Origin of the sequence: Thermophagus xiamenensis, assembly GCF_900112795.1 — a bacterium.
In the GTDB taxonomy this organism is placed as follows: domain Bacteria; phylum Bacteroidota; class Bacteroidia; order Bacteroidales; family Marinilabiliaceae; genus Thermophagus; species Thermophagus xiamenensis.
This window is the reverse complement of the sequence record NZ_FONA01000003.1, coordinates 173,015-226,381: the sequence shown is the minus strand read 5'-3', so window position 1 is coordinate 226,381 and position 53,367 is coordinate 173,015. Positions and strand designations below refer to the sequence as shown.

Genomic DNA, 53,367 nt, shown 5'->3' with positions numbered 1-53,367 from the left:
CTCTTTTTAGTTATACTTTTTATTTTTTCGTTTGTAAAACTAAGCTGAGAAGACCTTTTTTATTCTATTACAGACACACTTTTTTAAACAGTATCGCTCGTTTCATCTAAAATCAATATCTTTAACCTGCATTATGTGTTTATTATAATTTGAGTTGATATGGACGATCAAAATAGCAACAAAAGAAATCAAATGAAAATTGAATTAAATCCCGAAGTTGCTCAAGGGATTTATTCCAATCTGGCAATTATCAGTCATTCTCCTTCAGAATTTGTCATCGATTTTGCCCGTATTATGCCAGGTATCCCTAAGGCTTCCGTAAAATCGCGTATTGTACTGACACCCGAACATGCCAAACGTTTGTTACAGGCATTAAGTGATAATGTGGCGCGTTTCGAAGAAATGTACGGTAAAATTAAAAATATTGGACCCCATGGCAACGACCAGGGTGGATTCCCGCCTATTAACTTTGGCCCTGCAGGACAAGCTTGATGCCTGAGTTGTTTAACTTTTTTGTAAATAATTTTAATTTCCGGGTTAAATGAGTGCGTTTTTTAAAACTAAACTCCTGACCATCATTTTCGTTGCTATTGTTGGTCAGGAGGCTTTATGGGCTCAAAACAACAATCCGTCATACATCATACAATATGGCCGGACATGGGCCGATTCTGTTTATCTGACCCTGTCGCCCGAAGAGCGTATTGCTCAATTGTTTTGGGTTACGGTTGATGCCTCGGGCAATACTTCCCGAGAATATGCCAACATTCAATTGGTTAAAAAATGGCAACCGGGAGGAATAATTTTTTTTCGAAGCGATTTGAACCGAATGGTTGATGTCGCCAATAGCCTGCAAAGGCTTTCCAAAATACCATTGTTTGTAGTGGCCGATGGTGAATGGGGCCTCGGAATGCGTTTTAACCAAACCATTTCATACCCTTATGCCATGACGATTGGTGCCATTCAGGACAACCATTTAATTTATCGGCTTGGGGTTGAAATGGCCCGCCAATTTAAAGAGGCCGGTGTTCACGTCAATTTGGCCCCGGTGGTGGATGTTAATATCAATCCAGATAATCCAGTTATTGGACATAGATCTTTCGGAGAAGATCCCACCAATGTTTCGGCCAAAGCCTCTGCCTTTATAAAAGGATTGCAGGAAAATGGTATCATGGCCGTTGCCAAACATTTTCCCGGACATGGGGATACCGGTGAAGACTCACACAAAACACTTCCGGTTATTGCTCATTCGCGTGAAAGACTAAACAAAATAGAACTACTACCTTTTTCGAATGCCATACGCAGCGGAATTTGGGGGGTGATGACTGCACATCTGTATGTTCCGGCTTTAGAACCTAAAGAAGGAATTCCTGCAAGCTTTTCTGATAATGTCATTCAAGATGTTCTGAAGGATTCCTTAACCTTCAGAGGTTTAGTGATTACTGATGCCATAAAGATGAAAGGTGCTAAAACAATGGGGCGTCCCGGGCTGGTGGATGCTCTGGCACTGGCTGCCGGAAATGATATTGTAGAATTTACAGAAGATTTGCCCGGGGCCATTGAGTATGTGAAAAAATTTATTGCCGAAGGTAAGTTAAGTTGGTCCGATATTGAAGAAAAATGTAAAAAAGCATTGGCTTTTAAATACTTTATGGGGCTGGACAATTTTCCCAAGGTCAATCCTGAAGGACTTTACAATAGGGTTAATACCCCTTTGGCTAAGTTGCTGCAAAGGCAACTCTATGAAGCGGCTATGACCGTCGTGGTTAACCGAAACCAAGCTATTCCCGTGCAAAATCTGGATAAGGGTAGTTGGGCTTGTGTTACCTTGGGGCAACTGCCCCATTTTTGCGAAAGGGTTCTGGACTACAAAGAGATGCCTTGCTTTAGTCTTGACCCTTCTGAGCCATCAGTGTTTAATAGTACTTTAGATAACCTAAAATATTATGACCGATTGATTTTTGCCATAGGAGATGCTTTGAATAACTTATCGTCTGAACGGAAACGCCGGCTGGTTCAACTTTTAATACAAAAAGAGAGTCTGGTGGCTTTCCTTGATAATCCCTATCATTTGAGCGAATGGAAAGATATCGAAAAGGTTAACGGATTGCTTATAGGTTATCAAAACAATGAAATTACTCAGGACATTGCTGCTCAGGTTTTATTTGGTGGTGTAGGAGCTTCAGGAAGGCTTCCCGTTTCGGTTGATAGTAGGTTTGAATGTGGATATGGAATTGACACCCGAGGAGGGTTTCGACTGAAATATACTTTGCCTGAGGAGGTGCATATGGATAGCCGCTTTATCCGGCAAAAAATAGACTCTATTATTTATCGGGGAATAGATGAGGGTGCTTTCCCGGGATGTCAGATTTTAGTGGCTTGCAAAGGAAAAGTTGTTTTCAGTAAAGCATATGGCTACCACACTTACCAAAAGCGACAAAAAGTTACCACCGATGACCTTTATGACCTGGCCTCAGTGACCAAAGTGACAGGTCCTTTGCCTGCATTGATGAAACTTTATGGGGATGGGATTATTGATATTGATGAGCCTCTCAGCAATTACTTCCCTGATTGGAAAAGAGGCTTTTTGCATCCTTCAAATAAAGAAGATTTAATTTTTCGTGACGTACTGGCTCACCAGGCCGGGTTATTACCCTACATCGCCTATTGGAAGATGGCGGTAAAAAACGGACAATATCGCCGACGGTGGTTTGACCTGAATAACGGACTTAAAGTGGATGAGCATCTTTACCTAAAACCCAAATTTAAGCGACAAATATTTCGTGCAGTACGAAAGAGCGAGCTGCTTGAAAGTAAAGAATATAAATATTCCGGGCTTTCGTTTGTGATATATCCCGAAATGATTAGTCGTTTAACCGGTGTCGATTATGCCTGGTATATCGATTCACTTTTTTTTAGGCCGTTGGGTGCTTCGTCGCTTACATATAATCCGCTTGAACGCTTTTCACAAAGGCGAATTGTTCCTACCGAATATGACAGTTATTTTCGAAAAACACAGGTTCACGGTTATGTGCATGATGAAGCGGCGGCAGTACTTGGCGGCGTTAGTGGCAATGCCGGCTTGTTTTCCAATGCCAATGATTTGGCAAAGCTATTGCAGATGTACCTTAATAAGGGTCAATATGGTGGTAAACGTTTTATTAAAGGCCATGTTATACAGGAGTTTACTAAAGTGCAGTTCCCGGAAAATCACAATCGACGAGGATTAGGCTTTGATAAGCCTTTGCTGAATAACGCCGATTTGTCTTTGGACGATGCTTATCCGGTACCGGCTGTCAGCCCTGAAAGTTATGGCCATTCGGGTTTTACCGGTACTTTTTTCTGGGTAGACCCCAGATTTGAATTGGTCTATGTGTTTTTGTCGAACAGAGTGTTCCCAACACGAAATAATACTAAAATATATGAGCTGAATATCAGGACTTCGGTTCAACAAGTTTTTTATGATGCCTTACAAGCTCGTCAATATTAAGAATATCACCCAAAATTTATACGGATGAAACGAGCATGGCCACTTCTGCCACAAAATGACATGTATAAAAGACAAGCGCAAAAGTGCTCAGACTGAAGGCAAGAGTGGAATTTTAACTAATCACTAAAAACTTCTTCTACCTTTGTCTTTTATACATATGTCTTGTGTGGCATGCCTGTTTCTACCATCCGTTTTAAAAATACTTTTACCCTTCCGGGTTTTATTTATAATTTTGTTTTTTCAGTCACGTTTCCAAAAACAATTGATATATGAATGGATATCCCCCTTTGGCAGAACGTATGCGGCCACGCACACTCGACCAATATATCGGTCAGAAACATCTGGTTGGACAGGGGGCTGTTCTGTATCAAATGGTTGCGTCAGGGCGACTCTCATCTATCATTTTGTGGGGTCCCCCAGGCGTTGGGAAAACTACTTTGGCACGAATCATTGCCAATCAACTAAAAAGACCGTTTTTCGTTCTTTCTGCTGTGAGCTCGGGCGTGAAAGATGTCCGCGAAGCCATTGAAAAAGCTAAAAATGCTCGGTTTTTCAATGCCGATTCACCCATACTGTTTATTGATGAGATTCATCGTTTCAGTAAGTCGCAGCAAGATAGTTTGCTTGGAGCTGTAGAAGAGGGAACCGTCACATTGATTGGGGCTACTACTGAAAATCCTTCGTTTGAGGTGATTTCCCCTTTGCTTTCGCGCTGTCAGGTTTATGTGTTGGAACCTTTAAAAAATGAGGAACTGATGGTGTTGTTTGAGCGGATTTGCAAAGAGGACCCTGTTCTTAAAAAAAGAAAAATTGAACTGAAAGAAGATGAGGCACTCTTTCGTTTTGCCGGAGGTGATGCCAGAAAATTTCTCAATATTATTGAATTGATTAGTAACTCGTTCAATGATGACGATGTTATTGAAATAACCAATGAAAATGTAACGCGCCATCTTCAGCAAAATCCTGCTCAGTATGATAAAAACGGTGAAATACATTACGATATTATTTCAGCCTTTATAAAATCTATTCGTGGTAGTGACCCTGATGCTGCAGTGTATTGGCTTGCCAGAATGGTTGAGGGTGGGGAAGACCCCAAATTTATTGCCCGTAGGTTAATTATTTCCGCTGCTGAAGATATAGGGCTGGCTAATCCCAACGCTTTGCTTTTGGCAACCAATGCTTTTGAAGCCATTCAAATGGTGGGGTGGCCCGAGGCCAGAATCATTCTTAGCGAAGTAACCATTTATCTCGCTACAAGTCCTAAAAGCAATTCAGCCTATATGGCTATTAATAAGGCACAGGAAACGGTCAAAAAAACAGGAAACTTGCCTGTGCCGCTACACCTCAGGAATGCACCTACAAAACTGATGAAAGAACTCAATTACGGTAAGGAATATAAATATGCACATGATTATACTGATAATTTTGTAATTCAAGATTATCTGCCTGAAAAAATTAAAGATACCAGATTGTTTTTTCCTCAAAATAATCCGCAGGAATTAAAAATTGCCGAGCGTATGAAAAAGTTATGGAAAGGGCGAAAATAGTCCTATGCCCCTTATTAATGGTTTTATTCTTATTTTTGAAACGAAACCGGGTTTGACGCATTGCAATGATATTGTAAAATGAGCTTATTATCAGGTGAGTTTGAGTGAGAGGAAGATGATTTTTCCCTTTAATGTGGTAGAGGATATATGCCGGTTAACAAAGCTAAAACTAAAAACTATAATAAATTAATATTGGACTAAAAAGACCGTTTATGAACATTAATTCCATACCCAAAATCAAATATGGTGACAGCAACCAATTTTTTTTATTGGCCGGACCTTGTGCCATTGAAGGAGAAGAAATGGCTATGAGAATAGCCGAAAAAGCTGTCAGCGCCACTGATAAACTGAAAATTCCGTACGTTTTTAAAGGGTCTTATCGTAAGGCCAATCGTTCGCGTATCGATTCCTTCACGGGTATCGGCGATAAAAAAGCTCTTCAAATTCTCAGGAAAGTTTCTGAAACTTTTGATATCCCTACCATCACTGATATTCATTCGGCCGAAGAAGCCAATATGGCTGCCGAATATGTTGATATTTTACAAATACCGGCCTTCCTGTGCCGACAAACCGACATCCTGGTAGCTGCAGCTAAAACCGGAAAGGTAGTAAATATTAAAAAGGGGCAGTTTTTGGCACCCGAATCTATGATTTTTGCCATTAATAAAGTCAGAGATAGTGGGAACGATGCTGTTATGGTTACCGACAGAGGTACTATGTTCGGCTATCAGGATTTGATTGTCGATTACAGAGGCATCCCAGTTATGCAAAAAATGGGCGTACCGGTAGTTCTTGATATTACACATTCACTGCAGCAACCCAACCAGTCGAGTGGCGTAACCGGTGGTAAGCCCGAACTTATCGAAACTATTGCCAGGGCAGGTATTGCTGCAGGATGTGATGGTATTTTCCTTGAAACTCACTTCGACCCCTCTAATGCAAAAAGCGATGGGGCTAATATGCTTCATTTAAATTATCTGGAAACACTATTGAAAAAGTTGACAATACTGAGAGATGCTGTTTTGAACCTTAATTCTGAGACGGGTTATAAAATTTAAGTGCTTCAGGCATAAATTCTTCTAAATTTTTTGCGCGGGTTTCGTCTGCCGGGTGGGTGCTCAAAAATTCCGGAGGTTTTTGACCGCCCTGTTGAGACATCCGTTCCCAGAAGTTTACAGCTTCTCGTGGGTTGTAGCCCGCCATGGCCATAAATATCAAGCCCAATTTGTCGGCCTCGGTTTCGTGGGTGCGGGAGTATGGAAGCATGATACCTAACTGTGTACTAATGCCATAGGCTGATAAAAATATGTTTTGGGTTTGTTCAGGTTTTTCATCTAATGCTACCGACAGAACGGTTCCGAACCCCTGAACTGTCAACTGTTGGCTCATACGCTCGTTCCCGTGGCGCGCTACTGCATGTGCAATCTCATGTCCCATTACTACTGCCAGCCCCGTCTCATCCTGTGTGATGGGTAAAATACCCGTATACACAACTACTTTCCCGCCTGGCATACACCAGGCATTGGGCGTGTCATCTTCAACCAAATTAAATTCCCATTCAAAATCCTTTATCCGGTCACTCATCCCATGTTCTTCAAAATACCTTTCTACGGCATTGGCTATGCGTTTCCCCACTCTTTTTACCATTTCGGTCTGTTCCTTGTCTTCCGACAGTTTGTTTTGTTTTAAAAACTCTTCGTACTGGGTTAAACTCATGGCCATAATTTCTGATTCCGGAAGTAAGTTTAGCTGTTTACGCCCGGTTATGGGAACTGTTGAGCAGGATATCAATATGCTCTCGAGAATTATAATAAAAAGGAATAATAAATAATTAACTTTTTTCATAACAATGCTTTATATGAGTTGGTTTAATGTTTTATCCGTATAAAATTTATCTAAGTTATTGGCCAGGTGGAACCTAAAGTTAGTAATTAGTCGATAGTCAGTTAGTTAATCAACACTAATCACTAATGACTGTTGACTAATGACTATAAATTTCTTCTGCCTTCTGCCTGTGTACTTCTGCCTTGGTTTTTTTAAACATGTCCTTTTGTGGTAAAAGTCGCCATGCTCGTTTCATTTGTGTTGCCAATATAGAAATTTATAGGGATATATTCCATTTTTACAAGCCTCAAAAGATTTTACCTGATAATTGCCATTTTTAGCTTGTTTAGTGTTGACAAATATACAATAGACATGCCAATTTTATAACTGAGTCGCCATTATGCAGGCGATTGAATCACCATTATGCAGGCGATTGAGTCGCCATTATGCAGGCAATTGAATCACCATTATGCAGGCGATTGAGTCGCCATTACGCAGGCGATTGAATCACCATTACGCAAGCGATTGAGTCGCCATTATGCAGGCGATTGAATCACCATTATGCAGGCGATTGAGTCGCCATTATGCAGACGACTCAGATTTTAATAAAAATAAGATTTTTAAAAAACTACCATATGCCGAGGTTTTATTTGGGAGAAGAATTTATATTGAGTGGTTAAAAAATAGTTTTATTTTCTGTAGCTTTGGGTTTTGATAAAATATCCTTTTCGGGTATACTTGTCGTTGTTGTTTTCCGGGTCTTCTTGAGATATTTCTTTTAACATGTAGAAGAAACCGTTTTCCGTTATCTTCATATCTATTATTCCAAGAACAATAAGGTTGACGAGTATCTGTTCAGCCTTTTTTCTGGAAATATGTGCTATTTTAGAAAACTTAGTGTGAGTAATATATTTGTTCTCTTCATTAAACCAATTAAGGAGAATTTGTTCCGGTTCTTGCAGTTGAAAAAAGGTGCCGTGTTTCCTTTTTTCTCTTCGCCATACCTTAAGCAATATGTTGTTAGCTAATAGATTCTGGTCTTTTACTCTCACATACACCTTGTATCTGCCATCTTTATTGGGCGCTTTATGAGGCCTTTTTTTACTTTTGGGGATGATGATTTCTACCACTGTTTTACCCTCTACCTGCCATTCTTTGACCCGGAAAGGAACAGGAGGTTTGCAATAACGCTTTGCCGCCGATTCTACCATATAATATTCTTCGTCGGAAGATACACCCGCTATTCGACCATTATCTTTAACACCTATCAACAATCGTCCGCCATCCGTATTGGCAAAAGCTGCCAGCGAACGTGCTATCTTTTTACTGTCGTTGATAGCATACTTGAAATCCTGATGCTGGTGTTCTCCTTCAGCAATTCTTTTTTTCAAATAGCGATTCACCTGTTTCTTTCTCTTTTGTTGGCAAATTTCGGGAAAATATTAAGAAAATAAAATGAACAGGATTGGGTTGGTACTTTTTTACCCTCGGTGTTGGTGTTTTAATCAGAATGGTACCGCTAACCCGAATTTTATAGTGCTGATGAGGTTTGATATTAAAAGCCATTTATCGGGATGATGCCGAAAAGAAAATCCGTAAATCTCACGAAAATCCTGAAATTATTCAATAATACCGGGAATTTTTGTTTGAGCCTCTCGGACATATTTCACATAAACTAATACATACCCATTACGTTCCTCGCCAAGGCTATTAATCGCCGACATCATTGGTACGATAGAACATTTAGTTACAAGGCAAATAGAGGTCATGACGCGGATTGACTAGTAGAATAGGGCGACTTGTTATTTTTTTTAGCAGTTTTAGTTCCGGAGGGCCGGTAAATATATACTCGGGTGAATTTAAGCGGGTGGCAGGTATGATGAGTAAACTGTCGGACACCTTGTTAAGACTGTTAATGGCGTATTGAATAGTAGCTCTCTTTGACCCTTCGGTTTTTATTATTTTATGCGGACAGTTTGAATGTTTAAACAATCGGGTAATAAAGGCAAGTAATTGGTTCAGTTTTTTTTGATTAGCTGTGTTTCTGAAGTGGGGATGTAATAAGGTTATATTTCCGTTTGTTGCGTTGGCCCAGGTCATACACCATGCCGATGCTTCTTTTTCACCATCCCGGTTGCAAACAGGAAAGAAAATATGGTTGGGTTTCCAGGTCAAATCCTGCTGTTCCGGGAGAATCAGATAAGGTATTTTTAAGCTCCTGCATTGTATGAAAAAGCGGGTAGCTTGTTGTTTTCGGGAGATAACAATTTCTGACCGGCAAAAAACGACAAGCGATAGATCAATGGCCGGGTCGCTGGTATGTTTTAGTATTGTAGGAAATAAATCTTCTTCTGAGCCTTTTATTTCAATATCTTCGTAACTAGGTTGTTTCGTTTGGGTTAACCCCTTATCTCTTATGGTGGTTATGATTAGACGATAGTTTAATAATTGGGAGAGGTGAATGCTGAATTGGATAATTGGCCGGGGGTTAACCTCTTCCGGACCTATCAGAACAAGCATTGAGTTCATTTTGTCGAACGTTTGAATGTAAATATTTACAGATTAATAAATATGAATGGTGTAATTGCTTCGCCAAAAATACGTAAATTTATAGAAGCTAATTCAATGATATAGCCGGCGTGGCTTTGTTGGCCGTAACAAAAATAGCAATGTCTGGCAATACAGGCAGCTAGGAAAAGAAAGAAAGCATGGGCGCCGACAGGAGTTTAGTTATCAGCAGTTTGTTGCATCCGCAAAATGAAATGCTGAGGTCAGAAGTTGGAATTCCATTACCGGATTTCGGAAACAGGAAACAACCACTGGTTAAAGTAAATCATTGGGGATTAATTGCACAATAGCCGGACTAATCTTTATCTTATTCTGATAGTATGGATATTAACATTTGTCTGGAAAGTTCATGTTTTGCCAGAGGCAATAAAGAAACACTGATGATGATAAAAGAATATTTGGAAGACCACGGCTTGAGTTCGCGGGTTTTTTTAGTGGTCAGTTGTGCGAAGGATTGTGTGATGAAGGCCCAATTTTGAAGATTAATGATATGATATTTAAGTAGGTGAGTTCCGACAATATTTATGAAATTTTACACGAGGTTTTTGACCAGTAGGATAATGAAAAGATAACACCATAGATTATGGCCGGTTTATTAAATGTAAATTCTGAGAAATGCAATTTAAGCTTTACCTGCATTCGGACTTGTCCGGCAAAAGCCATCCGGATAAAGGATAAACATGCCGAAATACTTCCTTCCAGATGTATCGAATGTGGTCATTGTTTTACCATGTGTTCTCAGGAGGCCATAGAAGTTAGGGATGAAGCAGAAAGAGTAATGCAGCTTTTGAAAAGAGAAGAACCTGTAGCAGCCATATGTGACCCTGCCATTTCTGCCGAGTTTGTGGATATTACAGATTACCGAAAATTTGTTGGTATGATTCGGGCCCTGGGATTCCGGTATGTATTGGAAGCTGCCTTTGGCGTAGACCTGGTCGCCATAAAATATAAAGAGTTGTGGGACCATTTTCACGGGAAATACTATATCAGTACCAATTGTCCGCCGGTGGTATCACAGGTGGAGAAGTATCATCCCGAACTGGTGGATAATTTAGCCCCTATCGTTCCCCCTTACGTGGCTATGGCCAAAGTAATCCATCGTTTGTACGGGGCCAATACCAAAGTGATTTACTTTACTGCCTGTGTGGCTGCTAAAAATGATGTGCGATTGTATAAAGGGGATGGTACAATTAACGGGGTACTCTCATTTTTGGAGTTGAGAAAATTGTTCAACCAAAACAGAATTTCAGAAAACTCGGTAGAATTTAGCGACTTTGATCCCCCTATTGGCAGAAAGGGAGGACTCTTCCCCATTAGCAGGGGAATGATTCAGTCGGTTGATATTAATCCCGACCTGTTAAATGCCAGCATTATTACAACTGAAGGAAGAAACAACTTTCTTCAGTCGCTTAGGGAGTTTAAAACGGAAATAGGTCTCAAGCAACACCTAGACCTTTTTTATTGCGAAGGGTGTATTATGGGGCCGGGTACCTCGTTGGGTGGAAAGAAATTTTACCGCAGGTCCCAGGTTATTAAATATGTAAACAAAAGGTTGATAAATTTTGATTATAAAACCTGGCAGCAGGATATAGATAGGTTTCGTGACCTCGATTTGAGCCGCACTTTTAAAATTCGGGACCAGCGATTACCATATCCTTCCGAAAATGAAATTCAACGGGTATTGCATGAAATGGGAAAAGAAAAGGTGGAGGACCAATTGGGATGCGGTGCTTGCGGATATCCATCTTGCAGGGAATTTGCCATTGCTTATTGCCAGGGACTCACCAATTATGAAATGTGTTATACCTACACCATTCATAAAATGCATACCTACATCAATAAACTTAATGCGGCCAATGAAAAATTAAAAAGAACCAAGGAGGCACTGAAACAGAGCGAAGAAAAAGCACGTGAGGAAGAAAAGGCAGCTCGCCTGGCGGCCGAGACTACTACTGCCATGCTTAATAAAATCAGGGCCGGAGTGGTTATTGTGGATGAAAATCTGAAAATTATTGAATCCAATGACAGCTTTGTGAATATGGTAGGCGAAGATGCAAAATCTATTAACGAGTTAGTGCCCGGTTTGAAGGGGGCTGAACTTAAGGCTTTAATTCCTTTTTATAAACTATTTGCCACAGTGCTGCAATCCGGACAGGACCAGCTCAACCGTGATACTTCTTTGGATGATTCCATACTGAATGTTTCGGTATTTACTATTGAAAAAAATAAAATAGTGGGTGGTATCATTCGCGATCTGACTGCACCTGAAGTGCAAAGAGAAGAAGTTATTAACAGGGCCAGGGAGGTGATACGGGATAATTTGGAAACCGTGCAGCAGATTGCTTTTTTACTGGGTGAAAGTGCTTCAAAAACTGAAAAAATTCTATCTTCAATTATTGAAACTCAAAAAGGGCGGGCTAACGAGGGACCTTGACTTGATAAGCAATAAATCTTTTTATGCATTTGCCGGAGCAAAATATTTTTCTTGATGTTTTTTGTGAGCAAAGCCATCGTGCCGGTGAGGTTATTTGTGGTGATGTTTTTCTTTCGCGCCGTATAAGTGGTGAGGGCCGTACCATCGTGGTACTGTCGGATGGAATGGGTTCCGGGGTTAAAGCAAATGTGTTGGCTTCTCTCACGGCTTCCATGGCCATCAATTTTACTCTGGAGCATCGTGAAGTTCAGAAAACGGCCGAAATTATCATGGACACTTTACCGGTTTGTTCGGTCCGGAAAATTAGTTACTCTACTTTTACCATTATTGATGTGGAAGATGATGGTCGTACAACTATTGTGGAATATGATAATCCGTCATGTCTTTTAATTCGCCATTATCGGGAGTTTGATCCCGGTTGGGAAATTCTGGAGCTGGAAGCGGAACAGCACAAAGGGAAAGTGATTCGTACTTGTTCGTTTGCGGCACAGAAGGAAGACCGTATAGTTTTCTGGACCGATGGCATTATTCAGGCGGGCATGGGAAGCCGTTCTTTCCCTTTTGGATGGAGCAGGGAAGGTGCTGTTGAGCACGCGTTGAAGATTCTCAGTAATGAACCTTTTATTTCGGCTTCCAAGATGGCCAAAAAAATGGTTAATCTGGCAACTCTTCATGACGGCGGCCATCCAAAAGATGATACTTCATGTGGTGTTATCTATTTTAGAGAACCCAGAAAATTATTGTTGGTCTCGGGGCCGCCTTACATTGAAAAACATGACCTCGATTTTGCCTTGAAGGTAAAACGCTTTAAAGGGAAAAAGATAATTGCCGGAGGTACTACTGCCGAGATTGTGGCCCGGGAACTGGCACTGAAATTTGATGTGGGTATGATGGCCTCTGATCCTGAACTGCCCCCGGTCTCTTTTGTAGAAGGTATTGACCTTGTTACCGAAGGGATTCTTACCCTCGGAAAGGTTGCTAGAATTCTGGAAGGTTTTAAAAGCGATACAAGATTGGGCAACGGTCCTGCCGATCTTATCATTCGCATGCTTATGGAAAGTGATAAAATTCACGTTATTATAGGAACCCGGATTAATGTGGCACATCAGGATCCCACGCTGCCCGTTGAACTGGAAATTCGGAGGACCGTCTTAAAACGGATTGTCAATCTTCTGGAAGAAAAGTTTCTGAAAGAAGTTTCCGTGGAATATATATAAATTGCTCTAAAGTTAAATTCGCCCGTGTTTATTGGAGCATGGCCTCTTTTTCTTCATTATTCCTTTATGTTTAGTTGTGGGTTTTTTTATTTAAGGGTTAATGTGAGTAAAAATACGTTTAAAAAATATAATAAAATTTTAGGCTGACTCTTTGTTGTAAGGTTTCTGTTTTTTCGTTTAGTTGTCACTTTCATAATTATTTAGATTAAATATTAATTGCCGGAAATGTCATTTTCCATTTTTTTAATTCGTTAAAAATTGTAGCTTCGTATATTGATTGTAGAAAAAATTCTTTAATGATATTTTTGAATACGAGCATGGCCCAAAGAGAAATATGTATAAAAATGGACAGGCAGAAGACAGAAGAAATTTTTTGTGATTAGTGAACAGTCATTTGCGGTGGTCACACATGGAACTATTAACCAACTACTAACCACTAAAAACTAATGACTGAACATTAATATTAATATTCATTAAGTCAATGAGTTAAATAAATTTTGTATTGATGAAGATTAATGAGTTGGTAAATATATTGGAAGGAAGAGTGGTATGTGGAGAACAGTTTCTCGATCGGGAAATTGAGTATGGTTTTGCCAGCGATTTGATGAGCGATGTTTTGACGCTTGATATTGATAAACTTGTCTTGATAACCGGCCTTAATAACCTGCAAACCATTCGAACAGCAGAAATGGCAGATATTGAATGTATTGTTTTTGCCAGGAATAAGCGTATCCATCCATCGATGGTTGAACTGGCGGCTGAGCATCAAATGGTATTGGTGGAGTGCCGCTTTTCGATGTTCAAAGCAGTGGCCAGATTAAGTGCCGCCGGGTTGAAACCTGTTTATTAATGATTTTTGGGTATGACATTTAAGTTTGAGATTGAGGGTGGGAATTTTTCAAAAGCAGGGAATGCCAGTAGTGCCGTGAAAAAAATTTTAAAACAAATCAATGTACCGCCGGCCATCATCAAGCGGTTGGTCGTAGCTCTTTACGAAGGGGAAGTAAATGTGGTAGCACATGCTCGAAAGGGATGGATTAAAGTAGTGATAGAACCTGAAGAGATTTTTGTGAATATAGAAGATGAAGGACCCGGTATCCCCAATATTGAGCTGGCCATGCAAGAGGGATATTCCACCGCTTCTCAAAAAGTCAGAGAAATGGGATTCGGTGCAGGGATGGGGCTCCCAAATATGAAAAAGAATGCTGATTTATTGAATATTACAAGTCAGGTGGGGAAAGGTACCAATGTTGAAATAATTATTTTCTTAAATCAAAGCCATAAATGACCGAGGACAGATTTTATCATGCTCTAAAGGTCAGTGAAGACCTCTGTTTCGGATGCACTCATTGTATGAATGTGTGTCCCGTGGAGGCTATACGCATAGAAAATGGCAAAGCTACTATTCGGGATAACTGGTGTGTCGACTGTGGAGAGTGTATGCGGGTATGTCCGGTGAATGCCATCTATGTGGAGCAAGATGATTTTAATCAGATTTTTCGGTTCAAATGTCGGGTGGCTTTGGTACCGTCGGTATTGATAGGACAATTTCCTGCGGAGGTGACTGAAGCTGCTATTTTTTCGGTAATGCGGGAGATGGGATTCACCCATGTCTTTCAAACCGAACATACCGCCGGCTACATCATTCGGTCGATGATTGAAGCTTCGCGAGACGCTGAGGATAAGCCGGTTATTTCTTCTTTTTGTCCGGCTGTGGTACGGTTGATCCAGATAAAATTTCCGGCGCTACTTCCCCAGGTAATTAGAATAAAACCCCCCATCGATACTTCGGCAATCTATTTTAGAAAACGGTTGGAAAATGAAGGGTATCATCCCGGGGAAATAGGGATTTTTTATGTCACCCCATGTGCCGCCAAAATCGCTGCTGTGAAAAGTCCGGTGGGAGAGGATAGCTCACCTCTCAATGGTGTCATAAATATGGATCTCATATATAATAAAATATTCCGATTGATTAAAAACCGAACAAACAGAAACAGTATCTCGCCCGGTGAAATGCTTCCCTTACTTAGTCCCCGTTCCATAAAATATTGTTTGACCGGTGGTGAGGCTAATGCGATGGAAGGACGATGCCTTGCTATTGATGGTATTCATAATGTTATTGAGTTTCTGGAAAAGTTGGAAAATGATGAATTCACTGACCTGGATTTTCTTGAGCTCAGAGCTTGCGACCAGAGTTGTGCCGGAGGTGTTTTGGTAGGTGGTAACCGCTTTTTGACCACAGAGCGCCTCAATAAAAGGGCACAACGATTTCATGGTGTAGCAGACATTCCAGGTGATGTTAAAGCCTATTCAGGATTTTTATCGGAACGAATTTCTTTGGGGGATATTAAACCTCGTTCCATGCTGATACTGGACGAGGATATGGGAGAAGCATTGCGAAAAATTCAGCAAGTGCGTCATCTGATGTGCTATCTGCCGGGGATTGACTGTGGCGCCTGCGGTGCTCCCCGATGTCAGAGTCTGGCCGAAGATATTGTTAGAGAGGAGGCGCGCCTTACGGCTTGTGTGTTTATTCAGCGAATGATGGAGAAACATCAGAAATTAAGTGGTGAACATGCAATAAAGATTATTGAAAAAATTTGGGGTAGGAAACGATTGGAAAAAAACTGTAATAAGAAAGGAGCCGAAAATGACAGTGAGTGAAATTGTTGATAAACTGAATCTTGCCGTTTGGGGTGGTGAAGATGGTCTTCATCGACCCGTTACCGGTGGGTATGTATCCGACTTACTTAGTGATGTGATGGGGAATGCTTCTGACGGTGATGTGTGGATTACCCTTCAAACCCATAAAAATGTGATGGCCGTAGCTTCTTTGAAGGAAGTGGCGGCAGTGATCCTCGTGAAAGGGCTTGCACCTGATGATGATACTCTTGAGCAAAGCAATAAAGAGAATATTCCCTTGCTGGGAACCAAAATGGAAACGTTTGAAGTGGCCGGAAAATTATATGAATTACTCAAAAAATAAAGAGGATGGCCTAACCATTTTCCGGGCTGATTTGCATGTCCATACCTGTTTGTCACCCTGTGGAAGTCTGGATATGAGTCCGGTTCGAATTATCGAGGAAGCCCGGCAAAAGCACATTGACATTTTGGGGATAACCGACCACAATTCTACCCGCCAGTGTAAAGAAATAATGGACCTGGGGCATAAGGCCGGCATAGCGGTTTGGGGTGGTGCAGAAATCAATACCCGTGAAGAGGTTCACTGTCTGGCTCTGTTCGATGATTTGAAAGCCCTGGATGCGTTTCAGCAATGGTTGGACCGCTGGTTGCCGGTTGTCAAAAACAAGCCTGACTATTTCGGACATCAGGTATGGGTCGACGAAAAGGAGAATATTTTGGGCGTTGAAGACCGCCTGCTCATTGTGGCTTTAGACAGAAGTATGGAACAAACTTATGAGGAGGTGCATCGCTTGGGCGGCGTGTTCATACCGGCCCACATCAACCGAAAAAGCAATAGCCTTATCAGTCAACTGGGATTTGTGGCCACTGATATTAAAGCCGATGCTTTAGAGATTAGCCCAGAAACAAAAAAAGAGGTAATTAAACAAATGAGGTGGGCCGAAATCAAACCCGTTATTGCAGGGTCGGACGCCCACTATCCCGAACAACTGGGAACTGGTATCACTCTTTTGAAAATGAATAATAGTTCTTTGAATGAATTTAAAAAAGCACTGAATGGTGTTAGAGGACGGACAGTTCTTGCAATCATCGATATATAAAATAGTTTTATGAAAGACCTGTCATTGCATATTCTTGATGTTGTTGATAACTCCGTCAATGCCGGAGCTACAAAGGTAGAAGTGCGACTGATTTATCGCGGTGACATTTTGGAGATTACCATTCGTGACAATGGATATGGAATAGCCCGTTCCTTGATTGAACGTGTGACCGATCCTTTCACCACTACCAGAACTTCCCGAAAGGTAGGAATGGGACTTTCTCTTCTGAAAATGAATGCCGAGCGGACAGGCGGACGCGTTTCCATCGAATCGGAACCACAAAAAGGAACCACCGTTAATGCCTCTTTTGTAACCAGCCATATCGATTGCCTTCCGGAAGGTGATATGGCAAAAACACTGGCAATGATTATCTCAGGTAATCCGCAGGTTAATTTCAAAATAAAGATTGTTAAAAATGACCGGCTTTTTGAGATATCGTCTGAGGAAATAAAAGAAAGCCTTAATGGCATTCCCCTTTCTCATCCTAAAGTAAATCTGTTGATCCGAGATATTTTAAAAGAAAATGTTTAAGTAAAAGAAGTTAAATATGAGTGATAAAGTTAGAAATCTGCAGGAGCTCAGAAATTTGAGGGATGAACTCAAAGGAAGGCTTCTGTTACGTGAAAAAAGTAAAGCTCCTGAAAAACTGGTGCAGATAAAGGTATCAATGGCTACTTGTGGTATCGCCTCAGGTGCCCGTGAAACTATGAGCTACCTGATTGAGGAGTTGGACCAACAGGGCGTGGATGCAATAGTGACTCAAACAGGCTGTATGGGGTATTGTTATGCCGAGCCAACCATCGAAGTGACCTTGCCCGGCGAAAAACCCGTGGTCTTTGGTCATGTGGATACCGTTAAAGCCGCAGAAATCATAGAGAAATATATTAAGAAAGGAGAATTGGTGGACGGTATCATTCCTGATACTTATAATACAATCGACAATAAATAAATGCATATTGCGCTATGGCCAAATTCAAGTATCATGTTTTGGTTTGCGGAGGGACCGGTTGCCGGGCTTCCCAAAGCGAAACCATTGCCGCCAATATCAAACGGGCGGTGGCGGAAAATAATCTTGCCAATGAAGTTCAGGTGATCAAAACCGGATGTTTCGGATTTTGCGAAAAAGGGCCGGTAGTAAAAATGGTGCCTGATAATACGTTCTACGTTCAGGTGACTCCCGGGGATGCTGATGAGTTGGTGCTCGAGCATTTGGTGAAAGGGCGGAAAGTGAAACGTTTGCTTTACGTCGATCCGGAAACCCATACTGCTGTGAGCGATTCCAAGCATATGGATTTCTATAAAAAACAGTTGAGAATTGCTCTGAGAAATTGCGGGTTTATTGACCCAGAAAATATAGAAGAGTATATTGCCCGTGACGGTTACTCGGCTCTCGGAACTGTTTTGGAACAATATTCACCCGAAAAAGCTATCGAAGTGGTTAAAGCATCGGGATTAAGAGGAAGGGGTGGAGGTGGCTTCCCTACCGGACTGAAGTGGGAGTTGACACGAAAATCGAAAGCTGAACAGAAGTTTGTTGTCTGTAATGCCGATGAAGGGGACCCGGGTGCCTTTATGGATCGTTCCATTCTGGAAGGTGACCCCCATTCTGTTTTGGAAGCTATGGCCATTTGCGGCTATTGTATTGGTGCTGATAAAGGATTGATATACATTCGCGCAGAATATCCATTAGCCATTAAACGCCTAAAAATTGCTATTGAGCAGGCCCGAAAGTATGGATTTCTTGGCAACGACATCTTTGGTTCCGGTTTTAATTTCGATGTAACCATTCGTTATGGTGCCGGTGCTTTTGTATGCGGTGAAGAAACGGCTCTCATCCATTCCATGGAAGGAAAACGAGGCGAACCTACCGTTAAACCACCATTCCCAGCTCAATGTGGTTATCAGGGGAAGCCTACCAATGTTAACAATGTTGAAACCTTTGCCAATATACCTGTAATTTTTCTGAAAGGGGCCGACTGGTTCAGTAATATAGGTACCCCCAAGAGTCCGGGAACCAAAGTGTTTGCTCTGGCCGGAAAAGTAAACAATGTGGGACTTATCGAAGTTCCAATGGGAACCACTTTAAGAGAAGTTATCTTTGATATCGGCGGTGGTATTAAGAGTGGTAAGAAGTTTAAAGCGGTACAGACCGGAGGCCCTTCCGGCGGATGCCTAACCGAAAAACATCTGGATTTGCCCATCGATTATGAGACTTTGGTTGCCAATGGTTCTATGATGGGCTCAGGAGGAATGATTGTTATGGATGAGGATGACTGTATGGTATCGGTGGCAAAATTTTATCTCGACTTCACTGTTGAGGAAAGTTGCGGCAAATGTTCTCCATGCCGTATAGGAAATAAAAGGCTTCATGAGTTACTCGACAAAATAACGCTTGGACAAGGAGAGGAGGCTGACTTGTCCCGACTCAGAAATCTGGCAACCGTGATTAAAGATACTGCTCTGTGCGGACTTGGACAAACCTCACCAAATCCTGTTTTGTCTACTTTGGACAATTTCCCCGAAGAGTATGAGGCGCATGTCAAAGAAGGCAAATGTCCGGCAGGTCAGTGCCGCGCCCTTATGCAATATGTGATCGATCCCAATCTTTGTGTTGGATGTACTTTGTGCTCGCGCGTTTGTCCTGTCGATGCTATTTCCGGCAGTAAAAAAACGCCCCATTTTATTAATAGTATGGTTTGTATCAAATGCGGAGCTTGCATGGAAAAATGCAAGTTCGGAGCCATCAGTGTGCAGTAGCCTGAGTGTTAATTATTGGAAAATTTCATTAATATGAATATCATAAAATTAATCATAGATGATAAGCCCGTAGTGGTAGAACAGGGGACTACCATATTGGAGGCAGCTAAATCCATCGGCATAAAAATTCCCTCTTTATGTTACATGAAGATGGATGATTTGAATTTTGAAAACAAACCGGGCGGTTGTAGAGTATGTGTTATCGAGGTTGAAGGTCGTCGCAATCTTGCCCCGGCATGTAAAACTGAGTGTACTGAGGGTATGGTGGTTAAAACCCATACTGTCAGGGTAATCAATGCCCGTCGTACGGTCGTGGAACTCATCCTCTCCGACCATCCGGCGGAGTGTTTAACCTGTGCCAAATCAGGTGAATGTGAGCTGCAGGAATTGGCTCAAAATCTGGGTATACGGGAAATACATTATACCGGTGAGCAATCCCATTATAAAGGTGATCAGTCACCGGCCATTATCCGGGAAATGGACAAATGTATTATGTGCCGTCGTTGCGAAACCATTTGCAACGAGGTGCAAACCGTAGGTGTGTTATCAGCTGTCAATCGCGGCTTCGAGTCGGTAGTGGCACCGGCTTTCGAAATGGATCTGGACCATTCGGTTTGTACCTATTGCGGACAATGCGTGGCCGTTTGTCCTACAGGGGCTTTGACAGAACGGGATTATACATGGAAAGTTATTGAAGCTCTGGTTGACCCACAAAAAACAGTAGTGGTACAAACCGCACCGGCAGTCAGAGCGGCCTTAGGTGAAGCCTTCGGAATGGAACCGGGAACGTTAGTCACCGGTAAAATGGTGTCGGCACTCAAAAAGTTGGGATTCGATTATGTGTTTGATACCGACTTTGCAGCCGACCTTACCATTATGGAAGAGGGTACTGAGTTTCTCGATAGGCTTACACGTTATCTGGATGGTGATAAGAGTGTTAAATTGCCTATTCTCACCAGCTGTTGTCCCGCATGGGTAAAGTTTTTCGAACATCAGTTTCCCGAGATGATAGATATTCCTTCCACGGCCAAATCACCGCAACAAATGTTTGGCGCCATTGCCAAATCTTATTTTGCCAAGAAACTCAATAAAAAGCGGGAAGATTTGGTGGTGGTATCAGTGATGCCCTGCCTGGCAAAAAAATATGAATGTACGCGCGAAGAGTTTGCCATCAACGGCGATGCCGATGTTAATGTGTCTATAACGACCCGCGAACTGGCCCGCCTCATTCGAAATGCCAATATCGACTTTGCTTCTCTCGACGATGAAGATTTTGACCAACCCTTGGGAGAATCAACAGGTGCTGGTGTTATTTTCGGAACTACCGGTGGCGTTATTGAAGCGGCTGTTCGTACTGCCTATGAATTGCACACCGGTAAACACCTTGAGAAAGTAGAGTTTGAGGAACTTAGAGGTATGGAGGGATTGCGGAAAGCGACGGTCGATTTTGACGGTATGAAACTTAATATTGGTATAGCTCACGGGTTGGGTAATGCCCGCAAACTGTTGGAAGATGTAAGAGCTGGTAAATCAGAGTTTCATGCCATTGAGATTATGGCTTGTCCCGGGGGATGCATCGGTGGTGGCGGTCAACCTTATCATCACGGCAATGTCGACATCCTGAAAAAACGACAAAAAGCTATATATCGTGAAGATGCCGGTAAAGCCATTCGTAAATCTCATGAAAATCCTTTCATCCAGGAATTGTATAGTGAGTTTTTGGGGAGACCTCTCAGCGACCTGTCACATGAATTATTACATACCCATTATTTCAACAGGAAGAAACTGTCTGAAATTGAATAGTGTTTACCAATATCTGGCTTTGGCTACTATGACCGAATTGATTATTGACAATTGATAATTGAAAATTTTAATGGATAATCATGGCAAAAGTTAAAATACCTGTTAATAAAGTTCAGGAGCTTAGGGTAATATGTAAAAAGTTTAATAATGACCCCGGTGAATTGATAAATGTGCTTCACGAGGCGCAAAACCTTTTGGGATATCTTCCGGCCGAAGTTCAGGAAATTGTGGCTGAAGAACTGAATGTTTCGGTGGCTCATGTTTATGGCGTGGTGACCTTTTATTCATTTTTTTCCATGTTACCCAAAGGGAAACATCCTATTTCAATCTGCATGGGTACCGCCTGTTATGTGCGTGGTGCCGAAAAAGTGTTGGAAGAATTTAAACGAAGGCTGGATATTAAAGTGGGCGAAACCACCCCCGACGGAAAATTTTCACTCAGTTGCCTGCGCTGCGTTGGTGCCTGCGGACTGGCACCCGTTATTACCATTGGTGAACGGGTATATGGACGTGTATCCCCAGAAGATGTTAAGAAAATTTTGGATGAGTATTAACCGTTGAAACAAGCAGGTTATTGGGTCGGATTTTCTGATTGCTTAGAGGTCTCATTATTTTTATTCGCTTTTGTTTCCATTACGCGGCAATCATCGTACCTTTATACCCATAAAGTTTGAATTATGCCCAATATTTATGACCCTCAGAAATATACGATTGAAGACCGTCCAATGGAAAACTTCTTGGATGCAGATGAGATTTGGGATATCTTGCAACGAAATGAAAATCCGGATCCTGGAAGAGTGCGCGAAGTTATTGCCCGTTCGCTGGATAAGAACAGGTTGACACTGGAGGAGACAGCTGTTTTGATAAATGCCAATACCCCCGAGCTTATTGATGAAATAAAAAACGGTGCCCGTGAGCTGAAAGAAAAAGTCTACGGTAAGCGGATTGTATTGTTTGCACCTTTATACATCGGCAATCTTTGCATTAATAATTGTGCTTATTGCGGGTTCAGAGCCGATAATAAGAAGCAGAAGCGACTAACTCTCTCTACGGATGATATACGTAATGAGGTGATGGCGTTGGAAGATGCCGGTCATAAGCGCCTGATTCTGGTTTTTGGCGAACACCCCAAATACGATGCCCAATTTATTGCCGATACGGTTCGTCAGGTTTACAGGATAAAACATCTGAATGGTGAGATCAGAAGAGTTAACATCAATGCAGCACCGTTTGATATTGAGGGATTTAAAACCGTTAAAGACGCCGGGATCGGAACCTATCAGATTTTTCAGGAGACCTATCACAAGGAAACTTATCTGAAGGTACATCTGGGAGGTAAGAAGCGTGATTTCGACTGGAGAATAACGTCGCTCGACAGGGCTCAGGAAGCCGGCATCGATGATGTCGGTATTGGTGCTTTGTTGGGATTATACGACTGGCGATTTGAAATTATGGGATTGCTTCGGCATGTGAATCATTTTGAAGCGGTTTATAATGTTGGACCACATACTATTTCATTCCCGCGCATTAAAACCGCCTCGGGTTTTAAGGTTAGGGATGATTATAACGTGTCAGATGAAGACTTTACACGATTAGTGGCTATACTAAGGTTGGCCGTTCCTTATACAGGATTAATCCTTACAGCCCGTGAGCCGGCACATATCCGCGATGAGGTGCTCCAATTTGGTGTTTCACAAATCGATGGCGGTACTAATATTGAAATGAAAGGCTATTCCAAACAAAAAGAGCAGCAGGACCTCGATCAGGAACAGTTTTCTATTGGTGACAACCGTTCTCTGAATGAAGTAATGGATGAATTGATTGGACACGGTTATTTGCCTTCTTTTTGTACAGCCTGTTATCGACTAAAAAGAACAGGGGAGCATTTTATGGAATTCTCGGTTCCCGGTTTTATAAAAAGATTTTGTCAGCCCAATGCGATACTTACTATGGCCGAATATCTGGAAGACTATGCCCCCCCGGAAACCAGGGAAAAAGGTTATCGGCTCATTCAGGATAACTTAAAAGAGTACTCCGATGACCAATTCCGCGGGAAATTAATACAGCGATTGGAACGCATTAAAAGAGGTGAGAGGGACCTCTATTTTTAACCTCTCACTTTTTGTCGTGCCCTTTTTTCCATCAATAACAATGAATAATAAACAAAGCGGTTGACAGGGACGTCGATGCCAACTTTCTCAGCCAGCCTTACAACAGTTCCGTTCTGATATTCCAGTTCCGATGGTTTCCCTTCCCATACATCTCTGGTAAGAGATGAGGTGGATTCATAAGGAAATGTGTCAATAAAGGCCATGGTTTTATCCACAAGATCTGGTTCCAGATTTATTTTAAGGGCATTGGCTAGCTGGGCAATCTCTTCAAACAGGTTGCGCATCATCTGACGGGTTTCGGGCTGTTCTCTAACTTCCCCGTACGTAGATCGTGTAACCGCAAGGAGTCCGCTAACGCAAATGGCCAGAAATTTACGCCATAAGTCGGCCTGGATGTCTTTGGATACAACCGATTTAATTCCTGCTTTTTCAAAAACTTTTTGAAGGTTTATTACTCGTTGTGATTCAGAACTGTCACATTCACCAAAAACTATGGTAGGTTCTACAGCAAAGTGGTTGATTTCTCCTGGGGCTTCAATTTTACTGATGATGCGGCAAAGTCCGGAAAGAACATTTTGGGAGGGCAAAAAAGTTTTTAATTCGTTACTGGCTAAGACTCCGTTCTGAAGTGGTAATACCATTGTGTTTTCATGAATTACCAATGCCAGTTGTTGAGCTATTTCTTTAACCTGCCATGCTTTGACGGCAACTATGACCAAATCAGGTGACTGGATTTCACCAATTTTGTCGGTAACATTTACCGGATGGATGATAAAATCTTCTTTTATACTTTTTACTTTAAGCCCATTCTTTTCCATGGCTTCTTTGTGAGCTCCCCGGGCAATAAAGGTTACATCATTGCCGGAGGCGGCCAGACGGCCACCAAAATAGCCGCCTACCCCTCCGGTACCAACAACTAATATTTGCATTTTTATCTTTTCTTTTTTGATTTTGAACTCCGAAACTACAAAATGTGCATCAATATCTCAATTTAATACCATTTGTTTTATTGGGGATATAAATTATAAGTCAGGTCTTCAATGTTATTGATTAAACATTTTATATTTAATATCTAGCATCTAATAATCTAATACCTTAGGTGATGTAAATTCTTCATGCATTAATTCACCGTTATTCCAGAATCAGATTTTGGTCTTTAGGATATCTTACAGAATAGATTAGCCTGAGCTCTTTTATTTCACCCGGGTCTAAACTCAAATTCCACTCAAGCTTTCCTGTTATAGGATTGACTTTTGCGCCGCTACTCTCTTCCAGTTCAACTTTAATTTCATTGTTTGAAGATATGGGATATTGATCTTCAACCACTAAGTTAATACTATTCCTTTTTGTGTTTTTAACCGTTATTTTCCAGGCTTTGGTCTCTTTTCGGTTGTTCCCCAGCAATGATTTGGAAGAATAATCTTTTAACAATTCACGTTTTACCACAATAGCAGGGTCTCTGCCTACAGAGACTTTAAGAGTATCTTCTGATGTATAAGGATCAAGATATGTTTTGCCCTGATAAGTTTGGTTAAAATAGATATTAGCTTCTCCCGGCAACAGGTTAAGATTATTCCACTGAGAAATATGGGCTAACAAATAAACGTGTGGCGACAATTTGGGAACAGTGGCATATTGATAATCAGCTTCAATATTGTGCTCGCTTACTGCAACATCATAACCCTGATTGTTTGACGGAATGGTGTAGGGAATATTTATTTCAAAGGCTGTGGTGGTTTGTTGTTGTGAGATGGTCACGTTTGTCCTTTTTAAAGGTGTAGTGCCACGAATAAGGAGTGGCTTTTCTTTTTTAGTATCGGCGGTAATTTCCATATTATTTACTTCTATTTCGTCATCCATTGTCCGGAAAGATTTCAAAGGTTCGGGCCTTATAAAATCCAGAAACCACGGTTGCAATTGCGGTTTATAGTTGCTGATGGATGGATTGCCTGTGGAAAGGGTTAACTTAACATTTTGCCACGTCTCGCCGGTGTTTTGATAAACTTTGGCTTTGTAGATTAAAACAGCAGGTTGATTTGTATCATCAACACGAATGTCATAGAACGGTTGCCAGTGAGCCTCTCTAACGATATAGGTAAGTGCCAAAGAGGTGGTTAAGGCGTGTGGTGTCGAAACGGCAACTTTTACCGTACTGGTAGGACGGTCTTTTTCTGCATTAAGTTCATTGAGTTGGCGGTTTAACTTTTCCAACCTTTCTTTCATTTTCTTTATGGACTGATTTTTGGTAAAGATGGATTCTTCAATTTGGGTAAGTCGGTGCTTAAAGAAATCGGCAGCTTTGATAAGTTGGTCAACATCCACCCCTGTTTCGGCCCCTCCTATTTTTTGGTTGCTGAGCAGCATCTCTCGTTCCTTGACAAAAACGTCTCTGGCATTGGTCGTAAGGTCTATGCTGTCTTTAAGCAAATCCCGTTGTTTGGTAAGTCGCTCAATATTGGCATCGGTAGATGCTCCTGACATGAAATCGAGGCTGTGATTTACCGATAAGATGGTGACCTTATTGCTGACAGCTACCTGTAAACTATTGGAATTAAGACGAGAGGTGAGACCTCTGAAAAATATTTCACTTTTCCCTGCCGGAAGGTCAATTTCTGCCATCCGGGTTATCTGGGAACCGTTCAGGTAAACTACAACCTCTTTTATTTCAGATTTTACTTCTTTAACATTCTGGGCATGAAGGGTGGTAAACCCTAAAAAGATAATAATTAGGATTATTGTTCTCATAATAAATATGTATTGATGGTTTTTCAAAATATTAAGTAATGAATATTGTCAAATATACATTTATCGTGCCTGAAATTCCATTTTAGAATAAAATTTGATATAGAACCATAAGACCTTTCGGGGGGGGTATTAGCCAAATTTTTTCGATTTTACGGTGCCATATTAAAGATTATAATTTGGCATAAAACAAGTATTTTCATGAAGGTTAGTGTCACAAGAGAATGTATATAAATATTGATTCGGGGATTCTTTATGGTGATTTAAAAAATTAGCTTTCGTTTTTTCTGTAGTTTGTAGATAATTTCGACAATTTTATGGCTAAATTTAATATTGTGAATTTACCGGATTATGCCGTTTTTTATGCTGAATAGTAAAATTGAAGGGACACAAAAACTGTGAAGAAAATATTTATCATGCATTTAGCAGTTCATGAGTACATATATTTCATTTTTCAGTGTTCCCAAAAATCATTAATTTGGCCAGCGAAACAATTTGTGTCGAACCATCAACTAGAAGTATTAATATGAATCTGTTTTTGATGATACAAGCTGCCGGTGAGGCTGCTGCCCAAGGGGCGGAAATGACCGATGCTGAAGAAAAAGTAACAATTAATCTTTTCGAGTTATTACTTCAGGGCGGATGGATCATGATTCCGCTTTTTCTTTTATCGTTTATTGCTGTTTACATCTTTATTGAGCGTTATTTGGCCATTAAGCGTGCTTCCAAAGAAGATAAAAGCTTCATGAACCGAATAAAAGATTATATTCATGAAGGAAAAATTGATTCGGCATTAGCCCTTTGCCAATCGCATGACAATCCCATCTCGCGGATGATAGAAAAAGGTATTACACGTATTGGCCGACCGTTAAATGATATTAATACTGCCATAGAGAATGTCGGTAATTTAGAGGTTAGTCGCTTGGAAAAAGGACTGCCCGTGCTGGCTACCGTTGCCGGAGGGGCGCCCATGATTGGTTTTACTGGTACGGTTATTGGTATGATTAAATCGTTTTGGGAGATGGCCAATGCCGGTAGCAACATTGAAGTGGATATGCTGGCGGGAGGTATCTATACTGCTTTGGTTACTACCGTTACCGGTCTGATTGTTGGTATTATTGCCTATTTTGCTTATAACTGGCTGGTGGCAAGAATCGAAAATGTGGTTTTTAAAATGGAGGCTCGTACCATGGAATTCATGGACCTGCTTAATGAACCGGCTAATTAATGGAAACAAATTTGGATCATGGCAATTAAGTCAAGAAGTAAAATAGACCCATCTTTTAGTATGTCATCGATGACCGATGTGGTATTCCTTTTGTTAATCTTTTTTATGATTACTTCCACGTTGGTGCATCCTACGGCACTAAAATTGTTATTGCCCCAAAGTGCCAATCAGACTGCGGCAAAACCTTTGACTACCGTATCCATTACTCGGGACCTCAAATATTATGTGGAAGACCGACGAGTAAGTTTTAGTCAGATAGAACCCCTTTTGAAAGAAAAAGTGGGACAAAATCCCGATATTTATATCTCTCTTCATGTGGATGAAAATGTACCTATGAGAGAGGTGGTTAAAGTGATGAATATTGCCAAACGGAACAAGTACAAGCTGATTTTGGCTACCAGGGCAAAATAAGAATCAATTGGGGGGAGTTGTAATGAAGGCCATAGAAATTCAATCAAATACTGACAGCCGAGGAAATCTTAAATTAGATTATCCTATTCCGATGCCAAATAAGAATGTTAGGTTACTTATATTGTTGGAAGAAGATGAGGAATTGGCTAAACAAGAAAAAATATGGATAGATTCAATTGCTAAAAACCCTGCATTTGATTTTTTAAAAGATAAATCGGAGGATATTTATTCTTGTAATGATGGTGAACCATTAAAAGATGATTAGGAATTACATTGTCCTTGTCTCGTTTCCTTTTGATGATTTTTCATCTTCCAAAGTGAGACCGGCTCTTTGTCTTACTTCGGAAATTGGAAAATTCAATCATGTTATTATTGCCTTTATTTCAAGCAAGATACCTGATGATATAGAGGACAGTGATGTCGTTATAAAAAAGGACTCATTACAATGGCAGGGGACAGGTTTAGTTTTAGATTCAGTATAAGATTACACAAGCTGGTGACCGTCCCGAAAAGTTTAATTAGAAGAAGATTGGGCGTGATTAATGAGTGTTTAGAGAAAGAGGTTAAGGAAAAACTAATGAAGTTATTTTTTGAGGATTAAATTACAAAAGATGACCAATCCATCCAAAAAAGATAAAAGAGCAGGTGTAATAGGGAGTACCATTTTTCATATGGTGCTGCTTATACTTCTTATGGTGTTGGGTCTTTCCAGTATGCCAAGAGAGGAGGAAGGTATTTTAGTCGATTTTGGCGATGGACTTACTGGGATGGGAGCTTCTGAGCCCATTCGCAGTCAACCGGCAGGTGAACAAAATAAACAGCCTACCAATCAGCCTGAGCCCGTTAGCCCACCGCTTGCAACTACACCCGAAACATCAGAAGAGACTGTCAATACACAAGATTTCGAAGAAGCACCGGCCATTAGCGAAGAAGAAAAAGCTAAGCAAGAGGCTGAAAAGAAAAGATTGGATGAAGAGCGTAAGCGTCAAGAGGAAATAGAGCGGCAAAAACGTATCGAAGAAGAGAAAAGACGTCAGGAAGAATTGGAACGTCAGAGAAAGCTGGAAGAAGAACGTAAACGTCAGGAAGAACTGGAACGCAAAGCGAAGGAAGCTCGAAATAAAGTGGCCAATGCCTTCAGTAAAACCGACGGTACCGGTACTTCGCAAGGTGAAGCCGGCGGATCGGGCAATCAAGGTGCACCTGGCGGAGAACCCGGATTAGGTACTTACACCGGTACCGGAAAAGGGAAAAGTGGTTCAGGTTTTGATCTTAGCGGCCGGTCTTTGAGTGGTGCTTTACCCAAACCAGAGTATAATATACAAGAAGAAGGGATTGTTGTGGTGGAAATAACCGTTGATCGAAACGGAAATGTTGTAGGTGCCCAGCCCATATTAAAAGGTACTACAACACAAAATTCATATTTGTGGCGAGTGGCAAAAGAAGCCGCCATGAAAGCACGCTTCAATTCCGACCCGGATGCTCCGGCATATCAAAAAGGAACCATTACCTATCATTTTAGTTTGGAATAGCTTTTTTATAACAGAATTTAATACAAAACTATAGTGGGTTTTGTGTTTTCTGTTATATGGTTTTGCGGGATTTTATAATGACTTGAGGTGAAGCTCTATTAAAACAACCCCAATACTTTAAGTCCGGAAAATAAAACAACAGCCAAAAGAATATATCTGATGTTTTTAGCTCCAATCTTATTGGCATATTTTGATGCGAACCAGGCACCCAGGGCATTACCTGCTGCCAGGCATAATCCGTAACTCCAGGCAATTTGACCTGCCGATAAAAAAACGACCATTGCCACCAGAGTAAAGGCTAAAACCATCAGCACTTTTACGGCATTGGCTCTTACTAAATCATAGCCTGCTCCCAGGACCAATCCGGAAAGGAGAAAGAGGCCTACACCTGCCTGTATAAACCCACCGTAAATGCCAATGAAAAAAAAGATTAGGCTGTTAATCCACTTTGATTTAGATGTTTTCATTTTTCCGGCTTTGCCTTTTATCCATGTTGTTGGTTTAAGTAATATTACAAAAAACATGACTACTAAAAGGCCGCCAATGAAGTAGTTAAGGATATCTTCTTTTATTTCCACCGCCAGTGCGGCCCCCAATAATGAACCAAAAAGGGTAGGGATAATCAATGGCCATTCCTGGCGGGGTTGCAATTCCTTCTGGCGGATAAAGTTGCCCGTAGCCACCAGGTTTTGAAATACTACGCCTATGCGGTTGGTACCGTTGGCAACCGCCGGCGGAAGTCCCATGAACATTAATAAGGGCAGTGTAATTAAAGAGCCGCTTCCGGCAAAGGTATTGATAACTCCAGCTGCTATGCCGGCAAGTATTAGTAATAATGCTTGGTGGAAGTCCATTAATAAATAGGTTATGATGTTTGATGGTAGAAAATTATTATTTTCTTTTTTTGTTTATCTCTATTTAATTTGTACAAATGTTTTATAAGTTATTGGTCTAATGGAATAAAAGAGTTAGTCATTAGTGGTTAGTTTATTTAGTACATCAAATACAAGATGTTTAGGTTATTAGATATAAGATTAATATTTTACAGAAACATTCTTTTAAAATCAGCATATCATCGTATTAGCAATTTAGCACATCCATCCTTTCAATCCTAACAACCTAATCGTCTATTGACCTATTAACCTATGGCCTAATGGCCTATTGATCTAATGGCCTTAGTTTTCTTATTCATGTCCTTTTGTGGCGAAAATCAGCAAGCCCGTTTCACTAAAAAGAAAAAGTGCCGAAATTCGACACTTTTTATAGTGATTGGAAAAGATATTCCTCTAATCGATACAAATCATCCATTAAAAATGGGAAAATCTTTCATCATTTCGTTTACTCTTTTCTGTACCGATGTAATGGTTTCTTCGCTATCGGGGTTGCTCAATACTTCATCGATAAAGTCCACAACCGAAATCATATGTTCCTCTTTTAATCCGCGGGTGGTTAAAGCAGCTGTTCCTACACGGATTCCAGAAGTTTGGAAGGGTGAGCGATCATCAAATGGCACCATATTTTTATTTATGGTGATGTCGGCCAAGACTAAGGTGTTTTCAGCCTTTTTACCTGTCAATTCGGGAAATTTGGTGCGTAAATCAATGAGCATGCTGTGGTTGTCGGTCCCTCCCGAAATTACTTTATATCCCTTGGCCATAAAACATTCGGCCATCTTACGGGCATTTTTCTGAACTTGCTTTTGGTATTCTTTGTATTCGGGTTGCAGCGCTTCATAGAAAGCAACAGCTTTTGCGGCGATAATGTGTTCGAGTGGTCCACCCTGAATACCGGGGAATACTGCCGAGTCGAGTAAAGATGACATTTTTCTTATCTCCCCTTTTTTGGTTTTTATTCCCATGGGGTTATCAAAATCTTTTCCCATCAGAATGATGCCTCCCCGTGGGCCACGCAAAGTTTTGTGGGTGGTAGAAGTTACTATATGTGCATATTTAACGGGGTTTTTCAGTAATCCGGCGGCGATGAGGCCGGCAGGGTGCGCCATATCTATCATCAAAATTGCACCTACTTTATCGGCAATGGCACGCATACGTTCGTAATCCCAATCCCGGGAATAGGCCGAAGCTCCTCCAATTATTAATTTGGGCTTATGTTCCAGTGCCAGTTGTTCCATCATATCATAATCGACAAGCCCTGTGTCTTCTTTTACTCCATACGCAATGGGTTGATACAATTTCCCGGAACTGTTAACCGGGGACCCGTGAGAAAGGTGACCGCCGTGAGCTAAATCCAAACCTAAGAATTTGTCGCCCGGATTTAATACCGTCATTAACACAGCCATGTTGGCTTGTGCCCCACTATGAGGCTGAACGTTAGCCCATTCGGCGTCAAAAAGCTCTTTTAGTCGCTCTATGGCAAGTGTTTCACTTTCGTCAACCACCTGGCAACCACCGTAATAACGTTTCCCGGGAAGCCCCTCTGCATATTTATTGGTCATGCATGATCCCATGGCTGCCATAACCTGGTCGCTCACAAAGTTCTCCGAAGCTATCAATTCAATGCCGTTCAATTGGCGTTGCTTCTCTTTTTCGATCAGTGCAAAAATTTTTTCGTCTCTCTTCATGGTTTTGTGTCGTTTCGGGCCTTTTGTGATAGATTGCTCATAGCAAGCTTATTTTTCTAGAGATTTTTATAGCAATTTATCGGGGCTTAAAACCTCCTGTTTTCTCGCCATCGATATTTATGAAACCATTGCCGCAATCTATTAAAAGAAAGGCGATATTGTTGAGTTATAATTTTATTTTCCCAAAGGTAAAAATTCCATTTATTTTTATTGGCAATTCACATCAATAAAATTCGCCTAAAACATTGACGTTAGATGCTTTTTCACTTCTTGTAGACATTTATATTACTCATCCGAGAAGTGAATTAATACCCTGCGATATACTGAGAATATTTTTGATTTGGAAACGAAACCCAGATATTTGCCGTTATCTACAACGGGTAAATTCCAGGCTCCTGTTTCCTCAAATTTTCGCATGACCTGGTCCATGTTTTCATTGGCCTCAATAAAGGCCGGGGGTATGGTCATTAAATTTTCAACTTTAGTGTTGTTGTAAAGCTCGTTGTTGAACATTATTTCCCGAATATCATCCAGTAAAACAATACCTAAAAGCTTTCCATCTTCGTTTAATACCGGAAAAATATTTCTACGAGCCTTAGCAATTATTTTTACCAGTTCGCCTAATGTTTGTTGCGGTTTTACGCTTTTAAAATCGGTTTCAATGACTTTATTTAGGCGCATGAGGGTAAGTACCGCTTTGTCTTTATGGTGAGTAAGCAATTCCCCTTTTTTGGCCAGGCGTTTGGTATATATGGAATGAGGTTCAAAATACATAATGGTTAGGTAGGATACTGTTGAGGTTAAAATAAGAGGAATAAACAACGCATAACCGTTTGTAATTTCTGCGATAAGAAAGATGGCTGTCAGGGGCGCGTGCATTACTCCGGCCATTAAAGCGGCCATGCCCGCTAATGAAAAATGTGCTTCCGGTAGGTTGACCCAGTCCATGAGGTTTAAAACCCTGGCCATGAAAAATCCGGTAACACCACCCGTAAATAGCGTGGGAGCAAAGATGCCGCCTACACCTCCACTGCCGTTGGTGGCTGCTGTGGCTATAACCTTGAATACAATGAGTAATACAAGAAAACTTAGAATGACCAGATTATTATCTCTGAAATTATAGAAAAACGTATTTTCCAATATGGCATCTGCATCTCCACTAAGCAAGGCAGAAATTGTAGTATATCCTTCACCGTATAAAGGTGGAAAAAGAAATATCAAAAAGCTGAGAATGGCACCGCCTGTCAATAATCTCAGAAATGGATTTTTTATTTTCAATATACGACCTTCCATAAACATACTACTCCATGTCATATACAGAGATATTAAGCCTCCGAGAACGCCCAGTACTAAATACCAAGGAAGGTTATTAAGTAAAAACTGGTCTTGCAGATGAAACGTAAATTCGGCACCTTTCCCCAAAAACAAATAAGCTATGGTTGTTGCAGTAACCGATGAAATTAGCAGAGGTATTACCGAAGCCATGGTAAGATCAAGCATCAATACCTCTAAAGTAAAGATTAATCCGGTGATGGGGGCCTTAAAAATACCGGCAATGGCGCCGGCGGCCCCGCTACCAACCAATAGGGTTATCGTTTTTTGGTTGAGGTGAAACATACGGCCCAGTGAAGAACCGATAGATGCACCCGTCAGTACAATGGGGGCTTCTGCACCTACTGACCCGCCAAAACCAATGGTGAAAGTACTACCAATTATAGAGGTGTAGGAATTATGTGGTTTGAGGTATCCGCCTTTTCTGGAAAAAGCATACAGAATTTTGGTGATGCCATGGCTGATGTTGTCTTTAACAATAAAGCGCGTGAATAAAACCGTTAAGGTGATGCCTAAAATGGGATAGGCCAAATAAAGAAAATTTTGATTTTCAAGATTAAAGCCTTCTGTCAGAAGTTGATTGGTGTAGTGAATGGTGTTTTTTAAGATAACAGCGGCCAACCCACTGCTGATTCCTATTATAAAACTTAGAATCAGTGTCAGTTGTTTTTGCGAAATGTGTTTTACTCGCCAAATTAAAAATCGTCCTAATAGTTTAGATGCTGTTTCCATTTGGAGATTTTGAAAAAAATTGGTTTTTGCTCTTGAATTATATTGGGAAATAAGATTTGTCGGAATGGCCCTGGTTAGCAAGGTGAAGTTTTCTGGTCATCAGGCATTTGTTTCATTCCCGTTTTCGAAGTGCAAAGGTATTGCTTTAGCCATTGAAATTCAAAATTGGCATGTTAAATTGTGTTGGATATTCGGAGGCAGTTTTTATTTGAATAAAACGAGCATGACAAATCCATTTGGTCATGCCCGTTTTAAATCATTTTGTGTGTTTATGTTGTTTTTTTATTCAAAGGATTATAAACTTTTAAGTCCCAAATCTTTATTTTGATGGAATATTTTCCAGCGTGGCGATCAGAAATTCCCAGAATTTTTTCACCGATTCCACGTTTACTTTTTCATCAGGTGAGTGAGGGAATTTTATGGTAGGTCCAAAGGATATCATATCCCAGTTAGGGTAGGCGCTTCCCAGGATACCACATTCAAGTCCGGCATGAATGGCTTTTATCTCCGGAGTTTTCCCCCATCTGTTTTGATAAACTGATTGCATGATTTTTAATATTTCTGAATCGGGATTAGGTTTCCATCCCGGATATTGTCCATCAAACCATACATTGGCCCCGGCCAGAAGAAAGATACTTTCCAGCGTTGATTCCACATCTTCTTTGGCCGTATCTACAGAGGAACGTATTAACGCTTTCACATGCACTTCTTTATTAACTGTTTGTACGATGGCCAGATTCAGAGATGTTTCAACCAATCCGTGAATATCTGTACTCATCCTTATTACCCCATTGGGACAGGCCTGGATGGCGTTGATCAAATCGTCCTGAGTCATCTCATCCATTAAAAAGGATGGTTCTTTGATGCTTTCTATCGTTAATTGAAGATGTGGTTCCACACTGCTTAATTCATTGAGAAAAATGTCCTTGAATCTTTCAACGGTCTGTTTTACACTCTCTAACTTTTCTTTAGGAACACCTACTATGGCAAAGGCTTCCCGGGGAATGGCATTCCGAAGAGATCCTCCTTCAATAGAAGATAGTCTTACTTCTTCATTTGCTACTAAATATTTTAGCAGGCGAAACATTAACTTGTTGGCATTTCCTCGACCAAGGTTTATGTCCATGCCGGAATGGCCTCCCTTTAGCCCCGTAAGGCTGATTTTTATACCCACAAAATCATTGGGGAATTCTTCTTCCATAAAGGTAAAAACCGCATTGGCGTCGGTCCCTCCGGCACATCCCACATATAGTTCCCCTTCGTCCTCAGAATCCATATTAATTAAAATATCACCTTTTAGTATTCCTGGTTTTAAGTGATTAGCCCCGGTCATTCCCGTTTCTTCATCAATGGTAAATAGGGCTTCAACGGGACCATGCTTCAGGTTTTTTGATGACAGTACCGCAAGGGCAGCGGCTACACCTATGCCGTTATCAGCCCCCAAAGTGGTTCCGTTAGCTTTTACCCATCCCTCTTCTTCATAAGCTTCTATGGGATCTTTGGTGAAATCGTGCTGTTTATCGCTGTTTTTTTGAGGTACCATATCCAGGTGAGCCTGCAAAACCACTCCTTTGACATTTTCCATACCTGGTGTGGCCGGCTTCCGAATAATTACGTTACCAATCTCATCTTTAATGGTTTCTAAGCCCAAGGTTTTCCCTTCGTTAACGACAAAACGTACTGCCTCTCCTTCATTTTTTGAAGGGCGGGGTATTTGTGTGAGTTGATAAAAATAGTGCCAAAGTTGTTGGGGCTCTAAAATTGAAATATTGGTGTTCATTATTTTATTGTTTTTTATTGTGTTACAAATGTTTTTACTTCGACGGTTAATCCCTCATTTTCTCAATATTTAAGGTCTGATTGTCTAATATCTATTTATCTAATATCTAAAAATCTATTCTTTGGGTCTTTATGTTTAATAATGCCCCGGTTCTGGTATCCAGTTTTAAGGTAATTGATGGGTCATCAAAAAGCGTGGGTGGCAGTTGATGTAACGAGCCAAATTGCCCAATCAGGACATCAGTTTCGGTGAGCAATACTGTACGATCAATAATTTTTATATGAGCTTTGGAGGGTTTGCAGTAAACCAGTCCGGTACGTTGTTCCTGTTTATCCGGAAGATTTAAGGAACGATTTGCGATAGGAGAGACAGATTCTATTTCGATATAAACCGGAGTTCCTGTCAAATCCAATTGGTCTGTAAATCCTTTTCGTTCGGAAAATCTAAATAGTACCTGGTTCCCGGACATGGATGTATCAGGGATGATAGAAAATACCTTGGTGACTGTGAAAGTTTCTTTTTTCCCTTTAAAGAGGGATAAGTATTGATTCTCTAGTTCATTAATTCCATTTAGAATTCTTTCATAGGCTCCATTGTCGGGCGGTAAGGTTTCCAGATCACTTTCCAGAAGTCTTCGGCGTGCATCCCGTAAACGATATATTTCAGCAGCTACTTCTTCGGCAGTGGCAGCACTGGAGGTTTTGATTAGCTGTTCTTCAGTGAACGGTACATCATCGAATGATAAGTCATTTTCAGGCATAGCACCCATAAATTGCTTTGGTGGTTGAACACCATTTTGCCTGGGTTCGTCAATATTAATCCCTCTTAGTATTCCGTCAGGTGTCAGAGCTACTGCGGCTAAGGAAGGATTTCCCTGTGCCGTAATTCGAAAAATACGGTTAGGGTCAGGTATTCCGGTGGTATAAATACGTGCATCTACAATTTCCCATGTGGTGCGATCTTCGGTGATGATATCGTTTAAGTTGAGAAAGCGCTGCGAATATCTGTAATAAGGTCCTCTTTTTTCGGTGGTTTGGCGGGCTGTAACTTCCACATTTATCACGGTTAAAGGCAAATGGTAATATATGCCTTCCTGAGGAAGGGGTTCCCGGGCCGGAAATACGTTCCCCTGTGAAATATTTTGTTGTGCATTGCACGATACCATCATCAATAAAAAAAGCCCATAAATTAAATATTGGCCCGGGAAATAAAGTTTACCATTTAGAACGGACATAGGTTTCTTCATCTGTCGCATAAATAATAATATTAAAGTTTCATGGTTTGTATTCGTGTAAATTTTCCTGAACTCTTTGGTCTAGTGGCATTATTATTAGTGATTAGTCTATCAACCCACCAGCCTATCAGCCTAATAGCCTAGCTCGTTTCAAAGGTAACAAAATATGCTGTAGAAAGCTATATTTTATAGCTCCGTGGTTTTAGCAAAGGCAGGACCTAAATTTTCGATGATGTCAGAGGCAATAGTCGCTCTTTGGCCTTTTAATGCCGCCATATCACCTGCTAAACCATGAACATAAACGCCGGCGCGTGCGGCAGCATATGGTTCGATGCCATTAGCTAAAAGAGCCAAAATAATACCCGTCAACACATCACCGCTTCCGGCAGTAGCCATCCCCGGATTACCGGTAGGGTTAAAACCTACTTTCCCTTCGGGTGAAATAACTGCGGTATAGGCGCCTTTTAGAACCAACACCACTTTATATGTTTGGGCAAATTCTATGGCTGTATTTAATCGCTGAAAATCGTTTTCATAAGGTCCTGAAAGCCTTTCAAATTCCCTGGGGTGTGGGGTAAGCACAGTTTGTGGCGGCAGGTCATTCAGCCATTCGCGGTTTTCTGAAAGGATATTTAAACCGTCAGCATCTATGACTAGTTTTTTGTTTTGGGCTGATTTTAGTAATTCTTTCAAAGCTCTTTGAGTGTTGGTTTTTGTGCCGAGGCCCGGGCCTACCCCTATGGCATTATATGGTGACAGGTCCGGAAATTCCGTAAATATGATATCCGAGCGGTCGGCACTTATCATGGCTTCGGGAAGCGCTGTCTGCATGACGGCAACAGCACTATGTGGTACATGTGCAGTAAGCAGACCTACTCCTGATTTGAGGCAGGCACGTGATGCCATCAATGCTGCCCCTGTTTTTCCATAACTGCCTGCTATTAGAAGAGCATGCCCCATTGTTCCCTTATGTGCAAAAAGGTGCGGAGGGCGTATCCAACTTCTAATTTCCTTTTCCGTAGTTATTTGCCAGGGTGTGGAAGTCGATTTTATTTTTTGATGGCTAAGACCTATGGGAAGAACAATCCAGTTACCGATAAATTCACGGTTTTCGGGAAAGAGAAAGGCCAGTTTTGGCATCTGGAATGTAAGTGTATATGTAGCTTTTACGATTGCCACTCTATGGTTATGACTGTTATCCTCACAAAATAATCCCGAAGGAACATCAATGGAAATTATTTGTGGAAAGTTTCGGTTAATATACGATACGATATCAGAAGCTCTCTCATTAAGAGGCCTGTTGAGTCCTGAACCAAAGAGTCCGTCAATGGCTACCTTGCCTGTTGGTTTTATATTCAATAGAGATTGTTTCGATAAATCTGTTATTTTTGCAGATGGAAACGCTTTGAGCCTTTCCAGGTTAATTGTGGCATCGTGTGATAATTTTTCCGACCGATATAAATAGACCCCAACCTTCCGGCCTTCTTCCAAAAGCATGCGGGCAATGGCTAGAGCATCACCTCCATTATTGCCGGGACCAACAAATATGCTAAATGATGTCGCCGGATAATGTGTCGTTATCCAACGATATGCTTGTGTGGCAGCCCGTTCCATTAAATGAATGGAACCAATGGGTTCGTTTTCGATGGTGTAACGGTCTACTGTTCCTGTTTGTGACGATGTAAGAATTTTCATAACAATTATGAGAAAAGATACTTTTAACTTTAATAACAAAATGTATTTTTGTAACAGGCTATTTGTAATTTAGTTTGTTTTTTGATTAGGCCTGTCGGTAATTTTCCGGGAAAATGGTCATCGAGCGTTTGTCCATTTTCCAGAAATGATGATGAGTGAATCATCCGACACTGAAAATGTAGCAAAAAAAAATAATTGCAACGCAAATAAACCAAATTAAAAAAACAAAAGAATGGACACATCTTCAAAAAGACATCCCCAAGGGTTATGGGTACTGTTTTTCACCGAAATGTGGGAACGGTTTAGTTATTACGGCATGCGTGCCTTATTGGTATTGTATCTTACGTCAAGTATTGTTAACGGAGGTTTTGCTTATGCCGAAAATCATGCCCTTGAAATTTATGGAATATTTACCGGTTTGGTATACCTGACACCTATTTTGGGTGGTATTATTGCCGACCGTTTTATAGGTCAGCGCAAATCGGTTTTTATTGGTGGTATTGTGATGGCTTTGGGCCAGGCTGCATTGGCTTATTCAGAGTATATCGCAGTGCCGGAGGGCGGTGAAGCTATCCAAACGCTTCGTGAATTTTGGCTTTTTATTGGTTTAGGACTTCTCATTCTTGGAAACGGTTTCTTCAAACCCAATATTTCTACCATGGTTGGGCGGCTCTATGCTGATGGTGACCCGCGTAAAGATTCTGCCTTTACCATTTTTTACATGGGTATCAACCTTGGCGCCTTTTTGGCACCCTTTATCGCCGGATATTTGGGCGAGTCGGTAGGCTGGGCCTGGGGCTTCGGTTCCGTATCTGTTGGTATGGTGTTGGGCGTTATTTGGTTTTGGATTGAACAAAGTAAGCTGGGAACCATTGGTTTTGGCCCCAAACGGAAATTTACTGGCGAAGTGGAACGGTTAAATGCGCGCGATTGGGGTGAAGTATGGATTTGGGTTCTTGCCATCGTCGGATTTATCTATCTTTTTGTCAAAACATGGTGGATTATGCCCGAAGTTGTTACCGACTGGATTATCCGAGTCGTTGCTCTGGGCGCTATATCCGTCATTGCTTATATGATTATTAAAAATACTACCGGAAAGACCGAATGGAGCCGTATCGGTGCCATCCTGGTGTTCTGTTTCTTTAACATCTTCTTCTGGTCAGGGTTCGAACAAGCCGGCGGAACCTTTAATCTTTTTGCCCGTGATATGACCGACCGTATGATTGGTAGCTTTGAAATTAATGCTTCCTGGTTTCAGTCGGTTAACGCTGCATTAATTGTTGGTCTGGCACCGGTCTTTTCTATGTTATGGATCTGGTTGGGAAAATATAACCCCAATACACCCGTGAAATTTGGTCTGGGCCTTACCCTTTTGTCGTTAGGATTTGTGGTCATGTATACCGCCGATATGAAAGCCTCACCCGAGAATCTGGTGAGTCCTCTCTGGCTGGTGTCCGTATATCTGTTGCATACAATGGGTGAACTTTGCTTAAGTCCTATCGGACTGAGTATGATTAGTAAACTGTCGCCCCCTAAGATTACATCTCTGATGATGGGGTTATGGTTCGGTTCTACTGCTTTGGCAAACTATCTGGCCGGAGCGCTCAAAAGCATTCTCGAAACCTATATGCCCGGAATGAATCTGTTCCTCTTCCTGGTGATTACTTCCGGCTCGGCAGCATTACTGATGTACTTGATTTCCCCCTGGCTGAAAAAGCTTATGCGTGGAGTCGATTAATTCGAGTACGTTACTTTTTATAATAGAAAAGCCTGCACCCTTTCTGGGACGCAGGTTTTTCTTATTGTGAACTTATTTTGCCCTATCGAATATTTTTTACAACAATTATATAAACCGGTAAATGGTCGCTATACCCCCCCTGAAAGTCATTGCCTACAAATGTCCTGTGTGGATATTTTTTATATCTGCCGGCATCTCGCAGTAAAAAAGCATCATTGAAAATTCGTGCTGCATTTAATCGATAGCCATCTTGTTCTTCAAGCATGTTGGGGGTAATAATAATTTGGTCAAACAGATTCCATTTTCCCTGATAGGCTAAAGATCCAATGCCCTTTTTGTATAGCGTTTCCATGGGATTGTAGAGTTGATCATCTTTAATTTTTTGTTGTTTCCCTTCCGTGTTTAGGTATTTTTTTACACTCTTATCGATAGGATCGTCGTTCAGGTCGCCCATAATAACAATTTTATCATTGGGATGAATGGTACGAATCGAATCCACCAGCGATCGGGTGAGTTTGGCAGCCTCTATGCGCAACGGGGCTGAGGCTTTCTGCCCACCATATCTTGAAGGCCAGTGATTAACGATTATGTGCATAGGGTCACCATCAAATAATCCCGATACAACCAATTGGTCGCGGGTATAATCGCGTTCACCATCCTCTCTCAAAAGAAATAAGGGCACATTTCGGGCATTGGTTATTTTGAAATAACGCGGTTGATAAAGCAAGGCAACATCCACACCTCTTTCATCGGGTGAATCATAATGAACGATTTGATAATTTAAGTTTTTAAGATGTTCGGAATGGACAAGATCTTCCAATACCGTTCGGTTTTCTACTTCACTTACTCCCAGGATAGCCGGTCCGTTTATGTTTTCATGAGAACCTATTCTAGCTATTACCCGCCCAAGGTTATTTATTTTTGTCCAGTATTTTTCTGATGTCCAATGTTTGGGACCATCTGGGGTAAATTCGGTATCCAGCACGCCGGGCGTGTCAAGGGTATCAAACAGATTTTCCAGGTTATAAAAGGCAATTATGCCCGCCCGTATTTTTTGGGCGTTCCCTTTTTCCGGCCTTGCCAATAATATGGCCATTAATACCAGTGCTGTTGTTACGTAAATTTTTGATTTCATGGATTTATTAAATTCTATGTTCAAATGTATTTGTGATATTTTTTACTTTGGGCAGGTATTTATTTTAACATTTCAAAAATAATCACTTTTAATTGTTCTACTATAAAAAATACTTCAGTGTAATAGACTTTCATATTTATATTCCGGAAATATCAGGTGATTCCTGAAAACATTGATAAATCTCATGGACTCTTTAATTTTTTTATTTTAAACTTATATCCAACCAATTATTATGTTCTTTACATTCGATCGTCATAAATTATTGTTATCTGTTTGTGATTGAAATTTGGAAAAAAGCGCATGCATGATTCGGGCTTATATTTTATTGTTTCCTGTTTTGAAGAAACGAAGATTATTAATGGGTTAAAGTTATTTTAGGTTGATTTTTGGTCTGAATTTAAAATGTTTGTTTGGCAACCCCGAGAGTGATGGGGTGGTCTTAAGAAAAATTTAATTTTTTTGTGTAGATACTTTAAAAAATAATACGAATATTTGGCGAAAATATTATTTGTGGTAACATTAGGTTTTAATTGTCGAAACAAAATATATAGAGATTGTCTAATTTTAATTTTTAAACCTAAATGCGAAAAGTTTTTATTCTTCTCTCTATTACCTTGTTTTTTCCGCTCACTGCCTTATGGGCTCAACAAATCAAAATCAGTGGCCGGATTTTGAATGCTGTTAGCGGAAATCCTGTTCCGGGGGTCTTAATATCAGTAACCCATACCGATATTCAGACTATATCTGATGAGAATGGGTATTTTTCCATGGAGATTATTGCTAATAATGCAGCGCAACTTCTCATTTCAAGTTCCGGTTTTGAATCAATTACTAAAACCATTCAGGTTGGCCAAAGAGAGGATATTGTATTGGGCGATATTTTCCTCTATCCCCTCGATGAAGTATTTGGTGAACTTCCTACCATTGAAGTGATGGACACCGAGTCGGAAGATGATTTTGGGCAGCAACATATTGTTTCACTGCAAGGTGCTTCGGATGATATATATCTTTCCGGTGCTGCATATAAATTTGGAAGCATGCGCTTTCGGGTTCGTGGTTTCGATAGCAGATATACGGAAACCTATATTAACGGTATTAACTTTAATGATCCTATTCGGGGGATGTTTAACTACAGCATGATTGGCGGATTGAACGATGTTACCCGGAACAAAGATATCACGCTTGGTCTGGAAGCATCGCGATATGGCTTTGGAGATATTGGTGGCACCAATAATATTATTACCAACGCTGCCAGCTATGGACAAGGTGGTAAAATTACCGCTTCTTTGACAAACAGAACGTATCGTTATCGGGGAATTGCATCTTACTCTACCGGATTGATGGCAAATAACCTGGCGGTTACCGGAGCCATAGGTTTTCGTTATGCCGATGAAGGATATGTGGAAGGTACCAGTTATAATAGTTTTGGCTACTTTCTGTCCGTCGAAAAATATTTTGGCGAAAGAAATCAGCATTCCTTGTCTTTAGTAACGTTTGGGGCACCCAACCGACGAGGCCGTCAAGGTGCTTCTTTTCAGGAAGCCTACGACCTGACCAACAATAACTATTACAATCCCTACTGGGGCTACCAGAATGGCGAAAAGCGTAATTCCCGCGTTGCCACCTCCTTTGACCCTGCGCTGGTGATTTCTCATCGCTGGCAAATTAATGAACATTCCGAGCTTACCACCGGACTGGGTGCCCGTTATAATCAATACGGAACTACCGCTTTAAACTGGTATAATTCGGCCGACCCTCGGCCCGATTATTACCGCTATTTGCCATCCTGGCAAAGCACCGATGAAATGAAAGCGCTTTATACGCAAGCCTGGGAAAATGACCCTTCTGTAAGCCAAATCGACTGGGACCGACTCTATGAGGTCAACTATGGGCGTGACAGGGCTTTATATATGGTGGAAGAGCGACATAACGACTTGCTGGAAGGTATCTTTAATTCTGTCTTCAGAACCGATATTAACGAACAATTGACACTTTCCGCTGGGATTGAATTTAAAACGTCCAAAGGAATGACTTATAAAACCGTTGACGACCTGCTTGGCTCGCAATACTGGCTGGATGTAGATCAGTTTGCCGAACGTGATTTTCCGGGTGATCCCGACAAGGTCCAAAACGATTTGAATAATCCTAATCGGATGGTCACCGAGGGTGATGTCTTCGGATACGATTACGAAATTTATGTAAACAGCGGAAAATTGTGGCTGCAAAATGAATTTTCATTCCCCCGAACCGATTTTTATTACGCCGCTAAGCTGAGTTACACCTCATTTTATCGGTACGGAAATATGAAAAATGGGCGTGCCCCTGATAATTCTTACGGGAAAGGAAGTGTTCATGACTTCTGGGATTACGCTTTCAAAGCCGGTGGACTTTTTAAAATTACCGGTCGACACATGGTTTCTCTGAATGCTTTGTACCAAACACAGGCACCACTACCTTATGATGCCTATTTATCTGCAAGAACCAAAGATGATGTTTTGCCGGGATTGAGCAGTGAAAAAATCTTGTCTGCCGATGTTAGCTATCTGATTTCTACACCTCTTATAAATGGTAGAGCTACTCTTTTTCAAACCAACTTTTATGATCAAAATGAGCTCAACAGTTTTTATCACGACAGTTACCGTACCTTCGTCAATTATGCTATGACCAATATCGAGAAGGTTCACCATGGACTGGAGTTAGGGGTGGCCATCGACCTTACTTCACAAATAACGCTCGAAGCGGTAGGTACCATTGCCGAATATCAATACAAAAACCGACCCGACGGATATGTTACCTACGAAAACGGTAGTCAGGACGATGTTATGGAAACCGTTTACCTGAAGAATTTTTATGTCGGCGGAACACCCCAAACTGCAGGAAGTATTGGACTTAGCTATTTCCATCCCAGGTATTGGTTCTTTGACATCAATTACAACTACTTCGACCGCAATTATGTGGACCTTTCGCCGGTCAGAAGGACTGAAAGTGCTGTAGCTTTCCAGGCTATGAGTCAGGAAGAAAGAGATGAAAAAGTAGCTGCTATCGTTGAACAGGAAAAGTATGATGCAGGTGGTACTCTCGATGTTTCAATTGGTAAATCCATACGACTAAGGGGTGGTTATTCAATGAGTATCAATTTAAGCATTAATAATGTTTTAGATAATACCGACCTTAAATCCGGAGGCTATGAACAGGGGCGATTTGATTTTGATACCTATGACATCAATAAATTCCCTTCACGCTATTATTATGCCCAGGGTATCAATTATTTCCTGAATGTCAATTTCAGGTTTTGATATAAGGCCCATAGTCCGATAGGCCATTAGGTTGATAGACTGATAGAATATGAGATTGGGGAGATTGATGGTTAATAATTTAAAAATATATTTTTTATAGTCTTGAAAAATAATCGCCAATCACCAACCACTAATTACTGAAAACTAAAGACTAAAAACTAAATACTAATGAAAATCCCAATTTTACGTAATGTTTTATTTATGAAGAAAATAGGTTTTTTATTTCTGACGTTATTCTCATTAGGAATTTTCTTTTCCGCTTGCGATAATGAGGATTTTGACGCTCCCCCTCACAGTGAGCCTCAATATTCGGGTGAATCGAATATTACGATAAAAGATTTTAAAGAAAAGTACGATGAAGTATTGGTTGAGGTAACCGATGATGACATTTTAGAGGGTGTTATTACCGCCAATGATATTTCCGGTAATCTTTACAAACAAATTTTCATTGAAGACGAAACAGGCGGTCTAATGGTGGCCATCGATCGAAATGATATTTATAACGATTTTCGGGTAGGTCAGAAAATATTTATAGAGACTAAAGGCCTCTATATGGGGAAATATGGTGGTATGCCTCAATTGGGATATCGCTATTCAAGAAATAATGACGGTAATTATTCAATTGGTCAGATGACATGGGAACAGGTTAAAGAAAAAATTTTTAAAGACGGATATCCTGATCCCGAAATTGTGGTCCCTGCCGAAATTGATTATAATGACTTTACCGAAGATAATTATGGCCGGCTCGTTAAACTCGAAGGAGTTTACTTTGATGATAGTGGCCAGATTTTTTCTTATCCCGATGAGGAAGGTTCGGTCCAAACACTCAATAGAGTTATCCGTTTTGCTGCCGATGAGTCCCAAACCGTTACCGCCCGAATGAGCAGTGCCGCCGATTTTGCCAGTGACACCATCCCCTCAGGCGTGGGTACCGTTACCGGTATACTTACCATTTATAGTGGAACGGTTCAGCTGTTGGTGCGCGAAAAAGACGATATGGACTTTGAAACTAATCCTGATGGGTGGGGTATTGAAGATAGTCCCTGGTCAGTCCAATATGCTTTGGATAATATGGATCAGGATAAAGTAGGTTGGGTCAAAGGCTATATTGTCGGTGCTGTTGCCGATGGCATTAATGAAGATAATCCCATTACCGATAACTATGGTATCGCCTTTGAAGCTCCATTCCTCCCCAATTACATTGTTATTGCTGCTTCACCCGATGAAACCAATTGGGAAAATTGTCTGGTCGTTAATCTTCCTGCCGGTTCGGATATGAGAGAACTCGTCAATTTGTCCGACAATGCTGATCTCCTGGGTGAAGAAATTATGGTTTACGGTTCTATTGAAACTATCCTCGGTGCAGGTGGTGTAAGAATTGCCAATGGCACTATGGATGAGTTCCGAATAGGTAATATTGGGGTGGAGATATTTAGCGCTTCGTTTGCATCTTCTCTCGAGCCATTTACCGAATATAGCGTATCAGGTGACCAAAAATGGATCTGGGATTCCTACGGATATGCCAAGATGACCGGCTATGATGGTGGTACCAACTATGCCAATGAAGACTGGCTCATATCCCCGGCCATCAACCTATCCGGTTACGATGCTGCCAATATCTCATTTGAACATGTGAGTCGTTATAGCAATAACAATAAGGAAGACTTTACTCTATGGATCTCGTCTGATTATACAGGCGGTGTTCCTTCGTCTGCTACTTGGACGCAAATTGTTATTGCCAACTATTCGTCCGGATCTTCATGGGATGACTGGACCACTACAGGAAATCTTAATATCCCTGAAGAGTTTATGGGGAAAGCCAATGTTTATGTGGCGCTCAAATACCTTTCTACTTCTAGTAAGGCAGGAACATGGGAAGTTCGCAACCTCGTTATTAAAAGTGGGGCGGGTGAAACCATCGACGACGATGATCCCGATATGACTCCCGAAGGTGACGGTTCCAGAGAAAATCCCTATAACTTAGCCGCGGTTATTCAAAATCAGGGCGTATCCACTGAAAGCGTTTGGATCTACGGGTATATTGTGGGTGCCATTGATGGGTATAGTATTTCCGATGCTATTTTTGAAGCTCCCTTTGGTGAGGCCAATACCAATTTGCTCATTGCCGCATCGCCCGATGAAACCAACCCCAACAACTGTATCCCGGTGCAGTTGCCCAATAATAGTGTGCGGCCTGTCTTGAATTTGGTAGATAATCCCGATAACCTTGGCAAAATGGTTTTGGTCTTTGGTACCCTCGAAACTTATTTTAACGTGCCGGGTATTAAGAGTGTGTCCAATTACGTTCTCGATGGACAAAGTGGCGACCCCGATGTTCCCGACGATGCCATTTTAAGTGCCTCATTCCTTACCACACTCGAGCCCTTTACTGCCTATAGTGTTTCAGGCGACCAATCTTGGGTTTGGGACACTTATGGTTACGCCAAGATGACCGGCTATGTTAGCGGTACCTACAATGCCAATGAAGACTGGCTCATCTCGCCCGCTTTCGACCTTTCCGGTTATGATGCCGCCAATATCTCGTTTCAACATTTGAGCCGTTTCGGAAATAATACCGAAGATTTTACCCTTTGGATCTCTTCCGATTATACCGGAGGTGACCCTTCTGCTGCCACATGGACGCAAATCGTTATTGCCAACTATTCGTCCGGATCTTCATGGGATGACTGGACCTCTTCCGGAAATCTGAATATCCCCGAAGAGTTTATGGGGAAAGCCAATGTTTATATTGCGCTCAAATACCTTTCCACTTCTAGTCAGGCAGGAACCTGGGAGGTCCGGAACTTATTGATTCTTCCCGGTACAGGAGAGGAAATCGGGGGTGGTGAAGAACCCGGAGACACAGAAGAGACACCTCAGGGTGACGGAACACAGGAAAACCCTTACAACATTGCTGCTGTAATCGAAAATCAGGATGCAACGACCGAAAAAGTCTGGAGTTCAGGGTATATCGTAGGAGTTCTTAATGGAAGTGCTTCCAATGCTGTATTCGAAGAACCTTTTGGCGATGTAACAACCAATTTGCTTATAGCAGCATCACCCGACGAAACCGACCCCAATAACTGTGTCCCTGTGCAGTTGCCCAATAACGACGTACGGCCTGTTCTAAATCTGGCCGATAACCCCGATAACCATGGTAAATTGGTGTTGCTCTATGGTACTCTCGAAGCCTATTTCGGTCTTCCCGGTATTAAGAATGTGACCAATTACGTTCTGGATGGACAAAGTTTGGATGATGGTACGGACGATACGCCCGATGGAACTATTATTCTGGAGGCTTCCTTCGCATCTACATTGAGTCCCTTTACAGCTTTTTCAGTTACCGGGGAACAAACCTGGGATATTGATACCGGTTATGAATGTGCCAAGATGAGCGGATATTCCGGTGGTGCCGTGCCCAATGAAGACTGGCTTATTTCATCAACCCTCGATTTAAGTAGTTACACGGCTCCTTATATCGTTTTTGAACATGCCATTAATTTTGCCAATGACTTGAGTACTTTCACACTCCTGATTTCGGACGATTACAACGGCGGCGATCCCTCATCGGCCAATTGGGAAGCGTTGACCATTCCCATTATGCCGGATGGTGACAGCTGGGACTTCGTGGAAAGTGGAAATATCTCCATTCCTGCCGAATATCTGGTCGGCGGCGTGACCATCGCCTTTAAATATGTATCCACAGACGAAGATGCCGGCACCTGGGAAATTAAAAATTTATTTGTGGTTGAATAATCATAGGGGCAGAGAAGGCAAAAATTCTCTGCCCTTTTTTCTTTTACTGAGTTATGAGAATGTTGCGTTGGCTTTTTGTATTGTTTTTGGGTTGGGTCGCCATTCTGCTTCAGGCCCAGAATCCCAACGGATATTACAATTCCGTTAACGGGAAAAAAAATGAAGAGCTGAAAACCGCTCTTCATCAAATTATTAGTAAGCATACTGTCTTATCGTACGGCAGCCTGTGGAATTATTTCCCCTACACCGATCAGCGAAGCGACGGTACAGTGTGGGACATGTATTCCAACAATACCCGCACTTTCGATAATACCTACGGTCTAAACAGGGAACACTCTTTCCCAAAAAGCTGGTGGGGAGGTGACCAGGTAGCGGCTTATACCGATTTGTTCCATATTTACCCGTCAGACAGCGAAGCAAACACTGCCAAATCCAATTATCCGCTGGGAGAGGTAGGCTCTAGCGTCTATTTCGATAACGGAGTATCCAAAGTAGGGCAGAACGATTATCCCGGGTATACAGGTGTTGTATTCGAACCGGATGATGAGTATAAAGGCGACTTCGCTCGTACCTATTTCTATATGGTTACCTGTTATCAGGATTATTACAACCGGTGGAAATATTTTTATATGATTAGTGCCAACACCTATCCGGTGCTGAAAGAGTGGGCTGTAAATATGTTATTGGATTGGCATCGTAACGACCCTGTGAGCCAAAAAGAATTGGAACGCAACGAGGCTGTTTTTTTGATTCAAAACAACCGAAATCCTTTTATTGATTTTCCCGAACTGGCCGAGTACATCTGGGGCAATAAAATGGATGAGGCCTTTTATCTGGATACCGAGTTGACGGAACCTGTACTCGCTACGCCTACCAATGATACTCAGCTTAACTTTGGTACGGTTGTGACCGGACAAACCTCCACTCTCACGCTCTATGTGAGAGGAAGTAATCTTGTAGGTAATCTCAGTGTAATGTTGTTTGGCAATGATAAGGAGCAGTTTGAGGTGAATGAAACCTCTATCCCGGCCGCCGTTGCCAACACTGAAGAGGGATACGCTTTGCAGGTCACCTATCATCCCGACATGGCCGACGAATTGCATGAAGCCAACATTGTTATTTTCGACGGAGGCATTGATGGTAGTGTATCCATTTCAGTCGGCGGAACGGCCATCGCTGCCGATGCCATAGAACCGCCCGTGGCTGAAGAGGCTATCAATATTACTGCCTCGGGCTTCACGGCTAACTGGCAAACCGATAACGATGCCGAAGGATATATCCTCAGTGTTTTCCAAATGGATGAAGAGTCCGGAGATACCGTTTTGATTCTTAATGTGGAACTGGATGAAGAAACATCGTCCTACGATGTGCAGATTCCGGAGCCCGGGAAAAACTACGGCTATGCCGTACGAAAGATTCAAAACGGACTTATTTCCGATTACTCCCAAACCATTGTGGTGGTGGCTACGGCGGTGAAAGAGACACCGTTTAATGATTATATTGTGGCGTGGAGTTCAAACGGTTGCCTCTACCTGAGAAATGATTCACAGGTAGAAGTGACCATAAAAATCTTCAACCTCTCAGGAATCTTGATTTACCAGGATACTCATTTTAGCGGATCTATATCCCTCTGCCATCTAAAGCCCGGTGTTTACTTCGTGCAGGCAGACGATGAGGTCCGGAAAGTGATGGTGGGAGGCAAATAAAATAAGCTATTAGGTGTTTAGGTGAAATGGGAGGATGCTTGAAAGGGTGAATGGTAGTAGCGTAGCGGCGACAGAGTGTTAACCCGAAACCATAAACTTATCCGATAGTATTTATTGATGCCGTTCACGATACTGTTTAAAAAAGTGTGTCTGCAATAGAATAAAAAAGGTCTTCTCTTTTTAGTTATACTTCTTTTTTTTCGTTTGTAAAACTAACCTGAGAAGACCTTTTTTATTCCTTTACAGACACACTTTTTTAAACACTACCATTCCCATTGAACTGCTCTATCAGCCTTTTATCTGAACAGCCCGAATAATGTTTAAGAAACATTAACGCTATTTTCCCTCGGGGGAAAATATACTGGCCGGTCTTTTCTTGTTTTACAGCAACTTAAATATTCGTACCAAATCGTCCTAGGGAATTGCTTTGTATATCTTTCCAAGGTCAGTCTGAAAAATCTGATTGTAGAGTAAATGAAAATTATCTTCAACAGAAAATAACGAATGTGTACCTTCAATTTTCGGAAATCTTTGTAGCTTTATCGCTACTTGAAAAATATTGAACCCCGTTTTTGGGCAAATGTGCCTAATTTCGGGGTTTTTTGTTTGCTCAAAGATAGTGATAATAGCTTTTCCGTCAAAGAAATAGAGTATTTCGGAATTTCCCTAATTAAACTCTTTCCTGCACCCTGAAAAGATGAGCAAAACAGCAATAAGTAAGGTGAAATAATTCATGATTGCTTATTATTGACGGTTAGATTATTTGATAAACTCCCAGTAATCAAGATTAAATAATTCTTCTTCACCACCTTTGAAAACAAAAAATAAGTCGTGAACACCTTTGTGATTATCTGTCTTTGTGGTGAATATTTGCCAGTTTTTGTTACTCCCTGTTTTTGTTATTTCACAAACTCCTAGAAGCGGACCATTTTGGGAATCCAGGCGAATCTCAATTTTTCCACCGTTTAGTGGTTCTGCTCTGACCTTGAATTTTTTAGCACCTTCTTTGAAATCAACACTACGGACTTTGATAAAATCCCCGTTGTTAACGTTGGTAACGTAGACACCTGTTTTATCGTTGGAGGCGGTTTTTAGTCCTTCCGACCACGCAATGGTTTCTGCTTCAACCTTTTTAAAGGGGTTCAGGTTCGCTACACTTTCTTTTACCCCTTCTTTTGTGGGTGTAATAAGAGGAATAGACCCGTCATCATTATATTCGAACTGTTCGACACTCACCGAACGTTTAAAACCTTCTCCACCTGATAAAACCTGGTCGTGATAGAAGAAATAGGAATTTCCTTTAAAATCAACTATTCCAGGATGGTTGGTAAAAGCCAGGTGAGGCGCTCTTTCCATAATGTAACCCTGATAAGTCCATGGCCCCTCAGCCGTAGGAGCTGTGGAATATGCAATGTACTCGGGAATGCCTCCGGCAGCATAAACTAGGTAATAAATATTGTTTCGTTTATAAAACCATGGGCCTTCAGTGTAATTGGTAAGGTGTTTTCCGTTTTTAGCTTTATTTTCTCCAAATGAAACTGCATTCATTTCTACAGCGACAATCCCGTTCTTACCAATGGTGCGATCATATGAAATCATATCTTCGTTGAGTTTCACATAGAAAAGCGATGGATTTCCCCAGTACAAATAAGCCTGTCCATCATCGTCAATAAAAACGGTTGGATCAATGTCTTTCCAGACATTCTCACTGTCAACTATTAATCTGTGACCCAAAGGGTCATGGAATGGACCGGTTGGAGAATCACTTTGCAATACAGCAATTCCTTCACCATGAATAGGTACATAAAGGTAAAACTTACCGTTTCGTTCAATACAGTGTGGTGCCCATGCGCCATTCTTTTTATCGAGCCAGTCAAAATTTTTAAGCGAAGCAATAGTCCCATGGTCTGTCCAGTTTACCATATCTTCTGATGAATAACACCGCCAATCAAACATGGTAAAAAAATTATTGACTGTTTGGTCTTCGTCGTGGGATGTGTAAAGGTACACTCTGTTATTGTAGACCAAAGGTGCAGGGTCAGCTGTGTAATGTGTTTGTATTATAGGATTTTGAGCAATGTTTGAAATGCAAATTGCTAAGTTGACCAATAATAGAAATGACTTATTAATATTCATGACTTTTTTGTTTTTTTTGATGTAAAAAAACTGTAAATTAATATCTTTAAAATCAAAAAATTGCCAATCAAAAAATGCTATTATTGGAATTAAAGATTGAATAATTTCTTATTATTTTTCTGATGCTTTTTTTACAGGATAAAATTTCCACCAGTCAAAATTAAACAAGTCTTTTTCTCCTCTAAAAACAAAGTAAACATCATGAATTCCTTTTAGATTTTTGTTGGTTTTTGCAGAAAATATTTTCCAAATACCTTCTTCGGTTTTGGTGTTTACATCCACCGTTGCTATAATAGGTCCATCAATTTTATCAGCCCGAATTTCAATTTTTCCTCCGTAAATGGGGGATAAACTCACTTCAACCGATTCAGCACCGTCGGAAAAATCAACACCTTTTACTTTTATGTAATCACCATGATTTATGTCCGTTACAAACAAATGATCGGCAATCTTTTTCCCCCTGTCCCAATCGAAATCTCCTTCCCACTCTGTTTCAAACCTGGTCTTTACTCCTTCGCTCCAAGCCATTGTTTCTGCTTCAACACGTATGAAAGGATTCAGGGGTTCAACTTGTTCAGGTCCTTCAACTGACCAGTATTGCCTGTTTTGGATGGTTCCGTCGGGATTGTACACCATTTCATCCATATCAACCGAGCGGCGTTCATAGAATTTTGATGTAGTTTTTTTCAACAGGTCGTAACTGTGTCCAAAACAATACCATTTTCCTTTGTATTGAACAATTCCCGGATGATTGCCTCTAGTCTTTTCCGAAGCATCGATAATCATACCCTTGTATTCCCATGGGCCTGTCGGATAGTCGCTCATGGCATATCCAATTCCCT

Annotated in this window: 40 protein-coding genes and 1 pseudogene (1 of these 41 running past the window's edge); 27 read left to right on the top strand and 14 right to left on the bottom strand. The window is 41.2% G+C overall.

Annotated elements, in window-relative coordinates; all coding sequences use genetic code 11:
- The first annotated feature begins 159 nt into the window (after window positions 1–159).
- The 4 genes from BM130_RS02975 to kdsA all read left to right on the top strand — a co-directional run bounded on the left by BM130_RS02975 (window position 160) and on the right by kdsA (window position 6,092).
- Window positions 160–492, top strand: a complete 333-nt coding sequence (locus BM130_RS02975; RefSeq protein ID WP_010527866.1) for a DUF3467 domain-containing protein — start codon at window positions 160–162, stop codon at window positions 490–492.
- Between the two features lie 49 nt (window positions 493–541).
- The gene (locus BM130_RS02970) at window positions 542–3,487 is read left to right on the top strand and encodes a serine hydrolase domain-containing protein (RefSeq protein WP_010527867.1); all 2,946 of its coding nucleotides are present in this window, start codon (window positions 542–544) and stop codon (window positions 3,485–3,487) included.
- Window positions 3,488–3,756: 269 nt separating this feature from the next.
- Entirely contained in the window at window positions 3,757–5,034 is a 1,278-nt protein-coding gene (locus BM130_RS02965) for a replication-associated recombination protein A (protein WP_010527868.1), read from the top strand.
- A gap of 212 nt (window positions 5,035–5,246) precedes the next feature.
- A complete protein-coding gene (kdsA, locus tag BM130_RS02960) occupies window positions 5,247–6,092 on the top strand; it encodes a 3-deoxy-8-phosphooctulonate synthase (RefSeq protein WP_010527869.1) in 846 nt (281 codons plus the stop codon).
- Here kdsA and BM130_RS02955 read toward each other — a convergent pair.
- Both BM130_RS02955 and BM130_RS02950 read right to left on the bottom strand, forming a co-directional pair.
- Entirely contained in the window at window positions 6,064–6,879 is an 816-nt protein-coding gene (locus tag BM130_RS02955; protein WP_010527870.1) for a M48 family metallopeptidase, read from the bottom strand. The genes kdsA and BM130_RS02955 overlap by 29 nt on opposite strands.
- 668 nt (window positions 6,880–7,547) lie before the next feature.
- On the bottom strand, window positions 7,548–8,249 hold the full coding sequence (locus BM130_RS02950) for an AlbA family DNA-binding domain-containing protein (RefSeq protein WP_010527871.1): 702 nt from the start codon (window positions 8,247–8,249) through the stop codon (window positions 7,548–7,550).
- A 158-nt stretch (window positions 8,250–8,407) separates the two neighbouring features.
- On the opposite strand from BM130_RS02950, the pseudogene BM130_RS15795 reads away from it, so the two are divergent.
- Window positions 8,408–8,572, top strand: a pseudogene (locus BM130_RS15795) (iron hydrogenase small subunit).
- Window positions 8,573–8,601: 29 nt separating this feature from the next.
- Here BM130_RS15795 and BM130_RS02940 read toward each other — a convergent pair.
- Window positions 8,602–9,387: a hypothetical protein gene (locus BM130_RS02940; RefSeq protein ID WP_044138724.1), complete on the bottom strand. Its 786-nt coding sequence runs from the start codon at window positions 9,385–9,387 to the stop codon at window positions 8,602–8,604.
- Between the two features lie 622 nt (window positions 9,388–10,009).
- On the opposite strand from BM130_RS02940, the gene BM130_RS02930 reads away from it, so the two are divergent.
- The 13 genes from BM130_RS02930 to hydG all read left to right on the top strand — a co-directional run bounded on the left by BM130_RS02930 (window position 10,010) and on the right by hydG (window position 23,491).
- The gene (locus tag BM130_RS02930; RefSeq protein ID WP_010527874.1) at window positions 10,010–11,860 is read left to right on the top strand and encodes a [Fe-Fe] hydrogenase large subunit C-terminal domain-containing protein; all 1,851 of its coding nucleotides are present in this window, start codon (window positions 10,010–10,012) and stop codon (window positions 11,858–11,860) included.
- Between the two features lie 23 nt (window positions 11,861–11,883).
- Entirely contained in the window at window positions 11,884–13,077 is a 1,194-nt protein-coding gene (locus BM130_RS02925; RefSeq protein ID WP_010527875.1) for a SpoIIE family protein phosphatase, read from the top strand.
- 505 nt (window positions 13,078–13,582) lie between these two features.
- On the top strand, window positions 13,583–13,927 hold the full coding sequence (locus BM130_RS02920) for a DRTGG domain-containing protein (RefSeq protein WP_010527876.1): 345 nt from the start codon (window positions 13,583–13,585) through the stop codon (window positions 13,925–13,927).
- Window positions 13,928–13,939: 12 nt separating this feature from the next.
- Window positions 13,940–14,365 carry an ATP-binding protein gene (locus BM130_RS02915; RefSeq protein WP_010527877.1) on the top strand — a complete coding sequence of 142 codons (426 nt, stop codon included), beginning with the start codon at window positions 13,940–13,942 and terminating at the stop codon, window positions 14,363–14,365.
- Window positions 14,362–15,741 carry a [Fe-Fe] hydrogenase large subunit C-terminal domain-containing protein gene (locus BM130_RS02910; protein WP_010527878.1) on the top strand — a complete coding sequence of 460 codons (1,380 nt, stop codon included), beginning with the start codon at window positions 14,362–14,364 and terminating at the stop codon, window positions 15,739–15,741. Before BM130_RS02915 ends, BM130_RS02910 begins: the two co-directional genes overlap by 4 nt.
- On the top strand, window positions 15,728–16,063 hold the full coding sequence (locus tag BM130_RS02905) for a DRTGG domain-containing protein (protein ID WP_010527879.1): 336 nt from the start codon (window positions 15,728–15,730) through the stop codon (window positions 16,061–16,063). The genes BM130_RS02910 and BM130_RS02905 overlap by 14 nt, the downstream gene beginning before the upstream one ends.
- Window positions 16,044–16,820: a PHP domain-containing protein gene (locus BM130_RS02900; protein WP_010527880.1), complete on the top strand. Its 777-nt coding sequence runs from the start codon at window positions 16,044–16,046 to the stop codon at window positions 16,818–16,820. The genes BM130_RS02905 and BM130_RS02900 overlap by 20 nt, the downstream gene beginning before the upstream one ends.
- 9 nt (window positions 16,821–16,829) lie before the next feature.
- Window positions 16,830–17,351: an ATP-binding protein gene (locus BM130_RS02895; protein WP_010527881.1), complete on the top strand. Its 522-nt coding sequence runs from the start codon at window positions 16,830–16,832 to the stop codon at window positions 17,349–17,351.
- Between the two features lie 16 nt (window positions 17,352–17,367).
- The gene (locus tag BM130_RS02890; RefSeq protein WP_010527882.1) at window positions 17,368–17,769 is read left to right on the top strand and encodes a (2Fe-2S) ferredoxin domain-containing protein; all 402 of its coding nucleotides are present in this window, start codon (window positions 17,368–17,370) and stop codon (window positions 17,767–17,769) included.
- Between the two features lie 14 nt (window positions 17,770–17,783).
- Window positions 17,784–19,577 (top strand): NADH-quinone oxidoreductase subunit NuoF, encoded by a 1,794-nt coding sequence (locus tag BM130_RS02885; protein ID WP_010527883.1) that lies wholly within the window; start codon window positions 17,784–17,786, stop codon window positions 19,575–19,577.
- A 33-nt stretch (window positions 19,578–19,610) separates the two neighbouring features.
- The gene (locus BM130_RS02880) at window positions 19,611–21,380 is read left to right on the top strand and encodes an NADH-dependent [FeFe] hydrogenase, group A6 (protein ID WP_010527884.1); all 1,770 of its coding nucleotides are present in this window, start codon (window positions 19,611–19,613) and stop codon (window positions 21,378–21,380) included.
- Between the two features lie 80 nt (window positions 21,381–21,460).
- Window positions 21,461–21,934, top strand: coding sequence for an NADH-quinone oxidoreductase subunit NuoE family protein (locus BM130_RS02875; RefSeq protein ID WP_010527885.1), 474 nt, complete (start codon window positions 21,461–21,463; stop codon window positions 21,932–21,934).
- 123 nt (window positions 21,935–22,057) lie between these two features.
- On the top strand, window positions 22,058–23,491 hold the full coding sequence (gene hydG / locus BM130_RS02870) for a [FeFe] hydrogenase H-cluster radical SAM maturase HydG (RefSeq protein WP_010527886.1): 1,434 nt from the start codon (window positions 22,058–22,060) through the stop codon (window positions 23,489–23,491).
- Here the strand turns inward: hydG and BM130_RS02865 are convergent.
- Together BM130_RS02865 and BM130_RS02860 are read right to left on the bottom strand one after the other, a co-directional pair.
- Window positions 23,488–24,420: a ketopantoate reductase family protein gene (locus BM130_RS02865; protein ID WP_010527887.1), complete on the bottom strand. Its 933-nt coding sequence runs from the start codon at window positions 24,418–24,420 to the stop codon at window positions 23,488–23,490. The two genes, hydG and BM130_RS02865, sit on opposite strands and share 4 nt — an antisense overlap.
- A gap of 202 nt (window positions 24,421–24,622) precedes the next feature.
- Complete coding sequence (locus BM130_RS02860) at window positions 24,623–26,236, bottom strand: DUF4139 domain-containing protein (protein ID WP_010527888.1); 1,614 nt, start codon at window positions 26,234–26,236, stop codon at window positions 24,623–24,625.
- A gap of 538 nt (window positions 26,237–26,774) precedes the next feature.
- Between BM130_RS02860 and BM130_RS02855 the strand changes: the two genes are divergently transcribed.
- The 5 genes from BM130_RS02855 to tolA all read left to right on the top strand — a co-directional run bounded on the left by BM130_RS02855 (window position 26,775) and on the right by tolA (window position 29,404).
- The gene (locus tag BM130_RS02855; RefSeq protein ID WP_254771973.1) at window positions 26,775–27,461 is read left to right on the top strand and encodes a MotA/TolQ/ExbB proton channel family protein; all 687 of its coding nucleotides are present in this window, start codon (window positions 26,775–26,777) and stop codon (window positions 27,459–27,461) included.
- An 18-nt stretch (window positions 27,462–27,479) separates the two neighbouring features.
- Window positions 27,480–27,872, top strand: a complete 393-nt coding sequence (locus BM130_RS02850; protein ID WP_029626629.1) for an ExbD/TolR family protein — start codon at window positions 27,480–27,482, stop codon at window positions 27,870–27,872.
- 7 nt (window positions 27,873–27,879) lie between these two features.
- Complete coding sequence (locus BM130_RS02845; protein ID WP_237706142.1) at window positions 27,880–28,137, top strand: hypothetical protein; 258 nt, start codon at window positions 27,880–27,882, stop codon at window positions 28,135–28,137.
- Entirely contained in the window at window positions 28,130–28,354 is a 225-nt protein-coding gene (locus tag BM130_RS02840; protein WP_010527892.1) for a type II toxin-antitoxin system PemK/MazF family toxin, read from the top strand. The genes BM130_RS02845 and BM130_RS02840 overlap by 8 nt, the downstream gene beginning before the upstream one ends.
- A gap of 129 nt (window positions 28,355–28,483) precedes the next feature.
- A complete protein-coding gene (gene tolA / locus BM130_RS02835) occupies window positions 28,484–29,404 on the top strand; it encodes a cell envelope integrity protein TolA (RefSeq protein ID WP_010527893.1) in 921 nt (306 codons plus the stop codon).
- Between the two features lie 98 nt (window positions 29,405–29,502).
- Here tolA and BM130_RS02830 read toward each other — a convergent pair whose 3' ends face one another.
- From BM130_RS02830 to BM130_RS02800, 6 genes are all read right to left on the bottom strand, one after another.
- On the bottom strand, window positions 29,503–30,258 hold the full coding sequence (locus BM130_RS02830) for a sulfite exporter TauE/SafE family protein (protein WP_010527894.1): 756 nt from the start codon (window positions 30,256–30,258) through the stop codon (window positions 29,503–29,505).
- Between the two features lie 446 nt (window positions 30,259–30,704).
- A complete protein-coding gene (gene glyA, locus BM130_RS02825) occupies window positions 30,705–31,985 on the bottom strand; it encodes a serine hydroxymethyltransferase (protein WP_010527895.1) in 1,281 nt (426 codons plus the stop codon).
- A 285-nt stretch (window positions 31,986–32,270) separates the two neighbouring features.
- Window positions 32,271–34,049, bottom strand: coding sequence for a chloride channel protein (locus tag BM130_RS02820; protein ID WP_010527896.1), 1,779 nt, complete (start codon window positions 34,047–34,049; stop codon window positions 32,271–32,273).
- A 319-nt stretch (window positions 34,050–34,368) separates the two neighbouring features.
- Complete coding sequence (locus BM130_RS02810; protein WP_010527898.1) at window positions 34,369–35,829, bottom strand: aminoacyl-histidine dipeptidase; 1,461 nt, start codon at window positions 35,827–35,829, stop codon at window positions 34,369–34,371.
- 106 nt (window positions 35,830–35,935) lie between these two features.
- Entirely contained in the window at window positions 35,936–37,084 is a 1,149-nt protein-coding gene (locus BM130_RS02805; RefSeq protein WP_237706143.1) for a DUF4831 family protein, read from the bottom strand.
- A gap of 165 nt (window positions 37,085–37,249) precedes the next feature.
- Complete coding sequence (locus tag BM130_RS02800; RefSeq protein ID WP_010527900.1) at window positions 37,250–38,758, bottom strand: bifunctional ADP-dependent NAD(P)H-hydrate dehydratase/NAD(P)H-hydrate epimerase; 1,509 nt, start codon at window positions 38,756–38,758, stop codon at window positions 37,250–37,252.
- Window positions 38,759–38,990: 232 nt separating this feature from the next.
- On the opposite strand from BM130_RS02800, the gene BM130_RS02795 reads away from it, so the two are divergent.
- Window positions 38,991–40,496, top strand: a complete 1,506-nt coding sequence (locus tag BM130_RS02795; protein ID WP_074964253.1) for a peptide MFS transporter — start codon at window positions 38,991–38,993, stop codon at window positions 40,494–40,496.
- Between the two features lie 82 nt (window positions 40,497–40,578).
- On the opposite strand, the gene BM130_RS02790 is transcribed toward BM130_RS02795, so the two are convergent.
- On the bottom strand, window positions 40,579–41,631 hold the full coding sequence (locus BM130_RS02790; RefSeq protein ID WP_010527902.1) for an endonuclease/exonuclease/phosphatase family protein: 1,053 nt from the start codon (window positions 41,629–41,631) through the stop codon (window positions 40,579–40,581).
- Between the two features lie 581 nt (window positions 41,632–42,212).
- Here BM130_RS02790 and BM130_RS02785 point away from each other — a divergent pair.
- The 3 genes from BM130_RS02785 (at window position 42,213) to BM130_RS02775 (ending at window position 50,389) form a co-directional block, all read left to right on the top strand.
- Entirely contained in the window at window positions 42,213–44,927 is a 2,715-nt protein-coding gene (locus BM130_RS02785; protein ID WP_010527903.1) for a TonB-dependent receptor, read from the top strand.
- Window positions 44,928–45,095: 168 nt separating this feature from the next.
- Window positions 45,096–48,683 (top strand): DUF6359 domain-containing protein, encoded by a 3,588-nt coding sequence (locus BM130_RS02780; protein WP_010527904.1) that lies wholly within the window; start codon window positions 45,096–45,098, stop codon window positions 48,681–48,683.
- Between the two features lie 53 nt (window positions 48,684–48,736).
- The gene (locus BM130_RS02775) at window positions 48,737–50,389 is read left to right on the top strand and encodes an endonuclease (protein WP_237706144.1); all 1,653 of its coding nucleotides are present in this window, start codon (window positions 48,737–48,739) and stop codon (window positions 50,387–50,389) included.
- A 759-nt stretch (window positions 50,390–51,148) separates the two neighbouring features.
- On the opposite strand, the gene BM130_RS02770 is transcribed toward BM130_RS02775, so the two are convergent.
- On the bottom strand, window positions 51,149–52,525 hold the full coding sequence (locus BM130_RS02770; protein WP_010527906.1) for a glycoside hydrolase family 43 protein: 1,377 nt from the start codon (window positions 52,523–52,525) through the stop codon (window positions 51,149–51,151).
- Between the two features lie 111 nt (window positions 52,526–52,636).
- Window positions 52,637–53,367 carry the 3' portion of a family 43 glycosylhydrolase gene (locus BM130_RS02765; RefSeq protein ID WP_010527907.1) on the bottom strand. It continues 667 nt past the right edge of the window, so the window shows 731 of its 1,398 coding nt (coding positions 668–1,398); its start codon lies off the right edge, out of view; the stop codon is at window positions 52,637–52,639.

Coding starts and splice junctions, on each gene's coding strand:
- BM130_RS02975 (WP_010527866.1), top strand. CDS start 160: ATGGACGATCAAAATAGCAACAAAAGAAATCAAATGAAAATTGAATTA.
- BM130_RS02915 (WP_010527877.1), top strand. CDS start 13,940: ATGACATTTAAGTTTGAGATTGAGGGTGGGAATTTTTCAAAAGCAGGG.
- kdsA (WP_010527869.1), top strand. CDS start 5,247: ATGAACATTAATTCCATACCCAAAATCAAATATGGTGACAGCAACCAA.
- BM130_RS02810 (WP_010527898.1), bottom strand. CDS start 35,829: ATGAACACCAATATTTCAATTTTAGAGCCCCAACAACTTTGGCACTAT.
- BM130_RS02795 (WP_074964253.1), top strand. CDS start 38,991: ATGGACACATCTTCAAAAAGACATCCCCAAGGGTTATGGGTACTGTTT.
- BM130_RS02790 (WP_010527902.1), bottom strand. CDS start 41,631: ATGAAATCAAAAATTTACGTAACAACAGCACTGGTATTAATGGCCATA.
- BM130_RS02850 (WP_029626629.1), top strand. CDS start 27,480: ATGGCAATTAAGTCAAGAAGTAAAATAGACCCATCTTTTAGTATGTCA.
- BM130_RS02855 (WP_254771973.1), top strand. CDS start 26,775: ATGATACAAGCTGCCGGTGAGGCTGCTGCCCAAGGGGCGGAAATGACC.
- hydG (WP_010527886.1), top strand. CDS start 22,058: ATGCCCAATATTTATGACCCTCAGAAATATACGATTGAAGACCGTCCA.
- BM130_RS02885 (WP_010527883.1), top strand. CDS start 17,784: ATGGCCAAATTCAAGTATCATGTTTTGGTTTGCGGAGGGACCGGTTGC.
- BM130_RS02780 (WP_010527904.1), top strand. CDS start 45,096: ATGAAAATCCCAATTTTACGTAATGTTTTATTTATGAAGAAAATAGGT.
- BM130_RS02970 (WP_010527867.1), top strand. CDS start 542: ATGAGTGCGTTTTTTAAAACTAAACTCCTGACCATCATTTTCGTTGCT.
- BM130_RS02925 (WP_010527875.1), top strand. CDS start 11,884: ATGCATTTGCCGGAGCAAAATATTTTTCTTGATGTTTTTTGTGAGCAA.
- BM130_RS02895 (WP_010527881.1), top strand. CDS start 16,830: ATGAAAGACCTGTCATTGCATATTCTTGATGTTGTTGATAACTCCGTC.
- BM130_RS02955 (WP_010527870.1), bottom strand. CDS start 6,879: ATGAAAAAAGTTAATTATTTATTATTCCTTTTTATTATAATTCTCGAG.
- BM130_RS02860 (WP_010527888.1), bottom strand. CDS start 26,236: ATGAGAACAATAATCCTAATTATTATCTTTTTAGGGTTTACCACCCTT.
- BM130_RS02930 (WP_010527874.1), top strand. CDS start 10,010: ATGGCCGGTTTATTAAATGTAAATTCTGAGAAATGCAATTTAAGCTTT.
- BM130_RS02800 (WP_010527900.1), bottom strand. CDS start 38,758: ATGAAAATTCTTACATCGTCACAAACAGGAACAGTAGACCGTTACACC.
- BM130_RS02875 (WP_010527885.1), top strand. CDS start 21,461: ATGGCAAAAGTTAAAATACCTGTTAATAAAGTTCAGGAGCTTAGGGTA.
- BM130_RS02865 (WP_010527887.1), bottom strand. CDS start 24,420: ATGCAAATATTAGTTGTTGGTACCGGAGGGGTAGGCGGCTATTTTGGT.
- BM130_RS02840 (WP_010527892.1), top strand. CDS start 28,130: ATGATTAGGAATTACATTGTCCTTGTCTCGTTTCCTTTTGATGATTTT.
- BM130_RS02820 (WP_010527896.1), bottom strand. CDS start 34,049: ATGGAAACAGCATCTAAACTATTAGGACGATTTTTAATTTGGCGAGTA.
- BM130_RS02880 (WP_010527884.1), top strand. CDS start 19,611: ATGAATATCATAAAATTAATCATAGATGATAAGCCCGTAGTGGTAGAA.
- BM130_RS02900 (WP_010527880.1), top strand. CDS start 16,044: ATGAATTACTCAAAAAATAAAGAGGATGGCCTAACCATTTTCCGGGCT.
- BM130_RS02905 (WP_010527879.1), top strand. CDS start 15,728: ATGACAGTGAGTGAAATTGTTGATAAACTGAATCTTGCCGTTTGGGGT.
- tolA (WP_010527893.1), top strand. CDS start 28,484: ATGACCAATCCATCCAAAAAAGATAAAAGAGCAGGTGTAATAGGGAGT.
- BM130_RS02770 (WP_010527906.1), bottom strand. CDS start 52,525: ATGAATATTAATAAGTCATTTCTATTATTGGTCAACTTAGCAATTTGC.
- glyA (WP_010527895.1), bottom strand. CDS start 31,985: ATGAAGAGAGACGAAAAAATTTTTGCACTGATCGAAAAAGAGAAGCAA.
- BM130_RS02805 (WP_237706143.1), bottom strand. CDS start 37,084: ATGCGACAGATGAAGAAACCTATGTCCGTTCTAAATGGTAAACTTTAT.
- BM130_RS02890 (WP_010527882.1), top strand. CDS start 17,368: ATGAGTGATAAAGTTAGAAATCTGCAGGAGCTCAGAAATTTGAGGGAT.
- BM130_RS02785 (WP_010527903.1), top strand. CDS start 42,213: ATGCGAAAAGTTTTTATTCTTCTCTCTATTACCTTGTTTTTTCCGCTC.
- BM130_RS02965 (WP_010527868.1), top strand. CDS start 3,757: ATGAATGGATATCCCCCTTTGGCAGAACGTATGCGGCCACGCACACTC.
- BM130_RS02830 (WP_010527894.1), bottom strand. CDS start 30,258: ATGGACTTCCACCAAGCATTATTACTAATACTTGCCGGCATAGCAGCT.
- BM130_RS02920 (WP_010527876.1), top strand. CDS start 13,583: ATGAAGATTAATGAGTTGGTAAATATATTGGAAGGAAGAGTGGTATGT.
- BM130_RS02775 (WP_237706144.1), top strand. CDS start 48,737: ATGAGAATGTTGCGTTGGCTTTTTGTATTGTTTTTGGGTTGGGTCGCC.
- BM130_RS02910 (WP_010527878.1), top strand. CDS start 14,362: ATGACCGAGGACAGATTTTATCATGCTCTAAAGGTCAGTGAAGACCTC.
- BM130_RS02940 (WP_044138724.1), bottom strand. CDS start 9,387: ATGAACTCAATGCTTGTTCTGATAGGTCCGGAAGAGGTTAACCCCCGG.